The sequence below is a fragment of the Streptomyces sp. NPDC002209 genome (assembly GCF_042890265.1).
Classification (GTDB): domain Bacteria; phylum Actinomycetota; class Actinomycetes; order Streptomycetales; family Streptomycetaceae; genus Streptomyces.
Map to the genome: position 1 here is coordinate 1 of NZ_JBIARX010000024.1, position 55,472 is coordinate 55,472.

Here is a 55,472-nt window from a genome sequence, read left to right on the forward strand (position 1 = left end):
CGTGCATCGCAAGGCGGAGGGGCGCCCGAGTACTGGACGTACTCGGGCGCCCCGACAACGCGGCGAGGTGCGGTGCCGGGCGGCGCGGGTCAGGCGAGATCCGGAAGAGACGGCCTAGCCGTCCGGGGGCTGCCGCCGCGGGGAGATTCCGCACGCGGCGGCCCCCGGCCCGGCGGCCGGACAGGGCGATGCCCCCGCCCGGGAGGGCGGGGGCATCGGCAGTGCGGCTGCGGGGAGCGTTACAGGGCCACGCCCAGGAGGGCGTCGACCGTGCGGGAGACCAGGCCCGGCGCCGACTCGTCGTCGCCGTCCGAGGCGTTCTGGGCGTCGACCCAGCGGTCCACGGCGGCCAGGGCGGCCGGCGCGTCCAGGTCGTTCGCCAGCGCCTCGCGGACCTCCTCGACGAGCGCGTCCGCCGGCAGGCCGTCCGGCCGGGACACGGCCGCGCGCCAGCGCTCCAGGCGGGCCACCGCCTGCTCGAGGACCTCGTCCGTCCACTCCCAGTCGGCCCGGTAGTGGTGCGAGAGCAGGGCGAGGCGGATCGCCGCCGGGTCCACCCCGGCGCGCCGCAGCGCGGAGACGAAGACCAGGTTGCCCTTCGACTTCGACATCTTCTCGCCGTGCAGCGCGACCATGCCCGCGTGCACGTACGCCTTGGCCATCGGGAACTCGCCCGTCAGCACCTGCGCGTGCGAGGCGCCCATCTCGTGGTGCGGGAACGCCAGGTCGGAGCCCCCGCCCTGGATGTCGAAGCCCATGCCCAGGTGGTCCAGGGCGATGGCGACGCACTCGATGTGCCAGCCGGGCCGGCCGCGGCCCAGGGAGGCGCCCTCCCAGCTCGGCTCGCCCGGACGCGCCGCCATCCACAGCATCGGGTCCAGCGGGTTCTTCTTCCCCGGGCGGTCCGGGTCGCCGCCGCGCTCCGCGGACAGCAGCCGCATCGCCTCGGCGTCCAGGTGGGAGACCTTGCCGAAGTTCACGTCGGACTCGACCGAGAAGTAGACGTCGCCGTCCAGCTCGTACGCCGCGCCGGCGTCCCGCAGCCGCTCCACCAGCGGCACGATGCCCGGTATGGCCTCGACGGCGCCGATGTACTGCTGCGGGGGCAGCATCCGCAGGGCGGTCATGTCCTCGCGGAACAGGGCCGTCTCACGCTCCGCGAGCTCGGTCCAGTCCAGGTTGTCGCGCAGCGCCCGCTCCAGCAGCGGATCGTCCACGTCCGTCACGTTCTGGACGTAGTGGACCTGCCGCTTGGTGTCGAGCCACACGCGTTGCACGAGGTCGAACGCGTTGTAGGTCGCCGCGTGACCGATGTGGGTCGCGTCGTACGGGGTGATGCCGCAGACGTAGATACGGGCGACGGGACCGGGGGCGAGGGTGATCGTCCCCTGGGTCGCGGTGTCGTGGATCTGGAGGTCGCGGCCCTTGCCAGGCAGGGCGGGGACCTCAGAAGCGGGCCAGGCATGCATGTCTCGAGCCTAACCGGACGCCTGTTCCGAAAACGAACCGGACCTGCACTGTTGGCTTGATCAGCACTCTTGCGATCTGGCCGATTCTGTGCGTGCCGGGTGTGGCCGGTTCAGACCGGCGGCCAGGGGATCGCGGGCCACTGCCCGGAGGGCTGCGGGTGCACCCCGGTGCGCAGCAGATGGGCCACCCGGGCGCGTACGGCGGCCAGCTCGACCGGTGTGATCAGCTCGGCCAGCCGGGTGGCGAGCGGCTCCCCGTCGGCCAGCCGGGCGGCCAGGGAGGCGAGCACCTCGCGGGCTTCACCGGTCAGCGGCTCGCCCGCCCAGCCCCACAGCAGGGTCCGCAGCTTGTCCTCGCTGTGGAAGGTCACCCCGTGGTCGATGCCGTAGAGCCGCCCGTCGGGCGCGGGCAGCAGGTGGCCGCCCTTGCGGTCGCCGTTGTTGATCACGGCGTCGAGGACGGCGAGCCGGCGCAGCCGCGGGTCGTCGGCGTGCACGAGCAGCGCGGTGCGGCCCTCTCCGACGTCGGCGAGGGCGACCGGCTTCCAGCCCTCCCCCGCCTCCTCGCCCTCGACGAGGGCCAGCAGGCCGCTCTCGTCCGACTCCTCGGCGTCCGGCGGACCGTCCTCGGCGGGCGCGGACTCGATCCACTGCTGGACCATGCCCTCGCCGTACGGCCCGTCGCGCAGCACGGTCGGCGGCACCAGGCCCCATCCCGTGGCCTCGGACACCAGGTAGGCGGCGACCTCCCGCTGCGCGAGGTTCCCGTCGGGGAAGTCCCACAGCGGGCGCTCCCCCTTGACCGGCTTGTACACGCAGTCGGCGCGGGCGTCCCCGTACGTCACCGTGCACAGCAGCACGGCGTTGGACGCCTCGCGGATCCGGCCGACGACGGTGAGCTCGCCCTTGGCGAGCAGCTCCTCAAGTTCCCCCGTGGCGGTCACGCCTGGCGCCGGTAGCCGTTCTGGCGCGGGCACACGTGGCCCTCGGGGTCCAGCGGCAGGCTGCACAGCGGGCACGGCGGCCGGCCGGCGTTGACCACGTCCAGGGCCCGCTTGGCGAAGGCCCGGGCCTGGGCGCCGGTGAGGCGGACCCGCAGCATCGGCGGGCCGTTCTCCTCGTCCTGGAGCAGCCGCTCCTCCGCCTCGGCGAGATCCTCCTCCGAGTCGGCCTCGAGTTCCACCAGGGCCTGCGCCTCGACGATCATCCGCTGTTCCTCGCCGTCCCAGGCCAGGGCCATGGTGCCGACGCGGAACTCCTCGTCGACCGGGACGTCCAGCGGCGCGGTGTCGGTGGCCTCGGCGGGAGCCACCGCCGGGACCGGGGCATTGCCCCCGGTGCGCCGTACGACCTCGTCCAGCAGCTCGTCCATCCGCTCGGCCAGTGCCGCGACCTGCGTCTTCTCCAGGGAGACGCTGGTGACGCGGGGGCCGGCCGATGCCTGCAGGAAGAACGTACGGCGTCCCGGAAGGCCGACCGTGCCGGCCACGAAGCGGTCCGGCGGATCGTAGAGGAACACCTGACGGGGCACGTCCAGTCTCCAAGTCTCGGCGGCAGGGGCATGGCTGCGCGCGTGTGGCTGCTCTTGTGGCTGTGCTTGTGGCTGTGCTCGCGGAGCGTGCTCGCCCCGCCGTGCTCGTTTATTTGGGCCAGTCCACCCTACTGCGCCGTTCGATCACGCCGCGCCCGCGCCGCCCCCCACGACGGCGTTCCCGCCGTCTTCGGTCGCGCTTTCGAAGGTTTCGGTTTCCGCCGCGGCCGCATCCGGAGCACGGGCCGGGCGCGGGGCGAGGGAGGCGAAGTCCCCGGTGTCGCCGAGCCGGAGCAGGAACGGGCGTGTCGGCGTGTAGCGGACGGCCGTGACCGAGCAGGGGTCCACGTGGATGCGCTGGAAGAGGTCCAGGTGCATGCCCAGGGCGTCCGCGACAAGGGACTTGATGACGTCCCCGTGCGAGCACATGAGGAAGACGGCGTCGCTGCCGTGCTCCTCCTCGATCCGCGCGTTCCACTCCTGTACGGCGTCCACGGCGCGCGCCTGCATCGCGCGCATGGACTCCCCGCCCGGGAAGACGGCCGCCGAGGGGTGCTGTTGGACGATCTTCATCAGCGGTTCGTCGCCCAGCTCCGAGAGCTTGCGGTTCGACCAGTCCCCGTAGTGGCATTCGCCGATCCGGTCGTCGGTGTGCAGCGCCAGCTCCGGGCGCGCGGCGAGCAGCGGGGCGAGGGTCTCCCGGCAGCGCTGCAGCGGGCTGCTGACGGCTGCGGCGAGCGGCACCGCGGCGAGCCGCCCGGGCAGCGCCGCCGCCTGCTCGGCGCCGCGCTCGTCGAGGGCCACTCCCGGGGTCCATCCGGCGAGCAGCCCTGCGGTGTTGGCGGTGGACCGCCCGTGTCGTACGAGGATCAGCGTGGCCATGACGCAAAGCCTAAGTGGCCTCGGGGCCGACCGGGTGCGGCCCGGGCGCGGGCAGGGGAGAATGCCCCTCGTGATTGTCGACTGCGCCATGTACCGGGACGGCCGCCGCTCCCCTGCGCCCGAGGACCTCTCGGACGCCCTCGACGAGGCGCGGGCGAGCGGCGACGCCTTCCTCTGGATCGGCATGTACGAGCCGACGGAGGAGGAGTTCGAGCACGTCAGCCACGAGTTCCGGCTGCACAAGCTGGCGGTGGAGGACGCGCTGACCGCGCACCAGCGCCCCAAGCTCGAGGTGTACGACGACTCGCTGTTCGTCGTCCTCAAGCCGGTGACGTACGACGACGACACCGACACGGTGACCGCCGGCGAGCTGATGCTCTTCATCGGCGACTCCTTCGTCGTCACGGTCCGCCACGGCGAGGGGGCCGCGCTGGCCGCCGTGCGCCACCGGCTGGAGCAGGAGCCGGAGGTCCTGCGGCACGGGCCGACGGCGGTGCTGTACGCGGTGTCCGACGCAGTGGTCGACCACTACATCGAGGTCGCTGCCGAGCTCCAGGCCGACCTGGAGGAGGTGGAGGCCGACGTCTTCGCGCCGACCGCCACGGACACCAAGAACACCGCCGCCCGGATCTACGGGTTCAAGCGGCAGGTGCTGGAGTTCCGCCGGGCGACGAGCCCGCTGCTCCAGCCGATGGACCGCCTCGCCTTCGGGAACGTGCCCTTCGTGCACGAGCACGCCCAGCCGTTCTTCCGCGACGTCGCCGACCACCTGACGAAGGCGAGCGAGTACATCGAGGGCCTGGACCGGCTGCTGTCGGACGCGCTGGCCGCGCACCTGGCGCAGATGGGTGTCCGGCAGAACGACGACATGCGCAAGATCTCGGCCTGGGCGGCGATGGCGGCCGTCCCGACGATGGTGGCGGGGATCTACGGGATGAACTTCGATCACATGTGGGAGCTGCGCCAGCCCTGGGGCTACCCGCTGGTGCTCCTGGTGATGGTGGGCGTCTGTCTCGGCCTGCACCGCATGTTCAAGACCCGCGGCTGGCTGTAGCCGCCGCCGACGGCTGCAGGCGACCGCTAGACGAGCTCGGGTGCGCCGACCGGTACGCCGCCCAGCGCGCCCAGCCGCTCCGGCGGGCTCAGGCTGATCATCCGGTGCCAGCCGGCGAACCGCTCGTACGCGTACAGGCCGCGGATCCCGGCGGCCAGCGCGGCCGCCTTGGGCGCGGGCCAGCGCAGCAGCCGGCCCATGTGGGCCATGACGGCGAGGCTCACGTCCCGGTAGATGGAGATCTCGGCGAGGGCGCTCTCGCGCAGCACCTGCTGGATGGTCCGGCCGTGCCCCTCGCGCACGAGGCGGAGCAGCTCCTCGTGGCAGTAGGCGAGGTGATTCTCCTCGTCGTGGCTGATCATGCGGACGGCCTTGCCGACCTCGGGGTGGTCCCCGAACTGCCGGACGAGCATGACCATCTGGTCGGCGGCGCGCTGTTCGGTGACCCGGCTGTGCGAGAGGTAGACGACGATGTCGCGCTCGGTCAGCTGCTCCGCCCGGCGCAGCTTCTCGTGCGCGAGGCCGATGCCGCGCCGCTCCAGGAGCATCGTGTAGTCGGTCTCGGGCGGCACGGGGACGGGCGGCAGGCCGCGCTTGCGCAGCAGGGCCTGGAAGATCCGGCCGTGCTTGTCCTCGTCGGCGCCGTGCCGGACGATCTTGGGCGCCAGCTCGCGCATGCTGTCGGGCACCAGGGCCGCGATCCGGGCGTTCTCCCAGCCCCCCTGGGACTCCCCGCTGGCGGCGATGGAGCAGAACAGCTGGAACGAGTCGTCGTTGTCGACGATCTCCTGGAACAGGCTGCGGGCAGAGAGCATGCATCGAGTCAACGGCCGATCCGGGGACCGGGCAACCGTGGGGTCCCACTGATCGGCCGAATGAACGATGAGAAGGGGTGGGGGCGCGGGCGTAACCCGCAGGGTGCCGCCCGCGTTGTTGACTGTGTCGGCCGTGGCGGGGAAGACCCCCGAGCCCCCACCACGGCCGCAGGGCCCGTGCTCGACGCCTTATGCCAGGCCGGCGCGCTCCATGGCCTCCGTACCCGCCCGCAGGGCGGTGATCCGCTCGTCCAGGGTGAAACCGGCCGGGGCGAGCGTGAGGGTGGTGACCCCGGCCTCGGCGTAGGCCCGCATCCCGTCCGCGATCCGCTCGACGGAGCCGAGCAGGGTCGTGGAGTCGATCAGCGAGTGCGGGACCGCCTCGGCGGCGCCCGTCTTGTCGCCCGCCAGGTACTTGTCCTGGATCTCGGCGGCTTCCTTCTCGTAGCCCATGCGCTGGGCCAGCTGGTTGTAGAAGTTCTGCTTCCGGCTGCCCATGCCGCCGACGTACAGGGCCGTGTACGGGCGGAACATGTCGGCGAGGGCGGTCACGTCGTCGCCGACGGCCAGCGGCACGGTCGGGCAGACGTCGAAGCCCTCCATGCTCAGCCCGGCCTTCTCGCGGCCCGCCCGGATGTGGGTGAGCGCGGTGGCCTCCAGGTGCTCGGCGGCCGGGAAGATGAGCAGGGCGCCGTCGGCGATCTCGCCGGTCTGCTCCAGGTTCTTCGGCCCGATGGCCGCGATGTAGAGCGGGATGTGCTCGCGCTCCGGGTGCACGGTGAGCTTGATCGGCTTGCCGGGGCCGCCGGGCAGCGGCAGCGTCCAGTGCTCGCCCTCGTAGCTGAGGCGCTCACGGGTCATCGCCTTGCGGACGATCTCCACGTACTCCCGGGTGCGGGCGAGCGGCTTGTCGAACTTGACGCCGTACCAGCCCTCGGAGACCTGCGGGCCGGAGACACCGAGGCCGAGCCGGAAGCGGCCCTTGGTCAGGGAGTCGAGGGTGGCGGCCGTCATGGCGGTCATCGCGGGCTGGCGAGCCGGGATCTGCAGGATCGCGGAGCCGACGTCGATGCGCTCGGTCTGGGCGGCGACCCAGGCGAGCACGGTCGGGGCGTCGGAGCCGTAGGCCTCCGCGGCCCAGCAGACGTCGTAGCCGAGGCGGTCCGCCTCCTGGGCCACGGCCAGGTTGTCGGCGTCCATGCCAGCGCCCCAGTAGCCGAGATTGATGCCGAGCCGCATGTGTCGTCCCCTTACGGTGTTGCCGGTTTACCGATCAGTAACGTACGTCTGCCGCGGACTGTAGCGCGCCAGGGCCCCTCGCGTCAGCGCCCCAGTAGTCTCAGCGCTCATGGAGCAGAGGCATCTCGGCCGCACCGGACTGCGCGTGTCCCGGATCGGCCTCGGCACCCTGACCTGGGGCCGTTCCGCGGAGGGACCGGACGAGTCGGGCGCTGCCGAGCAGTTGAAGACGTTCTGGGAGGCGGGCGGCACGCTCGTCGACACCGCCGACGTGTACGGAGGCGGTGAGGCGGAGTACCTCCTGGGGCAGCTGGTGGGCGGGCTGGTCCCCCGCCAGGACCTGGTGATCGCCACCAAGTCCGGCTCCGTACGGGACCCGGACCGCAGGTTCGACGGATCGCGCGGCCATCTGCTGTCGGCGCTGGACGACTCGCTGGCCCGCCTGGGCACCGACTACGTGGACCTCTGGCAGGTCCACGCCTTCGACCCGGGGACCCCCCTGGAGGAGACCCTCCAGGCGCTGGACCTGGCGGTGAGCAGCGGCCGGGCCAGGTATGCGGGGGTGTCCAACTTCAGCGGCTGGCAGCTGGCGAAGGCGGCGACCTGGCAGCTCGCCGCCCCGGGGGTGCGGACGCGACTGGCGTCGACACAGATGGAGTACTCCCTCCTCCAGCGGGGCGTGGAGCGCGAGGTCCTCCCGGCGGCGCTGGACCTCGGCGTCGGGCTGCTGCCGTCCTCCCCGCTGGGCCGCGGCGTCCTGACGGGCAAGTACCGGGACGGCACCCCTGCGGACTCGCGGGGGGCCTCGCCGACCATGGCGGGCTTCGTGGACCCTTACCTGGACGACATGGCCTGCGGCATCGTGGACGCGGTGGCGACGGCGGCCCAGGGCCTGGCCGTGACCCCGCTCCAGGTGGCCCTGGCGTGGATCCGCGACCGGCCGGGGGTGGTCGCCCCCGTCGTCGGCGCGCGGACGTCCGCGCAGCTCAGCGAGGCGTTGTCGGTGGAGCCCCTTACTCTTCCCGAGGAGATCTGCCGGGCGCTGGACGATGTGTCGGCGCCCGTGCACCGCTACCCCGACCACGACTGGAGCACGCTGTGAGCACGGACCGCCGACCCGCATCCGCGGAGGACCCGGCCGCCCCCGGCCCCCGTCCCCAGGCGGCCACCCCCACCGAGCCGCCGCAGCCCGCCGACGGCGCGGCCGGCTCCGGAGAAGCGGAGGCCGGGCCGACGGCCGGGGACCCTCAGCAGGACACCGCGGCCCGGCCGGAGGCCGACGGCGGCCCCGCCGAAGCGGGCGCCGCCGCCGAGAAGGGCGAGGCCGCGCCCGTGCTCAGCGAGGCCGAGGCCGAGTTGGCCGCGCAGAAGATCGAGCGGGAGCGCATCGCCCGCCGCAAGGCGGAGCGGCAGGGCCCCGTGGACGCGGGAGCCAAGCTCAGCGGGAAGGCCGCCGATCTGCTGGCCGCCGTACGGGCCGTGGAGAGCGGGGAGAAGCCCTCCCCGGTGTACTTCGACGAGGCCCCGACCGCGCCCCGCAGGCCCGCGGCCCCCGCCGCGCAACCGGCCCCCCGGCCCACGCCCACGCCCCCGGCCCCCACCGCCGCCGGCATCGAGGGCGTGCGCACCGTACTGGCCCGCGGCGGCGCCCCCGAGGCGCTGGCCGGACCGGCCGCCACCGCCCTCGGCGAGGACGCCGCGGAGCAGCTCGCCCACGACCCCTGGCTGCTCCTGGCGGTCGCCGGCGTCCGTCCCGCCCAGGCCGACGGCTTCGCCCGGGCCCTGCTCGGCCCCGAGGCCGGTCCCGGTGACGAGCGGCGTGCCGCCGCCCTCGTGGGCTGGCTGCTGGAGCAGGCCGCGCTCAAGGGGCACACCGCCCTGGAGGCCCCCACCCTGGAATCCGCCCTCTCCCGGTACGGCGTCCCCGACCCCGCCGCGTCCGTGGAGCAGGCCATCGGCGAGGGCACCGTCCTGGTCTTCCACGAACCGCTCGGCCCGCCCGTCGCCGAGGGCGAGGAGCAGCCCGTACGCGTCCTCGTCGGCCTCGAGGGGTACGCGCTCGCCGAGGAGAGCCTGGCCGACGGCCTGGCGCGGCTGGCCAGCACGTTCAACGACCCGGCGGACTGGGAGAAGGCCGCCGCCGGCCCCGGCGCCGACCTGATCCGTGCCGTCTCCGGCCACGGCCTGGTCGCCCACACCGGCGGCGAGGCCGCCCGCGCCGAGCCGCTGGCCCTGTCGGCGGCCGCCCGCGACCTGGGGCTGCGCGTCTGCCTGGCCGCGCACACCCCCGCGCAGGGCGCCGTCACCGTGGCCGGGCTGCTCGCCGGCACGGAGGGGCCCGGGCGGGACGCGGACGGGCAGTTCGCGCTGGACCTGCTCGTGGTCCTCGACGCCCCGCAGCTGGACGTGGAGACCGCCGCCGCGCTCGTCGAGTCCGTCCCCGACGGGGCCCGGCTGGTGCTGTCCGGGGACCCCGGGGTGCTCGGCTCCGCCGGGCCCGGGCGGGTGTTCGGCGATGTGCTGGTGGCCCGCGCCTGCCCGCAGGTGGTCTCGCGCACCCCCGACCCGGGCCCGGTCGGCGAGCTGGTCTCCGGCGTCGGGATCGGGGAGCTCAACCAGGTCGACGCCCCCGGCAAGGAAGTCGTCATCGTCCCGGTGCAGGATGCCGGGGAGGCCGTCCACCGCACCGTGCAGTTGGTGGCCGAGTCGGTGCCGCGCGCCTTCGGGATCCCTGCGGACGCCGTCCAGGTGATCACCCCGGGGCACGGCGGCTCTGCGGGCACGAGGGCGCTGAACGCGGCCCTGAAGGAGCGGCTGAACCCGGGCCCGGGCCGGTTCGGCGGCTTCGACCCCGGCGACCGCGTGGTGCACGTGCCCTCGCCCGGGCGGGCCGTGCCGGCCCGGGTGGTGTCGGCCGATGCGCAGGGACTGCACCTGGACGCCGCGGGCGCGCAGGTCGTCGTACCGAAGGAACAGGTGGAGTCGCAGGTGCGGCACGGCTGGGCGGTGACGGCGCACCAGGCCGTCGGCGCCCGCTGGCCGGCCGTGGTCGTCGTCCTGCCCGGTGACGCGGCCCAGGCCCTGTCCCGGGACTGGGTGTACACGGCGTTCGGGCGGGCGGAGCGGCATCTGTCCGTGGTGCACGGCGTCGACCAGGCACTGCCGCGCGCGGTCGCGGAGGTGCTGCCGAAGCCGCGTACGACCCGGCTGACCGGCCTGCTGCGCGCCCTCTCGGCCGCGGCGCAGGACCAGCCGGAGTAACGGGCACGCACCGCGGCCCCCGCCCTGTTCGGGACGGGGGCCGCGGTGTCGTGTGCGGGCCGGGCTCAGGCGGGCGCCAGGCCTGGCTGCGGCGCCTGGCCGCCCGCTTCCTCCGCGCCCTCCTCGTCGTCGAAATCGTCGGCTTCCTCGTCGAAGACGGAGCTGACGTCGAACCGGTGCAGTACGTCCTGGGGATCGGTGTGCCCGAAGGGCGAGCCCAGCCACTCCCCCGGTTCCGGGGCGTCCTCCGAGGCCGCGATCCAGAGCGTGGAGTCCCCCTCCTCCAGGCCGAACTCCTTGTAGCGGGAGGCGATCTCGTCGGGCTCGTACTCCCCGAAGAGCACGCCCAGCGCACCTGCCGTGCCGCCGTCGAAGGCGAGCTCGGCTTCCCGGTCGTGCGCGGCGACCCGCTCGGCCTGGGCGATCAGCCTCGGCGGTTCGACGACGGCGTAGTCACGGCGGATGAGCACGCTGAAGGCGGCGGGCTCGGCGGGCCCGGTGTACGGGACACCGTCCTCCGGCGAGGGGATCTCGAAGGGGGTGACCTCGTCGTACCGGTCGTAGAGGAGTTCGTCGTACTCCTCGGCAGCGGCGGCGAGTTCGTTGAAAGCGGCGTAGACGGCCGGGTCCTCGTCCCCGATCCTGCTCTCGACCGCGGCGAGGTGACGGTCGAGCGCGGCCTTGACCGCCTCGGCGGCGGCGCGTACCTCGGCAACACTGGGCAGAGCGGCATCAGACATAGTGCAGACGCTATCCGTAGCAGGGCTCTGCCCGCACAATAGATGCGATGCCGGAATACGAATTTGTCGACGTGTACGTGCCCCGCGGTGTGCCCCGCAAGGAGGCGACCCGCCTGCTCACCGACCATGCCGAGTACGGGAACTGGGAACTCGACCGGCTCACCCTGTATCGGGACGGCAGCCGTCGTGTGCGGCTGCGCCGCCGGATCATCCGTCAGGTCCGCGCCACCTGGTGACGCGGACCCCGTGACGGGGCCCGCGTCGTGAAGGCGCCCGTCAGGCCGCGTTGCGGGCGCGGCGGTAGAGCACGGCACCGGCCAGCAGCGTGCCGGCGGCGAGCGGGAGGCCCACGCCGAGGACGTCTCCTGCGCCGGTGGCGGCGAGCCCCGCATGCTGAGCGGGCGCGATCCCGATCCCCGTTCCCTGGCCGGGGTGGATGCCGGGCGTGACACTGCCGGAACCGGGGCCGGTGGGACCGCCGGGCATGCCGGGCGTACCCGGAGTGCCGGGGTTGCCGGGCGTGCCCGGCTGACCGGGATGGCCGGGCGTGCCCGGGTTACCGGGATGGCCGGGCGTGCCCGGGTTACCGGGCTGGCCGGGAGTTCCGGGGTTGCCCGGCTGGCCGGGATTGCCGGGAGTTCCGGGGTTGCCGGGCTGGCCGGGAGTGCCCGGGTGTCCGGGTTGGCCGGGCGTGCCCGGGTTGCCGGGCTGGCCGGGGGTCCCGGGCGTGCCCGGGTGTCCGGGGTGGCCCGGGTGGCTCGGTTCGTCCTCGTCGCACGGCTCGTCCGGCTCCTCGGGCTCGCCCGGGTGGCCGGGATTGCCCGGGTGTCCCGGATGCCCCGGGTGGTGGTCCGGGATGGCCGAGTCGTTCGAACAGCGGTTCCCGAAGGCCGGGTTCAGCAGCCCCACGACCGAGACGGTGTTGCCGCAGGCGTTCACCGGAGCATCCACGGGTGCCTGGACGGTGTTCCCGGACAGCAGGCCCGGAGAGTTCGCGGTATGGCCGGACGCGCCGGAGTCCGCGTGTGCGTAGCCCCCACCCAGCGCGAGCACACCCCCCGCGGCCGCCATGGTGATCAGGACTTTGCGTCGCATGTGTTGTCATCCCCCTGCTGTGTACGAACAGCCGGGCCCTGAAGCCCGGCGGCCCCGGAGCGCTGGAATGCGCTCCGGGGCCCAAGACTTCAGACGCGTCAGGCGTTGACGCAGGTGTTGCCGAAGGCCGGGTTCAGCAGGCCGACCACGTTGACGGTGTTACCGCAAACGTTCACGGGCACGTGAACCGGGACCTGGACGACGTTGCCGGACAGGACACCGGGGGACCCGATGGCCGCACCCTGGGCACCCGCGTCGGCCTGGGCCAGGCCCGCACCCGCGAGAACCAGACCACCGGTGGCAGCCGCAGCGGCGACAACCTTCTTGAACATTGTTCCTCCTAGTTGGCAATGCGGTCCCAGCCGCGGACCGCACCACCTGTAACGAGGAGGCATCACCAGGGCTACGAGCGTATGAGTGCATTCACTCTTCTCAGTGGAAAACGCACACCTTCCCGATTCTCAGCAGTTGTCGATGAATCGGTCCAGCACGCGCACGCCGAACTTCAGCCCGTCCACCGGCACCCGCTCGTCCACGCCGTGGAACATCCCGGCGAAGTCCAGCTCCGGCGGCAGCTGCAGCGGGGCGAAGCCGAAGCAGCGGATGCCGAGGTCGTCGAAGGACTTGGCGTCCGTGCCGCCCGACAGCATGTACGGGACCGCCCGCGCGATCGGGTCCTCGGCCTTGAGGGCGCCCTGCATGGCGTCGACGAGCTTCCCGTCGAAGTCCGTCTCGAGGGCCTTGTCCCCGTGCACGTCCTCCCGCTTGACGCGCGGACCGAGGATCCGGTCGAGGTCGGCGAAGAACTCGTCCTCGTAGCCGGGCAGGAAGCGGCCGTCGACGTGCGCGGTGGCCTGGCCGGGGATGACGTTGACCTTGTAGCCGGCGCCGAGCATGGTCGGGGCGGCCGAGTTGCGCAGCGTCGCGCCGACCATCTTGGCGATGCCGCCGAGCTTGGCCAGGGTCGCGTCCATGTCGTCCGGGTCGAGCGGCGTGCCGAGCGCGTCGGAGAGCTCGTCCAGGAAGCTCCGTACGGTCTTGGTGACCCTCACCGGCCACTGGTGGCGGCCGAGCCGGCCCACGGCCTCGCAGAGCTCCGTGATGGCGTTGTCGTTGTTCGTCATGGAGCCGTGCCCCGCGGTGCCGTCCACCGTGAGCCGCATCCAGTGCATGCCCTTCTGGGCGGTCTCCACCAGGTACAGCCGCAGGTTCTCGTTGACCGTGAACGAGAAGCCGCCGACCTCGCCGATCGCCTCGGTGACCCCCTCGAACAGCCCGGGGTGCTTGTCCACGAGGTGCCGGGCGCCGTACACGCCGCCCGCCTCCTCGTCGGCGAGGAAGGCCAGCACGATGTCCCGCGGGGGTTTGCGGCCGCTGCGCAGCCGGTCGCGTACGACCGCCAGCGTCATCGCGTCCATGTCCTTCATGTCGACGGCGCCGCGGCCCCACACGCAGCCGTCGGCGATCTCGCCCGCGAAGGGGTCGTAGGTCCAGTCGGCCGCGTTCGCCGGCACGACGTCGGTGTGCCCGTGGATCAGCAGCGCCGGCCTCGACGGGTCCTCCCCCTCGATGCGCGCGACGGTCGAGGCGCGCCCCTTGTGGGACTCGAAGATCTGCGGCTCCAGCCCGACCTCGGCGAGCTTCTCCGCGACCCACTCGGCCGCCTTGCGCTCGCCGGGGCCGGAGTGGTCTCCGTAGTTGCTGGTGTCGATCCGGATGAGGTCCCGGCAGAGGTCGACGACCTCGTCCTCGCCGGAAACGGTCCTGCCCGCGCTCGACTCGCTCACGCTGCTTCCTCCCACTGATCGGTGCCGACTGCCTCCCCATCCTCGCGCGTGGGACGGCGCTCCCCAAGGGCGATCCCCGGCCGTCGGGGGGTGTGATCGGGGACCCCGGAATGTTTGGTAATGTTTTCCACGTCGGAACGGCCCGCGAGGGACGCGAGACAGACACCTTGTCCGGGTGGCGGAATGGCAGACGCGCTAGCTTGAGGTGCTAGTGCCCTTTATCGGGCGTGGGGGTTCAAGTCCCCCCTCGGACACACAGAGCGAGAACCCCACTTCGGTGGGGTTCTTCGCGTTTGCGGCGTTCGCCGCATTCGTTCGCCCCGTTCCCGGGCCGGGCTACCCTGAAGGCGTGATCGAGAACCTTCCCCCCTGCCCGAAATGCTCCTGTGAGTACACGTATGAGATGAACGCCCTCGTGGTGTGCCCCGAGTGCGGCCACGAGTGGGTTCCCGCCGAGGGCGGTGCGCAGGACGGCGCCGGTTCCGGAGAGCGGGTCGTCAAGGACGCCGTCGGGAACGTGCTGAGCGACGGCGACAGCGTGACCGTGGTCAAGGCGCTCAAGGTCAAGGGCAGCCCGTCCGGGATCAAGGCGGGCACGAAGGTGCGCAACATCCGGCTCACCGACGGCGTGGACGGCCACGACATCGACTGCCGGATCGAGGGCTTCGGTGCCATGCAGCTGAAGTCCAGCGTAGTCAAGAAGGCCTGATCCGCAGCCCCGTCACGACGCGTCCCGCAACGACAGGAGGGACCCCGCCTCGGGCGGGGTCCCTCCTCGTTCACGGCCGGGCCGTCAGCGGTTCGCGGCGATCTCCGCCACGCGGCGGCGGACCAGGAACCAGCCGCCGACGAGGGCGGCCCCGATGACGGGGACGCACAGGACCGTGGTGCGGCCGACGCCGCCGTCGCACCACATCAGGACCAGCACGGTGACCAGGAACACCAGCGTGACGATCTGCGTGTACGGGGCCCAGGGCAGCCGGTAGGACGGGCGCTCGAGGCTGCCCTCCTGCGCGCGGCGCCAGAAGAACAGCGAGCAGATCATGACCATGCCCCAGGTGCCGAGGATGCCCAGCGAGGCGAAGTTCAGGACCAGCTCGAAGGCGTCCTTCGGCATCAGGTAGTTCAGGCCGACGCCGGCGAGGCCGAAGGCGGCGGTGAAGAGCACGCCGCCGTAGGGGACCTTGCCCTTGTTCATGCGGGCGGTGAACTTCGGCGCGGAGCCGGACATGGCCATCGAGCGCAGGATGCGGCCGGTGGAGTAGAGGCCGGAGTTCAGGCTGGAGAGCGCCGCCGTCAGGACGACCAGGTTCATGATGCCGGCGGTGCCGGGGATGCCGAGCTTGTCGAAGACGGTGACGAAGGGGCTCTGGTCGCCGGAGTACGCGGTGTACGGCAGGAGCATCGCGAGCAGGACGACGGAGCCGACGTAGAAGAGGCCGACGCGCCACATGATCGAGTTGATCGCCTTCGGCATGATCTTCTCGGGGTTCTCGGTCTCGCCCGCGGCGACGCCGCACAGCTCGACGGAGGCGTACGCGAAGACGACGCCCTGGACCACCAGGAGCATCGGCAGGACCCCGGAGGGGAAGATGCCGCCGTTGTCGGTGATGGTCGACAGGCCCGGGGTGTGGCCGCCGATGTCGTGGCTGGTGGCGACGAGGTAGATCGCGACGACCAGGAAGATCGCCAGGGCGGCGACCTTGACGAGGGAGAACCAGAACTCCATCTCGCCGAAGTACTTCACCGAGATCAGGTTCGCGGTGAGGACCACGGCGAGGGCGATCAGGGCGAGGGCCCACTGCGGGACGCTGGTGAACATGGACCAGAAGTGCGCGTAGGTCGCGGCGGCCGTGATGTCGGCCACGGTGGTCGTGGACCAGTTCAGGAAGTACAGCCAGCCGGCCGTGTAGGCGCCCTTCTCCCCCATGAACTCGCGCGCGTAGGAGACGAACGCGCCGGAGGAGGGCCGGTAGAGCACGAGCTCGCCCAGGGCCCGGACGACGAAGAAGGCGAAGATGCCGCACACCGCGTAGGCGATCGCGAGGGAGGGGCCCGCGTTGGCGAGCCGGCCGCCCGCGCCGAGGAACAGGCCGGTGCCTATCGCCCCGCCGATCGCGATCATGTTGATGTGGCGGGACTTGAGGTCCTTGCTGTAGCCCTCGTCACCGGCGTCGACGTGGCGGGAGGACGCCGGGGCCGGGGCCTCGGTCAAGGTGCGGTCACTCATGTAGGACTTCGCCTTCGTGGGTGGGACAGGCAGGTCCGGGCCGCCGCGCAGGGGAGCTGGGTGGTGGTCACCTGTGCGAGGTCGGATGGTTTTGTCGACACAGGAGACCATGAGCCCGGGCCATGGCCAAAACCCGCCCTCCCCGCACAGAAGCCCCCGACGACCATGGAAACAGGTGCCGGGGGCTTCGTACGAGCTCGAAAGCGAGGCGACGGGGGTCAGTCGCGGGGGTCGGCCTCCGCGGCCTGCTCGAGGCGGAAGGCCTCGTTCCCGAGGCCGATGCGGGCGTGCACCTCGGGGCGGCTGCGCCGCAGGACGACCCCGTACAGCAGTCCGCCCACGACGGCGGCGCCGATGATCCCGGGCAGGAGCCAGCTGAGCGCGGAGCCCTCCTCGGCGCCGACCAGGACGCCGAAGTCCTTGACCGTGTACCCGGCGATGCCGAGCAGCGCGATCCCGGCGAGGGCGGCCGCGACGAGCCGCCAGACCTGGGCGCCGGCGGTACCGCGGCGGACGAAGAAGGCGATGACGGCGAAGGAGGCGGCGGCCATGAGAAGGGTCACGCCGAGGGCGCCGACGCTGCCCATCCAGGTGAACAGGTGCAGGACGGGCGCGGTGGGGTCGCCGGCGGGCTTGTCGTCGGTGAAGGCGAAGGCGAGGACGACGAGGGTGGAGATGACGGTCTGCAGGAGGGAGCCGGTGGCGGGGGCGCCGGTGCCCGCGCTGGTCCGGCCGAAGGCGGCGGGGAGCAGGCCCTCGCGGCCCATCGCGAAGGCGTAGCGGGCGACCACGTTGTGGAAGCTGAGCATGGCCGCGAACATGCCGGTCACGAAGAGGACGTGCAGGACGTCGGTGAAGGTGGTGCCGAGACGGCCCTCGGTGAGCTGGAAGAGCAGGCCGGGGCCGGCTTCGGCGGAGGTCTTGACGACCTCGGAGGGTCCGGTGGCGACGGTGAGGGCCCAGGCGCTGAAGGCGAAGAAGAGGGCGACGAAGCCGACGGCGAGGAACATCACGCGGGAGACGACGATGTGGGGCTTGCTGGTCTCCTCGGCGTAGACCGGGGACTGCTCGAAGCCGACGAAGGCGGCGATGCAGAAGCAGAGGGCCGTGCCGAGTCCCGCACCGCCGAGGGTCGCGGGGTCGAAGGCGTGCAGCGAGAGGCCTTCGGGGCCGGGGTCGCCGAGGGCGGCGATGTCGAAGACGACGACGAGGGCGCACTCGATGAGGAGGAGGACGCCGAGGACGCGGGCGTTGAGGTCGATCTTGAGCCAGCCGAGCGCGCCGGTGACGGCGACGGCGGCCAGGGCCGGTATCCACCAGGCGACGTTGACCTCGAGGTAGGTGGCGAAGAGGCCGGAGATCTCGAAGCCGAGGATGCCGTAGACGCCGACCTGCATGGCGCTGTACGCGACGAGGGCGACGAGCGAGGCGCCGGCGCCCGCGGTGGGGCCGAGGCCGCGGGCGATGTACGCGTAGAAGGCGCCGGCGTTGTGGACGTGCCGGCTCATCTCGGCGTAGCCGATGCCGAAGAGCGCGAGGACGATGCCGAGGATCACGAACAGCAGCGGCTGGCCGACGACGCCCATGACGCCGAAGGTGGTGGGCATCACGCCGGCGACCACCATCAGGGGTGCGCTGGCGGCCAGTACGGAGAGCAGCAGGCCCGCGGTGCCGAGGCGGTCGGCGCGCAGGGCGCGGTCCTGGCCCTTGTAGGTGCGGATCTCGGGCGCGGTGCTGAGCGTGGTGGATCTGCCCGTCGCCATGGCGGGGTGTCCTTTCGGGGAAGGTCGAGCGGAGCGGAGGGGGGGTGCGGTGGAGCAGCGTTCGGTCGAGCGGGGGTGCGGTCGAGCGGGGTGCGGTCGAGCGGGGGTGCGCGTCAGGCCGTGCCGAGTGCGGCGCTGCGGGCGGCGAGGAAGGCCTTGTGCGGGTCGAGGTCCGGGTAGGACCAGGGGGCGGGCGTGGCGTGGCTGCCGATGCGGTGGAAGAGGGCGGCGGCCTCGGCCGGGCGGCCCTCGCAGAGCTTGGCGTGGGCCAGGAAGTTGAGGTCGACCCGGTTGCGGGGATGGTCCTCGCGTTCCCATTCGAGCCACCAGTCGAAGGCGGAGCGCAGTACCTGGCGGGCGCGGCGGCTCGACCAGTGGGTGACGGCGCCGGCGCTGCTGTCGGAGCCGTACGAGCCCGCCAGCACCCGGTAGCGCTCGGCGTGGGCGATGACCGGGAGGACGGCGAGCGGGGAGTCGGCCGGGGACTCCTCGGCGGCCCAGGCGGCGAAGTCGTAGACCTCGTGGAGCGGGTCGTGGCCGGCGCCGGGGGTGTGCTCGGCCAGCCTGGCGACCATCAGGTGGTGGGCGTGGTGGTGCTCGCGGTGGCGGGCCCGGACCTGGTCGAAGTGGCGGCTGAACTCCTCCGCGGTGCCGAAGGCACGGGAGAGCATCAGCAGCCCCAGCCAGGGGGTGGGGTCGGCGGGGAGCAGGGCGGCGGCCCGGCGGCAGGCCTGCTCGGCGGCCTCGGGCGTGCCCTTGCGGCGCAGGGCGGAGAAGACGGCGGCGCAGGCGAGCAGGGTGGCCGCGTCGGGGCTGTCGGGTTCGGCGAGCAGCCATTCGCGGGCCCAGGCGGTGGCCGCCGGGGTCTCGGCGAGTACGACGACACGGTGGCCCCGGCGGTCCCAGTCGTCGCCGGTGCCGACGAGGAGGGAGCGGGCCCTGGCCCAGCGGCCCTGGGTGAACTGGGCGCGGACGTCGACCAGTTCGGTGTCGCAGAGGGCCGGGTCGAAGAGCTGGGCGTCCCGCTTGCGGGCGCGGCCGAGGGGCGGCGGAGGCGGGGACATCCGCGGGATTCCCTCCAGGGCACGGGCGCGGGCGGACGGTTGGCTGGATGATCACGCACAGCAAAGCGGTAGGCACAGCTCCGCGTCAAGGTCCAGTCCACTGCGTGGCGCGTTTCAACTGGTATGTACATGACGCCAGTTGGGCGGTCCAATCCGATCGCGGCCGCCGCCGGCCCGGCCGTAGGGTGAGTCCATGACGACGTACGACGATCTCCCGCCCGCCCTGTTCGCCTTCCCCGGGCCGCTGCGCGACAGCCTGGTGGCAGCGGTGCTGAGCGGCGCGAAGACCACGACGACGGGGTTGCTGACCGAGTACGAGGTCACGGGCGACCCCCTGCCGGTGGTGGGCGGGCGGATGGCGGTCATGGACTCCGCCGAGCGTCCGGTGGCCGTCCTGGAAGTGACGGACGTACGCGTTCTACCGCTCGCGGAGGTGGACCTCCGGCACGCCCTGGACGAGGGCGAGGGGTACGCGTCCGTGGCCGAATGGCGCGTTTCCCACGAGCGGTTCTGGCACGGGCCGGAGATCCGCGAGGTGCTCGGAGACCCGGAGTTCACGGTGGCCGACGACACGCTGGTCGTCGCGGAGCGCTTCCGCGTCGTCGAACGCCTGCGGACGGCCTGGTGAGCCGTACTGGCGAGCCGCACTAGTGAGCCGCGCGGCAGGCTCCGCTCGCGACGTTCGCGGAGATGCCGGCCTCCTGCAGGCTCGCGGCGCAGCTGGTCTGGTTGCCGATCGTGCCCTCGTAGCAGGCCTGCCCGACGCCGTCCGTGACCTGCTTGCCGTGCTGCACGATGTACTGCTCGCAGTCCTGGATGCTGGTGGGGGCGGCGGTGGCGGCCGGGGCGGCGATGAAGGTGCCGCCGGCGGCGAGGACCAGGCCGGCCAGGATGCTGGGGATACGGGCCGACGGACGCATGCGGATGCACCTGCTCTCTCGGTCGGTCACGCGATCCGCGAGTGCGCCGGACCACGGGCGGGGGCGGCGCGGAGCGGGCACTCCGGGGGGCGACCGGCTCGCGCAACGGTCACCCTCGCCCTTCCGACGCTAGAGCACGCCACCGGCACCCGCACGTCCGCCCGCGGCCCGGTGCGCCGTCTGCGCCGGGGACCGGGTCGGTGTCCCCTTCAGCCCACCGCCCCGGCCGCGGCGCGACCCGCCGCCCGGCCCGAGAAGATGCAGCCGCCGAGGAAGGTGCCCTCCAGGGCGCGGTAGCCGTGGACCCCGCCGCCGCCGAAGCCGGCCGCCTCGCCGGCCGCGTACAGGCCGGGCAGGGGGTCGCCGGATGCGGTGAGGACCCGGGAGGACAGGTCGGTCTCCAGGCCGCCCAGGGACTTGCGGGTCAGGACGGAGAGCCGTACGGCGATCAGCGGGCCCGCCTTGGGGTCCAGGATCCGGTGCGGGGCGGCGGTGCGGATCAGCTTGTCGCCGAGGTACTTGCGTGCGCCGTGGATGGCCGTCACCTGGAGGTCCTTGGTGAACGGGTTGGCGATCTCCCGGTCCCGGGCGACGATCTCCCGGCGGACGGTCTCCTCGTCGAGCAGGTCCTCCTTGGTGACCGCGTTCATGCCGCGCACCAGCGAGGCGAGGTCGCGTTCGACGACGAAGTCCACGCCCTGTTCCATGAAGGCCTTCACCGGCCCCGGAACGGCCTGGCGCGCCCGGTCGATGACGTCGCGGACCGACTTGCCGGTCAGGTCGGGGTTCTGCTCGGAGCCGGAGAGGCCGAACTCCTTGCCGATGATGCGCTGGTTGAGCACGAACCAGGTGTGGTCGTGGCCGGTCTTCATGATGTGGTCGAGGGTGCCGAGGGTGTCGAACCCGGGGAAGAGCGGTACGGGCAGCCGCCTGCCGGTGGCGTCCAGCCAGAGCGAGGACGGTCCGGGCAGGATGCGGATGCCGTGCCTGGCCCAGATCGGGTTCCAGTTCTCGATGCCCTCGGTGTAGTGCCACATCCGGTCCTTGTTGATGTGGCTGGCGCCGGCTTCCTCGGCGATGCCCAGCATCAGGCCGTCCACGTGCGCCGGGACCCCGGAGAGCATCCGCTGCGGCGGGGTGCCGAGCCGGGCCGGCCATTGTCTGCGCACGAGGTCGTGGTTGCCGCCGATCCCGCCGCTGGTCACGATCACCGCCTGGGCCCGCAGGGAGAAGGACCCGGTGCTCTCGCGGCCGCTCGCGCTGCCCCGTACGGCGTCGGAGGGCTCCAGGATCTCGCCCGTGACCGTGTCGAGGACACCGGCCGTCCGGGCGAGCCCGGTGACCCGGTGGCGGAACCGGAGCCGGACCAGGCCGCGGGCCACCCCGGCGCGGACCCGCCGCTCGAAGGGTTCGACCAGGCCGGGCCCCGTGCCCCAGGTGATGTGGAAGCGGGGGACGGAGTTGCCGTGCCCGTTCGCGTCGTAGCCGCCGCGTTCGGCCCAGCCGACCACCGGGAAGAAGCGGACGCCCTGGGCGTGCAGCCAGGGCCGCTTCTCACCGGCCGCGAAGTCCACGTACGCCTCCGCCCAGCGGCGCGGCCAGGCGTCCTCCTCGCGGTCGAAGCCGGCGGTGCCCTGCCAGTCCTGCAGGGCGAGCTCGCGGCTGTCCTTGATCCGCAGCCGCCGCTGTTCGGGCGAGTCGACGAAGAACAGCCCGCCGAAGGACCAGTGCGCCTGACCGCCGATCGACTGCTCGGGCTCCTGGTCGAGCAGGATGACCTTGCGGCCCGCGTCGACGAGCTCGGCGGTGGCCGCCAGACCCGCCAGCCCGGCCCCGATCACGATCACGTCTGCGTCGTACGTCATGGCGAACCCGTCCTCCGGTCGGTGGTGGGGCAGATCCTTGGCTACGGAGCGGTAACCAGTCAACAGCGGTGGTTGGATGGGCCGCGTGAGTGCTGCTGACGAAGTACTGGACGTGGTGGACCGGGACGACCGGGTGACGGGACAGGCGCCGCGGGGCGAGGTGTACGCGGGCGGGCTGCTCCACCGGTGCGTGTTCGTGCAGGCCAGGGATGCACGGGGGCGGATCTTCGTGCACCGGCGGACGGCCTCGAAGCTGGTCTTCCCCTCGGCCTACGACATGTTCGTCGGCGGGGTGCTGGGCGCCGGCGAGAGCTACGCCGAGGCCGCCCTGCGGGAGGCGGAGGAGGAGCTGGGCGTGCAGGGGCTGGCGCAGCCCGTGCCGCTGTTCAAGTTCCTGTACGAGGGGCCGGGCGGGGCCTGGTGGTCGTACGTGCACGAGGTGCGCTGCGATCTGCCGGTGCGGCCGCAGGAGGCGGAGGTCGCGTGGCACGCGTGGCTCTCCGAGGAGGAGCTGGCGCAGCGGGTCGCGGACGGCGCGTGGGAGTGGGTGCCGGACGGGCTGGAGGCCTACCGGCGGCTGCGCGCGCACCGGGAGCCCGGCCAGTAGATTGACGGGGTGATCGACTTCGTCAAGGACGTGCGCCTCTGGTTCGCGCCGCAGCGGGTGAGGGACGAGGGCGAGACCCCCGACTACCGCTTCTCGCTGGCCAACGAGCGGACCTTCCTGGCCTGGATCCGGACCGCGCTCGCCCTGGTGGGCGGCGGTTTCGCGGTGGACCAGTTCCTGCCGGACCTGCGCTGGGGGGTGCGGGTGGGGATGTCCCTCGCGCTGCTCGCGGTGGGTGCGGCCTGTGCTCTGCGGGCGGTGAACCACTGGGTGCGGTGCGAGCGGGCGATGCGGCGGGGCGAGGACCTGCCGCTGTCCCGGTTCCCGGTGGTGCTGAGCCTGGGGGTGGGACTGGTCGCGGTGTCGATGGTGCTGGTGGTGCTGCTGGGCTGGACGAGCGGGCAGTGACGCCCTCCGGTGCGGCGGGGCGCGACGCGGGCCTGCAGCCCGAGCGGACGCGGCTCGCGTGGCGGCGTACGACGCTGGCGTGCTCGGTGACGGCGCTGCTGGCCCTGCGGACGGCGCTGCGCGGCTCGGGCTCCGCGGTGGAGGTGCTCGGGGCGGCGGTGATCGTGCTGATCTGGCTGGCGTTCCTGGGGGTCGCGCACGTGCGGATGCGGCAGCTGGCGGCGCTGCGGCCGCCGGGGCTCGCCCCGCGGTCGGCGCTGGCGGCGGTGGCGTGCACGGTGGCGCTCTCGGTCTTCGCGGTGGCGGTCATCTTCTGACCCCACCCACAGCCGAACCGCGCAGCCACGGGCACCCGTCACCACGGTGACCGCCTCTGCGGCATCCCCCACACTCCGTGGGCACCCCCCGACACGCCGCACACCAAGCCCCGCTCTCCCCCCGCGGCGGAGCGGCTGGCAGGATGCCGAGCGCACATCAACGCCTTCCGGGGAGACCGCAGATGACCGCCGAAGAGCCGTACCTCGTCCAGCCCGCCAGCGGGGTGTACGCCTACGTCCAGCCGGACGGCGGCTGGTGCCTCAACAACGCCGGATTCGTGAGCGACGGCGGCCGGACGCTGCTCATCGACACGGCGGCCACCGAGCGGCGGGCGCTGGCCCTGCGCGAGGCGGTCGTGGCGGCCGGGGTGCCGCTGCCGCGCACGGTGGTCAACACCCACCACCACGGCGACCACACGTACGGCAACGGCGTCTTCGCCCCCGAGGCCCTGATCCTCGGGCACGACAACGCGCGCACCGAACAGCTCGCCGCCGGGCACCAGCTGGAGATGATCTGGCCGACGACCGACTTCGGCGCGATCGAGATCACCCCGCCCGACCTCACGTACAACGACCGGACGACCCTCCACCTCGGCGGGACCGAGGTCCAGGTCATCCACCCCGGCGTCGCGCACACCACCGGGGACTCGATCGTGTGGCTACCCCGGCAGCGGACCGTCTTCACCGGGGACCTGGTCTTCGCCGAGGGCACGCCGTTCCTCGCGATGGGCTCGCTGGCCGGTTCGCTGCGGGCGCTGGAGCTGCTGCGCTCGCTCGGCGCGCAGACCGTCGTACCGGGCCACGGGCCGCTGACGGACCCGTCCGCCTACGAGGCCACGGAGCGCTATCTGCGGTACGTGGCCGAACTCGCCCGGGAGGGCACGGCGAAGGGGCTGACCCCGCTGGAGGTGGCGCGCGAGGCCGATCTCGGCGAGTTCGGGGCGTGGCGGGAGAGCGAGCGACTGGTGGCGAACCTGCACCGGGCGTACGCGGAGCTGGCCGGCGAGCCGGAAGGGGCGCCGCTGAACATTCTGGCGGTGCTCCAGGACATGACGGTGATGAACGGCGGGACGCCGATCCTCTGTCACGCGTGAGCCACGGGTGCGGGCCGGAGGATCCCCTCCGGCCCGTACTCGCGGGCCCTGCGCACTGGACGACATACCGACTGGTCGGCATGATGTCTCTCGTTCGCCCGTCCTCGTCCACTCCGCACGGAGGTGCGCACCATGACCTCAGCGTCAGCGTCCGCTTCAGCCGGCCCCCGGGGCCTCGATCCGGAGCGGCTGCGCGGTCATCTCGACCGGGTGCGGCCGGGGCTCGTGGCCGGGCCGCTGCGCGGCAGGCTGATCGAAGGCGGCCGCTCGAACCTCACGTACGAGATCACCGACGGGACCTCCCGCTGGGTGGTGCGCCGCCCGCCGCTCGGCCACGTCCTGGCCACGGCGCACGACATGCGGCGCGAGCACCGGGTGATCCGGGCGCTGCACGGTACGGCCGTGCCGGTGCCCGAGCCGCTGCTGCTGTGCGAGGACGAGTCGGTCCTCGGGGCGCCGTTCTACGTCATGGAGTACGTGGAAGGGGTGCCGTACCGCACGGCCGGACAGCTGGCCGCGATCGGCCCCGAGCGCACCCGGCGAGCGGTCCTGGGCCTGGTGGACACGCTGGTCGACCTGCACGCGGTGGACCCGGAGGCGGTGGGCCTGGGCGATTTCGGCCGGCCCGAGGGCTTCCTCGACCGCCAGCTGCGCCGCTGGGGCAAGCAGCTCGCGGCCTCGCGGGGGCGCGAGCTCGCGGGCATCGACGAGCTGCACGGTGCGCTCGGCCGCGCCCTGCCCGACTCCCCCGCCCCGACCGTCGTGCACGGCGACTTCCGGCTGGACAACGTACTGATCGGCGGTCCGGACGACACGATCCGCGCGGTGCTGGACTGGGAGATGTCCACGCTCGGCGATCCGCTGACCGACCTCGGGCTGCTGGTCATGTACAGCTCGGACCTGGGGCTGACCGACTCCCCGGTCAGCACGACGAGCGGCGCGCCCGGCCATCCGGCGCCGGCCGAGCTGATCGAGAGGTACGCCGCCCGCTCCGGCCGGGACACCGGCGACATCGCCTGGTACACGGCCTTCGCCTGGTTCAAGCTCGCGGTGATCCTCGAGGGCATCCACTACCGCTACACGCTCGGGCAGACGGTGGGCGCGGGCTTCGACCGGATCGGCGAGCTGGTCCCGGTCTTCATCGAGCACGGTCTGGCCACCCTCCACGGCCTCCACCCATTCGAAAACGGCCAGGAAGGCTGAGGCACACCCATGGACTTCGCATTCGACGCCCGGACCGAGGAACTCCGCGAGCGGCTGCTCGCGTTCATGGACGAGTACGTCTACCCGGCGGAGCCCGTCGCCGCCGGGCAGCGCGCGCGGCTGGCCTCGCCCTGGGACGCCCCGGCCGTCTTCGGTGAACTGAAGGCCGAGGCGCGCCGTCAGGGCCTGTGGAACCTGTTCCTTCCGGATGCGGAGCACGGCGCCGGGCTGACCAACCTGCAGTACGCGCCGCTCGCCGAGATCACCGGCCGCAGCCCGCACCTGGCGCCGATGGCGACCAACTGCGCGGCTCCGGACACCGGGAACATGGAGCTGCTCGCGCAGTTCGGCAACGAGGAGCAGAAGAAGCAGTGGCTCGAGCCGCTGCTGGCCGGCGAGATCCGGTCCGCCTTCGCGATGACCGAGCCCGAGGTGGCCTCCTCGGACGCGACGAACATCGAGACCCGGATCGAGCGCTCCGCGAGCGGTGACGAGTATGTGGTCACCGGCCGCAAGTGGTTCATCTCCGGGGCCATGAACCCGGACTGCAAGATCTTCATCGTCATGGGCAAGACGGACCCGGACGGCGCCGATCCGCGCCGCCAGCAGTCGATGATCCTGGTCCCGCGGGACACGCCGGGCGTGGAGGTGCGCCGGGCGATGACGGTGTACGGGTACGAGGACCACGACCACGGCGGCCACGCCGAGGTCGTCTTCGACGGGGCCCGGGTCCCGGCGGCGAACCTGATCGGCGAGGAGGGCACCGGTTTCGCGATCGCCCAGGCGCGGCTCGGCCCGGGCCGGATCCACCACTGCATGCGGCTGATCGGCATGGCGGAGCGGGCCATCGAGCTGATGTGCCGGCGCGCGGTGGGCCGTACGGCCTTCGGCAAGGAGCTGGCCGCGCAGGGCGTCGTGCAGAACTGGATCGCGGACGCCCGGGTGACGGTGGAACAGCTGCGCCTGCTGGTCCTGAAGACGGCCTGGCTGATGGACACGGTCGGCAACCGGGGCGCGCACACCGAGATCCAGGCCATCAAGATCGCGACCCCGCGGGCGGTGGTGCGGATCCTGGACGACGCGGTGCAGCTGCACGGCGCGGGCGGGGTGAGCCAGGACTTCCCGCTGGCCGAACTGTGGGCGGCGGCGCGGACGCTGCGGCTGGCGGACGGTCCGGACGAGGTGCACCAGCGTTCGCTGGCGCACCGGGAGCTGAAGAAGTACGCGGGTCGCGCGTGAACGTGTGGGAATCGTGCGGGAGTTCGCGTGAACCCATGTGCGAAGTGAAGGCGATGCGGGAGGCCTTTTAAGAAACCTTGTTGAACAACCCCGCCACGCCGGGGCGTTCTTGATTTGCGCCTGTCAATCGGATCAGGGTTCTCCAGAAGGTTTGACGCCCCACACGTCAACATGAGGAGAACCCTCCAGATGGCAACTCACAAGCGTTCGCGCGGTTTCCGGTACGCGGCAGTCGGCGCGGGAGCCGCGACCGCGGCCGCCGTGACCCTGCTCGCCACCCCCTTCGCGGGGGCGGCGGCACCGGCCGAGGGCACGGTCTACGGACTGGGCGCGCCCGGCGCGATCAGCGGAAGCTACGTCGTCATACTCGACGCATCCGCGAACAAGGAACAGCTCGCCAAGAAGTACGGAGGCGAGCTGAAGCGCACCTACAGCTCCGGGGTCAACGGCTTCTCGGCCGCGGGCCTGAGCGAGACCGAGGCCAAGCGGCTCGCCGCGGACCCGGCCGTCGGCAAGGTCGTGCAGAACAAGAAGTTCACCATCAACGCCACTCAGGACAACCCGCCTTCATGGGGTCTGGACCGGATCGACCAGACGGCCAAGGCGGGCGACAAGAAGTACAGCTACCCCGACAGCGCCGGCGAGGGCGTGACGGCGTACGTCATCGACACCGGCATACGCACGACGCACAAGGACTTCGGCGGCCGCGCGACGTCCGGCTTCGACGCGGTGGACAACGACGACAGCGCCGACGACGGCAACGGCCACGGCACGCACGTGGCGGGCACCATCGCGGGGACCGCGCACGGCGTCGCCAAGAAGGCGAAGCTGGTCGCGGTGCGGGTGCTGGACGACAACGGCTCCGGCACCACCGAGCAGGTGGTCGCCGGGATCGACTGGGTCACCCAGCACCACTCGGGGCCCTCGGTGGCCAACATGAGCCTGGGCGGCGGCGCGGACGAGGCCCTGGACGAGGCGGTGCGCCGGGCCATCGCCTCGGGCGTCACCTTCGCCGTGGCGGCGGGCAACGAATCGGCCGACGCCGGGAAGGGCTCCCCCGCGCGGGTTCCGGAGGCGATCACCGTGGCGTCGAGCACCATCGACGACGAGCAGTCCTCGTTCTCGAACTTCGGCTCCGTGGTGGACCTGTACGCGCCGGGTTCGGACATCACCTCCGACTGGAAGGACAGCGACACCGGCACCAAGACCATCTCGGGCACCTCCATGGCCACCCCGCACGTTGCGGGCGCCGCGGCGGTCTACCTGGCCGGGCACCCGTCCGCGACCCCGGCGCAGACGGCCGCGGCGCTGACGGCCGCGGCCACGTCGGGCGCGGTGGGCAACCCGTCGCCGGGCACGGCGAACAAGCTGCTGAAGGTGGCTCCGTAACGGGTGACCTGACGCCCTGACCGCTCTCCTACGGTCGCAGCGCGCGCAGCAGCAGGTCGGCGAGGTGATCGGCGACCTGCTGCGGCGTGAGCGGGCCGTCCGCGCGGTACCAGGTGGACAGGTGGTGGACGGAGCCGAAGTGGTAGTCCACCACCAGGTCCGCGGGCGTGGCGGTGGAGAAGACGCCGGTGCGCTGGCCTTCCTCGACCAGCGCCCGGAAGCGCTCGTGGTAGCGCCGGCGCTCCGCCCGTACCTGCTTGAACTTCTCCGGGCTGAGCTGGTGCATCGACCGGAAGAAGATCGCCGCGTCGTCGAGGTTCTCGATGGTGGTGACCACCACGTCGGCGGCCGCGGCGCGCAGCCGCTCCTCGACCGGGGCATCGGAACCGGCCACCGCGTCCAGGCGCTGCTGCTGGAGCCGCAGCATCCGCGCGTACACCTCGTGCAGCAGGTCGTCCTTGGACCCGAAGTAGTGGTAGAGCGCACCCTTGGTGACCCCGGCCGCCTCGACGATCTCCTGTACGGAGGTGCGGTCGTAGCCGCGCTCGGCGAACAGCCGGGTGGCGACGGCCAGCAGCCGCTGCGGCACCGGGGCTTCGTGCGTGCCTTCGGGCTCCGTGCTCCTGGCAGCCATGGCGCTGACCTTCCCTTCCCTGTTCTGTGGCCGTACGTCCGGCCGGCCGGCCGGACCAGCCGTACGGCCGGCTGTACGACCGTACGACTGTTTTCAGCCGCGGTCGCGCAGTTCCCGTCGCAGGATCTTGCCACTCGTCGTCTTCGGCAGGACAGGCAGGATCTCCACGTGCCGCGGGTATTTGTACGCGGCGATGCGGGCGGCGCAGTACGCGGACAGCTCCTGCGGCTGCACCGAGGTGCCGGGGCGCAGGCTCACGTACGCCTTCACGCTCTCGCCGCGGTACGGGTCCGGGACGCCGACGACGGCCGCCTCGCGCACGGCGGGGTGGGTGTAGAGCACGTCCTCGACCTCGCGCGGCCAGACCTTGAACCCGGAGGCGTTGATCATGTCCTTCTTGCGGTCGACGACGTAGAGCCAGCCGTCCGCGTCCATGAACCCGACGTCGCCGGTGCGCAGTTCGCCGTCCGGGAAAGCCTTGGCGGTGTCCGTCGGCAGCCCCCAGTAGCCGGGGACGACCTGGGGCCCTCGGACGGCTATCTCGCCGGTCTCGCCGAAGGGCACCTCGCCGCCCTGCTCGTCCAGGATCCGTACGAGCGTGTCGGCACCGGGCAGGCCCACGGAGAGGGTGCCGGAGGCGGGGTCCACGGGGGCTTCGAGGTGCACGGGCACGGAGGCGCAGGGGGCCGTGCACTCGGTGAGGCCGTAGCCGTTGCGCAGGTAGAACCCGAAGCCGGCGCGGAGGCGTTCGACGAGGGCGGGCGGGAGCGGGGCGCCGCCGGAGGAGATCACCTGGAACGAGGCGAAGTGGTCCGCGGTGGCCCCCGGGTGGGCGGCGAGGGCCATGAAGGCGGTGGCCGGGCCGACGGCGTAGGCGGGGCGGTGCTCGAGGAAGGCGTCGAGGACGACGCCGGCGTCGAAGCGGTGGGCGAGGACGAGGGTGCCGGCGTTGGCGAGGCAGGCGCCGAGCTCGCAGACCATGCCGGTGATGTGGAACAGGGGCGCGAGGGCGAAGTACGCGGCGCCCTCGGGGAGCGGGTGCCCGGTGACCTGCCGGACGGCGTTGTGGGTGAGCGCGCCGTGCGGGTTCATGGCGCCCTTGGGGGTGCCGCTGGTGCCGGAGGTGTAGCTGATGAGCGCGGTGTCGGCGGCGGTGAGGCCGGGATCCGGCGGGGCGGGGTGGCCCTGGAGGGCCACGGCTGCGAGGTCGGCCGGGGTGGGGGCCGGTGCGGTCGGGACCGGCGCCGTGGTGGAGCCCGGTTCCGCCGGGGCGAAGACGCGCGGGTCGTTCCGGGTCTGGAAGTCCCGGTCCGAGGCGGTCAGGGCGACCCGTACGGCCGTGCCGCGGACGGCCTCGGCCACGTATGCCGTCCACGCGCGGCCGTCGCACACCAGCGCGGAAGCCCCCGAGTCCCGCAGGATGTGCCCGATCTCACCCGATTTGTACATGGGGTTGAGCGGGACGACCACCGCCCCGGCCTTCCAGGCGGCCAGGACGGCGAGGACGAAGTGCGGGGTGTTCTGCAGCATGACGGCGACCCGGTCCCCGCGGCGGATGCCGTGCGCGGCGAGGTGGCCGGCGACGGAGTCGGAGAGCGCGTCGGCCTCCGCGTAGCCGATGCGGCCGTCGAAGTAGGCCAGCGCGGTGCGCTCCGGGGCCCGGGCGACGGCTTCGCGGAAGGCGTGCAGCACGCTGGGCGGCGGGGAGACGGGGGCGCGCTGGGCCGGGGCGAGCCGCCCGAGCCAGGGCTTGGCGGCATAGCCGGAAGGCCGGGTCACCTGGTCTCCCACTTCTGCTGGAGGTGGTTCATGCTGCCGAGCCAGCGGTCCGGTTCGGTGGCCCGGGCGGCGTAGTAGTCCGCGACCTCGGGGTGCGGGAGGATCAAGAACCGGCCCTTCTCCATGCCGTCGAACAGCGTGTCCACCACCGCTTCCGGCTCGATCGCGGTCGGCGCGAGGACGAGTTCGCCCGCCGAGCCCGCGGCCGTCAGCATGTCGGTGCGCACCCCCTGCGGGCAGATGGCATGGACCTGGACGCCGCGGTGGCGGTAGGTCAGCGAGAGCCACTCCGCGAAGGCGAGCGCACCGTGCTTGGTGACACTGTACGGCGCCGCCCCGATCATGGTCAGCAGCCCTGCGGCCGAGACGGTGGACACGAAGCGCCCGCTCCCGCGCTCCAGCCAGTCGGGCAGCAGCAGCCGGGCCGCGCGGACGTGCGCCATGACGTTGGTGTCCCAGGCCGCCTCCCACACGGCCTCGTCGGCGAACGCGTCGCCGCCCGAGGCGAGTCCGGCGTTCGCGCAGTACACGTCCACCCGTCCGCCGAGGGCTTCGCGGGCCTGCTCCACGACGGCCGAGGCATCGCCCGGGACCGCGATCGCCCGGGCGCCGATCCCGTCCGCCACGGCGGCGGCCTTGGCGGCGTCGAGGTCGTTGACCACGACCGTGGCCCCCTCGGCGGCGAAGCGGTGGGCGAGGGCGGCGCCGATGCCGCCGCCCGCGCCGGTGACGACGACTCGCTGGTCCTGGTACGCGCTCACGGGGATCACCTTTCCTGGCCGGATGCCCGGCAGACTAACCGGTCGGTATGTCGGGGTGGAAGAGGGCGGACCCCTAGCGTGGCCGGATGACGCTGTCACGACGGGGGCTGCTGGGACTGGCGGGCACGACGGGGGCCTTGGGGACTCTCGGGGCGGTGGGCGCGGCGCCCGTACGGCCGCCGGAACCGGCGGCGGCAGCCGCCGACCGGGTGCGCACGGGCTTCGAGCAACTCGCCGCGGACGGCTACGCGGTGCTCGCCGGGCAGCGGGTCGGGGTGGTCACCAACCCCACCGGCATCACCGCCGACGCCCGCCACCTGGTCGACGTACTGCACGCGGACGCCCGGGTGAAACTCGTGGCGGTGTTCGGACCGGAACACGGGTTCCGCGGGACGGCGCAGGCGGGCGAATCGGAGGCGGCCGGGCGCGATCCGGCGACCGGGCTGCCGGTGTACGACACGTACGGCAAGAGCGGGCAGCAGCTCGCGGACGTGTTCACGGCGGCCGGGATCGACACCGTCGTCTTCGACGTCCAGGACGTCGGGGCGCGCTTCTACACCTACATCTGGACCCTGTACGACTGCATGCGCGCGGCCGCACTGGCCGGCAAGGCGGTGGTCGTACTGGACCGGCCGAACCCGGTGGGTGGCCTGCGGGCCGCGGGGCCCGTGCTGGAGCGCGCGTACGCGAGCGGCGTGGGCCGGGAGCCGATCGCGCTCGCGCACGGGATGACGGTGGCCGAGCTGGCCCTACTGTTCAACGGGGAGTTCCCGGCCGCTCAGCCGGTCAGGCTGAGCACGGTACGGATGACCGGGTGGCGGCGGGACTCCTTCTTCGGGGAGACCGGACTGCCCTGGGTGCCGCCGAGCCCGAACGTGCCGACGCCGGACACGGCCCTCGCGTACGCCGGCACCTGCCTGTTCGAGGGCACCAACCTGTCGGAGGGACGCGGGACGACCACGCCCTTCGAGGTGGTCGGCGCGGAGGGCGTGGACCGGCGGTGGGCGGAGGCGGCCCAGGCGCTGGGGCTGCCCGGGGTCTGGTTCCGGGAGGCGTACTTCACGCCGACCTTCTCCAAGTTCGCCGGGAAGGTGTGCGGCGGGGTCCGGCTGATCGTCCACGACCGGGCGGCCTTCGACCCGGTACGGGCCGGGATCGGACTGCTGGTGACCGCGAAGCGGACGTGGAGCGGTTTCGCGTGGCGCACGGACCACTGGATCGACCAGCTGACCGGCTCGGACCGGGTCCGCAGGATGGTGGACGCGGGGGCCGGCGTCGAGGAGATCGCGGCCGACTGGGCGGCGGGGCTGGAGCGGTTCGCGGCGGTGCGGGGGCGGTACCTGCTCTACCCGTGAATCCTTGCGCGGCAGGGGTCTGGCCGGGCGGGGGCCGCAGCAGGATGCTGGACGGCACCGGAGAGGCGGCGCGGAGGGGGACCCCATGTCGGACGGAACGGTCAGAGGTCTCGGTGCGGATCTCGGTACGGATCCCGGTACGGGTGCGAGAGCACGTGCGGGTGTGCGTGCGGGCCTCGGGATCGGGGTGGGTCCGTACGAGGAGCTGGTCTTCGACTCCGACGGGGACGTGGACCGCAGCACACGGGACGCGGTGGCCGCGCTGGAGGCCACCGATCTGCTGGTCTTCGCGCACGGCTGGAACAGCGACCGGTCGACGTCGACCCGGCTCTTCGACCGCTTCTACACCCCCTTCCCGGGGCTGGTGGGGCCAGGGGTGCGGCTGGGGTACGTGGGTGTCGTATGGCCCTCGATCCGGTTCTCGGACGAGCCGATTCCGGACTTCGACCCCCACGGCACGCTCGCCGAGCCGAGCCACGGGACGGCGCTGGACCCCGCCACGCTGCGGGCCCTCGGGGAGTTCTGGCCGGGGCGGGTGGCGGAGCTGGACCGGGTGGCCGAACTGCTGGAGGACCGGCCGGAGTCGGCGGCGGCCTTCACCGAATTCGGCGCGCTGGTACGGGAGCTGGCAGGGGTGGATGCGGTGGACGGCGCCGATCCGGCCGAGGCGTCCGACGCGGCCGTCACGGGTCCCGCAGCCGTCGCCGCCGTCGCGGTCCCTGCCGTGCGGGACGTGCCCGCCGTCTTCACGCACGACGTGCTGGAGGTGTGCCGGGCTTTCACCGAAGGGCTGATCGAGGCGGGCGCCCTGCCCGGCGGCGCCGCCGGGCCCGGCTTCGGCGCCGGCGCCGGCCTGCGCGCGCTGTGGAACGGCGCCAAGGAACTGCTGCGGCAGGCCACGTACTACCAGATGAAGAAGCGGGCCGGGATCGTCGGCCAGCGCGGCCTCGGCCCGGTGCTGGCCGAACTGGCCGGTCATCGCCCGGCCCTGCGGATCCATCTGATCGGCCACAGCTTCGGGGCCCGGGTGGTGTCCTTCTCGCTGCGTGCGGTGCCGGACGGGGCCCGGTACGTGAAATCCGCGACGCTGCTCCAAGGGGCCTTCTCCCACTACGCCTTCGCCGACCGGCTCCCCCACGACAAGGGCAGCGGGGGCGCGCTGCGCGGGATGCAGCGGCGGGTCGACGGACCGGTGCTCGCCTGCCACTCCGCGTACGATTCGGCCCTCAAGGTCTTCTATCCGCTGGCCTCCCGGATGGCAGGGGATTCGGCCGGTCTGCTCGGTTTCGACGAGCGGTGGGGCGCGATCGGTCACGACGGGGTGCAGGCGGTGCCGGGCGCGCCGCGGATCAGCCTCGACACGGCCTTGCGCGAGGGGGTCCCGGAGGCCGGTTGCGTCAGTGTGGACACCGGGTCCGTGGTGCGCCGCGGCGGTCCCCCCTCGGGGGCGCACAGCGACATCTGCCACGAGGAGCTGGCCCGGCTCGTGGTTGCTGCGGGGCGCATGGGGCGCTGAGTTCCGGCCATGTGCCACCCGCACGCCTCGACCGCCCCCGCATGCGCCCGCACCTGACCGGGCATGTTGGGCACATCTCACGGTGCGTCGTCGTTCGACGTAGTACGACGCCCCCCGGTGCGGGCGTGGGCGCGACGGAGGTGAAGGTGTGATGGCGGGATTCCGAAGTCTGGCGTACCAGGTGCGGGACGCACGCAATGACCGTGCGCTGCGGCGCCATTCGCTGCGCCGCTGCCTGGAGCGGTTCGCTCCGTACGGGCACCGGGCGACGTGGTGGCATCTGTGCGACCGGCACGGGATCGCCCCCGAGGACCGGGCGGCCGATCCGCTGCGGCTGGTCGCGGCGCTGGAGGAGCTGGAGGAGGCGCGGGCGGTCTGGCTGGAGTACGAGCGCCAGTTCGCGGAGCGGCGCCGGCGGGAGAAGTACCACGGGCTGCGCCGCCCGGAGTGGGCGTGGGGCGGCAGCGGGGACGCGGTGGTGCGGTGCGCCGATCCGGGGGTGCGGCCCGACGGGACGCTGGGCGAGGTGCTGCGGCGGCTGGTCGCGGCGCTGGAGTCGGAGCCGGGGACGGGGTGCCCGGTCTGTGGGGAGCAGGAGCTGCGCTGGCCCGCGCACGTGCCGGGACAGAGACGGGGGCCCCGCGCGGGGCACGGCAGCTGGGAGGGGGCGTGGGCCTGGGACGGGCCGGTGTGTGCGGGCTGCGGGATCGTCGTGCCGAGGCCCGCGCTGGCGGCCGCGGATCCGGCTTCGGCGGGGGCGGCATGAGCCTGCGGGGGCTTCGGGGGTCGGCGCCGGTGTCGGTGTCGGTCTCGGTGTCACTGAACGGCGGGCGCGGTGCCGCCGACGGCGGCGCCGTGCCCCTGTCCCCGCCGGACGTGGTGGAGTCGGCCCTGGGGGCGGTCGCCGCCGGGGCCGGGGAGGTGCTGGTCCATCCGCGGACCCCGTGCGGCCGGGAGAGCCTGTCGCCCCGGGTCGTGGGGCCGCTGCTGGAGGCGGTGCGGGGCGCGGGGGTCTCCGTACCGCTTTCGGTGTCCGCGGGCATCGGGGCCGAGCCGGATCCGGCGGGGCGGCTGGAGCGGGTCCGGTCCTGGACGGTGCTGCCGGACCGGGCGGTGGTGCATTTCGCGGAGCCGGGGGCCGAGGAGCTGGCCGAGGCCCTGCTGGCGCGGGGCGTGGCGGTGGACGCGTTGGTTCCGCTGGGCGGGGAGGACGCCGGGCCCGGGGCGCAGGCGTCGGCGCCGGGTGCGCTCGCGCGGTTCCTGGCCCGGCCGGTGCGGGACCCTGCGCGGATCCGGCTCGCGGTGGAGCTGGCGGTGGCCGATCCGGCGCTGGTGGCGGGGCTGCGGTGGCTGCCGCCGGTGCCGCTGCTGCTGTTCGGGCGGGAGGCCGCCGCCTGGCCGGCGCTGCGGCTGGCCGCGCGGTGCGGTGCGGACGTGCGCATCGGCGTGGGCGACGTACTGCACCTGCCGGACGGGCGGCCGGCGCGCTCGAATGCCGAGCTGGTGTCGGCGGCCCTCGCGGCGGTCGGCCAGGAGGGCGCCGCTACAGCCTGGAGCCGGTGAGCTGGTCGCCGAACCTGTCGTCCGGGTTGGACAGGGCGCAGTTCTTCAGCGAGAGGCAGCCGCAGCCGATGCAGTCGGTCAAGTGGTCGCGCAGGCGCATCAGCCGGGTGATCCGCTGGTCGAGCTCGGCGCTCCAGGCCTCCGAAAGCCGGGCCCAGTCCTCGCGGTTGGGGGTGCGCTCCTCGGGCAGCTGGGCGAGTGCGTCGCGGATGGCGGCGAGCGGGATGCCGACGCGCTGGGCGGCGCGTACGAAGGCCACCCGGCGCAGTGCGTCGCGGTTGTAGCGGCGCTGGTTGCCTGCGGTGCGGCGGCTGCTGATCAGGCCCTTGGTCTCGTAGAAGTGCAGCGCGGAGACGGCCGCGCCGCTGCGGGCGGACAGCTGGCCGACGGTGAGCTCGTGGATTTTCTCGGGAATCTGCGGCACGACGCCGAGGGTAGTCGGCCGGGCCGACATTCGTTGACAGACGTGTCGTTGACAGATACATGCGGCCCCAGCATGCTGAGCAAGCGCTTATTCGCCAGGGAGAGGGAGAGGCATGGCCGAGCCGAGGATCTTCACGTCCGCCGAGGAGCTGCACGCAGGGATCGGGGAAACGCTCGGCCCGAGCGGGTGGCTGGAGGTGGACCAGAAGCGGATCGACCTGTTCGCGGACGCCACCGGTGACCACCAGTGGATCCACGTGGACCCGGAACGGGCCGCGGGCGGGCCCTTCGGCTCCACCATCGCCCACGGCTACCTCACCCTGTCGCTGCTGCCGAGCCTGGTGCCGCAGGTCATGCGGGTCGAGGGCATGAAGATGGGCATCAACTACGGCACGAACAAGGTGCGTTTCCCGGCGCCGGTGCCGGTCGGCTCGCGCCTGCGTGCCACCGTCGCGATCACGGAGGTCACGGAGGCGGGCGGCGGGGTCCAGGTCGCGGCCACGGTCACCGTCGAGCGCGAGGACGGCGACAAGCCGGTGTGCGTGGCGGAGTCGGTGTCCCGCTACTACTTCTGAGGCGCCGCGAAGGCGGGAGCGTCCGGGGCCGCGCCCACCATGCGCAGGACGAGGTCGGCGTAGAGCGCGCCGACCTCGTCGGGCGTACGGCGGCCGGCCGCGCTGAACCAGCGGGCCACGTCGATGCACAGGGACAGGACGGCGAGGGTGGTGCCGGGGACGTCCGGCACGTCGAACTCCCCCGCCGCGACCCCGTCGGCGAGGATGCGGCGTACGGCGGCATCGCTCTGCCGGCGCAGTGCCACGATCTCGGAGCGGTGCTCCGGGGCGAGGGCGTCGAGCTCGTACTGGACCACGCGCGCGGTGGTGTGGTGCGCGGCGTGCCACAGCACGAAGGACCGTACGGCGGCCTCGAGCCGTTCCGCGGCCGAGCCCGGGCCGGAAGCGGCGGTCTCCAGGATCTCGAGCGCCTTGTCGTGGCCGATCCGGCTGATCCGGTGGAGCAGCTCTTCCTTGGTCTTGTAGTGGATGTAGAGCGCGGCCGGACTCATCCCGGCCCGCCCCGCGATGTCCCGCGTGGTGGTGGCGTGGTACCCGCGCTCCGCGAACGCTTCGACGGCGGCGACGAGCAGCCGCCGCGCGGCGTCGGGGGTGACCTCCGACCAGGGCCGGTAGCCGCCGGTCGTCTCCTCCGCGCTGTCCATCGCTCGCTCACCTTCTTCGTCCTGTGGAAGGAACACCCTACCGGAGGGTGAGCAAGCGCTTAGCGGACTTCGGCGACAGAGCCGCCCCCCGGTCAGACCTTCGGCTGGAAGGGATCGTAGTCGGCCATGATCTTCTCCATCCGGGCCTGGTCGACCCGGCTGACGATCTGGGTGAGCTCCTGGCGGTCGCGGATCACCTTGGCGAGGGTGAAGGCCGAGGTGGTGAGGTAGAGGACCGCGATGCCGAGGAAGGCGCGGACCCAGCCGTCCACCCGGAGGTTGTAGATCCCCAGGGCCACGGCGCCGATCGCGATGCCGAAGGACGCGACGGCCTGGCCGTAGTACGCCGTCGAGTTGCGCTGCTTGACCGGTGTCTCGTTCATGGGCCCAGCATCGGGCGGTGTGAGCGGGGCCACATCCGCACGCGTACTCAGATGCGTACTCAGAAGGCGGAGACGCCGGTGCGGGCGCGCCCGATGAGCAGTTTCTGGATCTGGCTGGTGCCCTCGTACAGGGTCATCACGCGGGCGTCGCGCAGCAGCTTGCCGGCCGGGTACTCGTCGATGTAGCCGTAACCGCCGTGCACCTGGAGGGCGTTGCCCGCGGCGCGCACGGCGGCCTCGGAGGCGAAGAGCTTGGCGGTGGAGGACTCGGTGGCGAAGGGCTGCCCGCGGTCGACGAGGTCGGCCACCCGCCAGGTCAGCAGCCGGGCCGCGTCCACGTCGACCGAGATGTCGGCGATCAGCTCCTGGACGAGCTGGTGGTGGGCGATCGGCTTGCCGAACTGCTCGCGCTGGGCGGCGTACGAGACGGCGGCGTCCAGCGCCGCCTGCGCGATGCCGACGCACCCGGCGGCGACCGACATCCGGCCCTTGGCGAGGGCCGACATGGCCACGGAGAAGCCCTTGCCCTCGGGGCCGACCATCGCGGAGGCGGGGACGCGGACGCCGTCGAGCACGAGTTCCGCGGTGGCCTGGCCGCGCAGGCCGAGCTTGCCGTGTATCTCGCGCCGGGTCAGGCCGGGGGTGTCGGTGGGGACGAGGAACGCGCAGACCCCGCGGTGGCCGGGCTCGTCACCGGTGCGGGCGAAGAGGAGGACCACGTCGGCCCAGGTGCCGTTGGTGATGAACATCTTGCTGCCGCTGATGACGTACGCGTCCCCCTCGCGCACGGCGCGGGTGGTGAGGCTGCCGGCGTCGGATCCGGTACCGGGCTCGGTCAGCCCGAAGCAGCCGAGCGCGTCGCCGGAGCAGAGGCGGGGCAGCCAGGCGCGCTTCTGCTCCTCGGTCCCCCAGGCGGCGAGGGTCTTGGCGACCAGGCCGAGGGAGACGGAGACGATGCCGCGCACGGCCGAGTCGCCGCGGCCGAGCTCCTCGGTGACGAGGACGTAGGCGAGGTGGTCTCCGCCGGAGCCGCCGTACTCCTCGGGGACGGTCAGCCCGAGGAAGCCGAGGTCGCCGAGCTTCTTCACGATGGCCCGGTCCACGCTCTCGGCGCGGTCCCACTCGGCGGCGTACGGGACGATCTCGCGCTCGGTGAACTCGCGGGCGAGCCGGCGTACGGCCTCCTGCTCCTCGCTCAGCTCCAGGTTCACCGGGCACCTCCGGGTGTGGCGGCGTGGACCGGCGCACGTTAACTAGCACCGGTAGTTTATGGCGGGCAGGCCCTACTATGTGGCGCATGGCCAGACCGCGCAAGCCCCTCCTCAGCAGAGACCGCATCGTCGAGGCGGCGGGCGCGCTGGTGGACGCGGAGGGGCTGGAGGCGGTGTCGACGCGGCGGCTGGCGGCCGCGCTGGGGGTCAGCGGACCGTCCCTCTACAACCACTTCCGCACGAAGGACGAGATCCTGGACGCGGTCGCGGACGCGGTGAGCGCACGGGTCGACTTGTCGATGTTCGAGCCGGAGGCGGGCCTGGACTGGCAGGCAGCCCTGCACGACTGGGCGCACTCGTACCGGGACGCACTGTCCGACCATCCGAACATCGTGCCGGTGCTGGCGCGCGGCCCGGGCCGGCGCCCGGCCGGACTGCGCCTGGCGGACGCGGTGTTCGGCGCGATGACGGCCGCAGGGTGGCCCCCGGCTCAGGCGACCCGGATCGGCGCGCTGATGCGGTACTTCATCCTGGGCTCGGCGGTGGGCTCCTTCGCCCGGGGTTTCGTGGACGACGAGGCGGCGTACGACCCGTCGGACTATCCCCACCTGGGCCAGGCCCACCTGCTGGCCGAGCGTCAGCGCGAGGTGGACGAGGGCGCGTTCGAGACGGGCCTGGCCGCCTTGCTGGCCGGGCTGGCCCTCCAGTACGAGGCGCTGCCCAAGGCCTGAACGGCTCGCTGCCGGAGCGCCGGCGGTGAGCCGGTGAGCCGGCGGTGAGCCGGTGAGCCGGCGGTGAGCCGGTGAGCCGGCGGTGAGCGTGCGGTGAGCGGCTGCCGCGACGGTTGCCCCATCGCCGGATCCACCGAGGACCGGCCGCCGGGCAAGGGGCAGGACCATGGGCATGAACACGGGTACGGGTACGGGTACGGATACGGGCACGGGCACGCTGAACGGCAAGACGGCGCTGGTGACCGGCGGTTCGCGCGGGATCGGCCGGGCGGTCGCGCTGCGGCTCGCGGCCGAGGGCGCGCTGGTCGCCGTCCACTACGGCGGCAACGAGGCCGCGGCCTCGGAGGCCGTGGCGCAGATCGAGGCGGCGGGCGGCCGGGCGTTCGCCGTCGGGGCCCGGTTCGGCGAGGACGGCGCCGTGGACCGGCTGTTCGAGGGCCTGACCGCGGGGCTGGCGGGGCGCGGCCTGGACGTCCTCGTCAACAACGCGGGCATCAGCTCCGGCAATCCGATCGCCCACGTCACCCCCGAGGAGCTCGACCGGCTGCTCGCCGTCAACGTCAGCACGCCGTTCTTCGTGGTCCAGCGCGCGCTGGCGCTGCTGAACGACGGCGGCCGCATCGTCAACATGGGTTCGACGGCAAGCCGGTTCGCCGTCTCCACGCAGATCGGCTACACCATCAGCAAGGCGGCGCTGGAGTCGATGACGCCGTCGCTGGCCAACGAGCTCGGCAGCCGGGGCATCACGGTCAACACCGTCGCACCCGGCGCGGTGCGGACCGACATGACCGCCGGCTACACCGCCGTTCCCGAGGTGGTCGCCGGACTGGAATCGATCACCGCGCTCGGCCGGCTCGGCGAACCCGAGGACGTCGCCGATGTCGTCGGCTTCCTGGCGGGCCCGCAGGGCCGGTGGGTGACCGGCCAGACGATCGACGTCTCGGGCGGGACCTACCTCGGCCCGATCGCCCGCGCCTGATCAACCGATCGGCCGATCAACCGATCGACTGATCAACTGATCGACTCCGGTGGATAATCACCGGCATGCTGTTCGGAATCCTCGGCGAGACCCGGGCGTGGGGCGACGACGGGGCCGAGGTTCCGCTCGGCGGACCGGCCCGCCGCGCTCTGCTGGCCCTGCTGCTGGCCCACCCCGGAGAGGCCGTGTCGGCGGACCGGCTGGCCGACGCCGTCGGCCCGGACGGGAGGCTCTCGGCGCACGCCCTCCAGTCCCAGGTGTCCCGGCTGCGCAAGGCCCTCGGTCCGGGGGCCGCGATCGAGCAGGCCGGAGCCGGCTACCGGATCGTGGTCGTGCAGGAGGACGTGGACGCCTGCCGGTTCGAGCGGCTGGCCCGGGAGGGACGGGCCGCGCTGCGCGCGGGCGACCCCGGGCGCGCCGTCACCCTGCTGCGCGAGGCGCTGGGGCTGTGGCGGGGCCCGGCGCTGGCCGGCCTCGCCGAGAGCGAGGGCGCCCGACCTGCCGCCGTACGCCTGGAAGAGCGCCGGCTCGGGGCGCTCGAGGACCGGATCGAGGCCGAGTGCCTGCTCGGCGGGCATGGCGGCGCCGTACCCGAGCTGCGCGAGCTGGTCGGCCGCCACCCGCTGCGGGAACGGCTGGCGGGGCTGCTGATCCGGGCCCTGTTCGCCGAGGGGGGCCCGGCCGCCGCGCTGATGGCGTACGAGGAGACCCGGCGGCATCTGGCCGACGAACTGGGCACCGACCCCTCCCCCGAACTGATGGCACTGCACCGGGAGTTGCTGAGCGCGGATCCGGCGCCGGCACCCACGGCGCCGCCCGCGCAGCTGACGGCGTTCGTCGGGCGCGCCGGCGAGGTGGCCGAGGTCGCGGCTCTGCTGCGGGTGGCCCGGCTGGTCACGCTGACCGGGCCCGGCGGCGTCGGCAAGACCCGGCTGTCCGTTGAGGTCGCGGGGGCAGCCGGCACCGGGGCCGGCGTCGGCGTCGGCGTCGGCGTCGGCGAGCTGTGCTTCGCGGAGCTGGCCCCGCTGCGCGAGGGCGCCGGTCTGCCGCAGGCGCTGCTGAGCGCGCTCGGCCTGCGCACCACCGGGCTGGGCATGGGCGACAGCGGGCAGGCGCCGGTCGACCGGCTGATCGCGGCACTCGCGGACCGGACGGTCCTGCTCGTCCTGGACAACTGCGAGCACGTCGTCGACGAGATCGCGGCGCTGGCGGCACGGTTGCTGGCGGCCTGCCCGCGGCTGCGTGTCCTTGCGACGAGCCGGGAGCCGCTCGGCATCATCGGCGAGAGCCTCTGGCCGGTGCGGCCGCTCGACGGTGACGCGGCCGTACGGCTCTTCACCGAGCGGGCCGGCGCCGTACGGCCCGGTTTCACCGCCGCCCCCGAGGTCGTCCGGCGGATCTGCGCGGCCCTCGACGACCTGCCCCTGGCCATCGAGCTCGCGGCGGCGCGCATCCGGACGCTGGACGTCGGCGAACTCGCGGGACGGCTGGACGACCGGCTCGGGGTCGCGGCCCGCGGCAGCCGTGGCTCCGACGAGCGCCACCGGACGCTGCGCTCGGTCGTCGCGTGGAGCTGGGAGCTGCTCTCCGAGCCGGAACAGCGGGCCGCGCGGCGGTTCGCCGTCTTCGCCGGCGGCGCGACGGCCGAGTCCGCGATGCGGGTGTGCGACACCGACGGCGGGACGCTCGAAGCACTGGTCGACAAATCGCTTCTGGAGTTCGCGGGCGGCCGCTACCGGATGCTGGAGACGATCGGCGCCTACGCCGGAGAACGGCTCGATGCGGCGGGCGAACGCCCTGCGGTACGGCGCGCCCACGCCCGGCGGTTCCTGGAGCTGGCGCGGACCGCCGACCCGCATCTGCGGCGGGCCGAGCAGCTGGAGTGGCTGCCCCGCCTCACCGCCGAGCACGGCAATCTCCTGGCGGCCCTGCGCTGGACGGTCGAGTCGCCGGATGTGCGGACGGGCCTCGAACTGCTCGCCGCGGCCTCGCACTACCTGTGGATCCGGGGCATCTCCGCCTCGGTGGCGCCGCAGGCGATCACGCTCCTGGACGCGATGGGCCCGGTCCGGGGTGAGGCGGTCGCCGGAGCGGGCGGCGGCGGGACGGGCGAGACGGCGCCGCCGTGGGCCGGGCTCGGCGAGGAGTACGTCCTGTGCGTGCTGCTGGCGGCGTCGGACGCGGCCGGGCGGCCGGTGTGGCAGCGCCACCGGGCGGCTGCCGAGCGGGCGCTGGCCGCCGCGTGGTCGGGTGCCCGTCCGGGCCGCCACCCCGTCGGCCTGTTCCTGTGGATGATGCGCAACGCGGGCGAGGCCGACGCGCAGAGCGCGTTCGCACTCGTCTCGGCCCAGCGCGACTGCCCCGAGCCGTGGGCGCGGGCCGCAGCCCGGTACGTGTCGGGCTTCGGGCCCCTCGGCGAGGGGGACGCCGCCCTGGCCGACGAGACCTTCGGCGCCGCGGCCCGGGGGTTCCGCGAGCTGGGTGACCGCTGGGGCACCGCCCTGGCCCTGGACACCCTCGCCGGTCTGGCGGCCGGGCGCGGTGACCTCGTACGGGCCGTCGCGCTCACCGACGAGGCCCTCGCGCTCACCGAGCAGCTCGGCGCCCTGGAGGACAGTGCCGATCTGCTGGTCAACCGGGCCGACCACCGCGTCGGCGGGAACCCGGCGGCGGCCCGCGCCGACTATGCGCAGGCCGCAGCGCTCGCCCGCCGCGCCGGCAGCCCCACCGCTCTGGCGGCTGCGCTGCGCGGACTGGCCGACATGGCCCTGCTGGACGGGGACCCGGACGGCGCGGAGCGGCTGTACGAGGAGGCTCTGGAGCGGGCCGACCCGCACTGGGTCAAGAGCGTCGGCACCCGGGTCCGTACGCTCGCCGGCCTCGGCCGCATCGCCGAGGCGCGCGGCGAGCGTGCAGCAGCCCGGTCCCGCTTCCGGGAGGCCGCCGAGGCAGCGGAGGGAACGGGGGCCGACACGCCGGAAGCGCTCCGCCTGCTGGGCCTGCCCGCGGACGTCGCCGCACGCGTCGTCGAGGCGGTGAGCGGACGGTGAGCGCGCGGTGAGCCCTGCCGTGGAAGCTCACCGGCATGGACACCACAGAGACGAAGAACCTCAGCGTGCTGATCTCCGGCGCCTCCGTCGCCGGCCCCGCGCTCGCCCACTGGCTCCACCGGTACGGCTTCACCACCACCATCGTGGAACGCGCGCCCGCCCTTCGCGACGGGGGCTACGCCGTCGACTTCCGCGGTGAGGCCCATCTGTCGGTCCTGCGCGGCATGGGCATCCTGGACGCCGTCGAACGGGTCCGGACCGGCATGGGCTCCATGTCGTACGTCAACAGCGCGGGCAGGGCCCAGGCGCGGCTGCCCGCCGATCTGTTCGCAGGAGACGTCGAGATCCTGCGCGGCGACCTGGCGCGGATCCTCCACGAAGCGACCGCGGCGCACACCGAGTACGTCTTCGGGGACTCCGTCACCTCGCTCACCGAGGACGCCGACGGCGTGAGCGTCACCTTCGAGCGCGGCGCGCCGCGCCGGTTCGACCTGGTGATCGGCGCGGACGGGCTGCACTCCACCACCCGCCGCCTGGCGTTCGGGCCGGAGGAGCGGTTCGTACGACACCTCGGTGTCCACTGCGCGATCTTCACCACGGCCAACCGGCTCGGCCTCGACCACACCGGACACGCCTACCGCACGGCGGGCCGGCTCGTCGCGATGTACAGCGCCCGCCACAACACCGAGGCCAAGGCCGTCTTCTACTTCGCCTCCCCGCTCCTGGACCTCGACCGGCGCGACGTCGCGCGGCAGCAGGCCGTCCTCGCCGAGCAGTTCGCGGGCAACGGGTGGGAGAGCGACCGGCTGCTGGAGGACATGCGGTACGCGCCCGACTTCTACTTCGACTCGGTCGGGCAGGTCCGCATGGACTCCTGGAGCCGCGGCCGGATCGCCCTGCTCGGCGACGCCGCCCACTGCCCCTCGTCCCTGTCCGGGATGGGTACGGGACTCGCCCTGGTCGGCGCGTACGTGCTGGCCGGCGAGCTGGCCGCGGCGCGCGGGGACCACCGTGCCGCGTTCGCCCGCTACGAGGGCGAACTGCGGCAGTACGCGGCGGGCTGCCAGAAGATGGGCGACGGCGTCGCCGGGCTCATGGTTCCCGGGAGCCGCCTGATGGCCACGCTCCTCAACCGCTACTACAAGGTCATGCCGTATCTGCCGGGGAAGGACATGGCGGCCAGGATCGCCCGCAAGACCGCCGAGAACATCACGCTGCGGGACTACGGCGCGTGGGACCGGCTGCGGCCGCGGAACCCCGCCCTCCCGAAGGCGGGCGGGTGAGCGCTCCGCGGCGACGCTGCACGGTGTCCTACGGCTGGAAGCGGTGCCCTACGGCTGGAAGACGACCAGCGAGCGCCCGCCCTTGCCGGCGAGCATCGCGTCGAACGCGGCCGGAATGCCGTCGAGGGTGATGCGGTCGGTGACCAGGGCGCCGAGGTCGAGGCGGCCCGCGCGGACGTGGTCCGCGATCACCGGGAGATCGCGGGCGGGGTCGCTGTTCCCGTAGACGCAGCCGGTGAGGGTGCGGGCGAAGTGGAAGATCTCCAGGGCGTGGAAGGAGACCTGCTGCTCCTTGCCGCCGATGCCGACGACCGTGGTGCGGCCGCCGCGGCGGGTGGAATCCCAGGCTCCGCGGATGGACTCCGCCCGGCCGACGCATTCGACGGCCACGTCGGCCCCCTGGCCGCCGGTGAGGGCCCGGATCTGCTTGGCGGTGGTGTCGGAGGCGAGCACGAAGTCGCCGGCCCCGGCCGCACGGGCCAGTTCCTCCTTGGCCGGGGAGACGTCGACGGCCACGATCGGGCCCGCTCCGGCGATCCGCGCGGCCTGGAGGGCGGCCAGGCCGACGCCGCCGACGCCGAAGACGGCGACGGACTCGCCGGGGCGGACCCGGGCGCTGTTGTGGACGGCGCCGTAGCCGGTGAGCACGGCGCAGCCGAGCAGGGCGGCCTCGGCGAGCGGGATCCCGGCGGGCGCGGGCAGCACGCAGTTCGCCGCGACGACCGTCTCCTCGGCGAACGCGGCCACGTTCAGCCCCGGGTGCAGCGGCGTGCCCGCGGCGTCGTGGGCGTAGACCGCCCCGACCCCGGTGAGCGCGTTGGCGCAGAGCCAGACCTCGCCGATCGAGCAGTGGTGGCACTCCCCGCAGGACGGGGACCAGTTGAGCACCACGCCGTCGCCGGGGGCGACGTGCGTGACGCCCTCGCCGACGGCGAGGACCGTCCCCGAGCCCTCGTGGCCGAGGACGGCGGGGACGGGGACCCTCATGGTGCCGTCGGTGAGGGAGAGATCGGAGTGGCAGACACCGGCTGCGGCGAGCCGCACCCGGACCTGACCGGGGCCGGGATCGGGCAGGACGATCTCCCGTATCTCCAGCGGGGCTCCGACGGCGGGCAGGATGGCGGCGCGGACCATGGTCGATTCCGTCTCTCGGGGCTCAGAACTGCAAGGACTTGGTCTGGAGGTACTCCGCCAGACCGTGCGGGCCGAGCTCGCGGCCGACGCCCGACTGCTTGTAGCCGCCGAAGGGCGCGAGCGGGTTGAAGCGGCCGCCGTTGATGTCCACCTGGCCCGTGTCCATGCGCCGGGCGAAGGCGACGGCGGTCTCCTCGTCCGCCGCCCAGACCGCGCCTCCCAGCCCGTACACGGTGCCGTTGGCGATGCGCAGGGCCTCGTCCTGGTCCTCGTAGGGGAGGATCGACAGCACCGGGCCGAAGATCTCCTCCTGCGCGATCGTCATCTCGGGCGTGACGTCGGCGAACACGGTCGGGGCGATGAAGTACCCGTGCTCGTGCGGCGCGTCGGGGCCGCCGGCGACGAGGCGTGCGCCTTCCTCGACGCCCTTGGCGATGTATCCGCGCACGCGGTCGCGCTGCTTGGCGTTGACGACCGGGCCGAGGCGGGTGGCCGGGTCGCAGGGGTCACCGGAGGGGTACGAGGCGACGGCGGCGGCCGCGAGCGAGACGGCCTCCTCGTACTGATCGCGGTGGACGAGCATCCGCGTGAGCGCGTTGCAGCTCTGGCCGGAGTTGTTCATGACGTGGCCCACGCCCGCCGCGACGGCCTTGGCGAGGTCGGCCCCGGGCAGGATGACATTGGCCGATTTTCCGCCGAGCTCGAGGGCGACGCGCTTGACGGCGGCGCCGGCCGTGGCGCCGATCTGCTTGCCGACCGCGGTGGAGCCGGTGAAGGAGACGAGGTCGACCCCTTCGTGGGCGGCCAGCGCCTGGCCGGCGACCGGGCCGGTCCCGGTCACCAGGTTGAAGACTCCGGCCGGGATGCCCGCCTCGTGCACGGCCTCGGCGAAGAGCTGTGCGGTCAGCGGGGTGTCCTCGGCCGGCTTGAGGACGAGGGTGCAGCCGGCGGCGAGAGCGGGCGCCACCTTGGCAACGATCTGGTGCAGCGGGTAGTTCCAGGGCGTGATGGCGCCGACGACGCCGACCGGCTCCAGCAGCACGGTGGAGTTGCCGATCCGCTCCTCGAAGGCGTACGAGGCCCCCAGCTCGGCGAACGAGGACGACACCGCGATCGGCGCCCCCACGTGGACCATCTCCGAGAAGCCCCGCGGGGAGCCGAGTTCGGCGGTGATGATCTCGGCGAACTCGCTCTTGCGGGCGATCAGCACGTCCCGCAGCGCCGCGATGAGGGCGGCCCGCTCGGCCGGAGCCGTGGCCGCCCAGCCGGGGAACGCGGCACGGGCCGCGCGTACGGCCGCGTCCACGTCGTCGGCGTTGCCGGCCGGCACCCCGCCGATGATCTGCTCATCGGCGGGGTTGACCACCTCGATCCGGTCGCGTCCGGCGGCGGGCCGCCATGCGCCGTCGATGTACATCCCGTCGTGGGCCTTCATGGCTTTCCTCCCGAGCACGCGCACGAGCGCGCAGAGACCTGACCTCGTTCGACCACCCTACAAACTAGCGTCGGTAGTTTTCGGCGCGCCAGGGGTGTCCGGGGTCAGATGATGCCGAAAAGCATCCCTGCCCCGAGGACGACGAGGGAGGTGAGGACCGCCCACTTCACGGTGAACCGGGTGTGGTCGCCGAACTCGACCTTGGCCATGCCGACGAGGACGTAGACGGCGGGAACCAGCGGGCTGGACATGTGCAGGGCCTGGCCGACCAGCGAGGCGCGGGCGATCTCGAGCGGGGAGACCCCGTGCGCGGCGCCGGCCTCGGCCAGGACCGGCAGGACGCCGAAGTAGAAGCCGTCGTTGGACATGAAGTAGGTGAGCGGCAGGCTGAGCAGGCCGGTGACCAGGGCCATGTGCGGACCCATGCCCTCCGGGATGGCGCCGACGAGCCAGTCGGCCATGTGCTTGACCATGCCGGTGCCGCTGAGGACGCCGGTGAAGACGGCGGCGGCGAAGACCATGCCGGCGACGTTGAGGACGTTGTCGGCGTGGGCGGCGATGCGGGCCTTCTGGTCGGGCATGTGCGGGAAGTTGACGGTGAGGGCGAGGGCCGCGCCGAGGAGGAAGAGGACGGGGATGGGGAGCAGCTCCATGATCATCGCGGCGAGGAGGGCCACGGTGAGGCCGGCGTTGAACCAGTAGAGGCGCGGGCGGAGGGTCGCGCGGCGCGGGTCGAGGCCCTGGAAGCCGTCCTCCGGCGCGGCGGAGCCGGGCACGGGGCCGGAGCCGGAATCGGACCCGGAATCGGACCCGGTGCCCGCACCGCCGGAGGTGGCGGCGGAGGCGGCGGACTGCCCGGCCGGGGATGCGGTACCGCCCTCGGCGGATCCGGTGGCGCCGACGAGCAGCCGCTCCTCGGCGGGCTCGGGAGTCTGCCCGGGCAGCTGCCCGGACCTCTGCTCCGCGTCGCCGGGGAGGACCAGCGTGCCGATCCGGCGGCGCTCCTTGAGGCCGAGGACGTACGCGAGGACGAACACGAACAGGAGGCCGACCGCGAGAGCGGGGATCATCGGGACGAAGATGTCCGAGGCGTCGAGCTTGAGGGCGGTGGCGGCCCGGGCCGTGGGGCCGCCCCAGGGCAGCGTGTTCATGACGCCGTTGGCGGTGGCGGCGACGCCCGTCATGACCACCAGGCTGAGGCCGAGCCGCTTGTAGAGCGGGTACATCGCCGAGACGGTGATCATGAACGTGGTCGAGCCGTCGCCGTCGAGCGAGACGATCGCGGCGAGGACCGCGGTGCCGACCACGACCCGTACCGGGTCCGCCTTGCAGAAGCGCAGGATGCCGCGCACGATCGGGTCGAACAGGCCGACGTCGATCATCACGCCGAAGTAGACGATGGCGAACATCAGCATCGCGGCGGTCGGCGCGAGTTTGCCGACTCCGTCGATGACGTAGTCGCCGAGGTGGGCGCCCTTTCCTGCGAACACGCAGAACAGCGCGGGGATGAGGACGAGCGCCGCGATGGGCGACATTTTCTTCATCATGATCAGGACCAGGAAGGTGGCGATCATGGCGAAGCCGAGGAAGGTCAGCATGCAGGGAACGTAGGTGCCGCCTCCTTGTGCCAACAAGACGTCGACGCGTGAGCAATACGAGCAAAACCCCAGCTCAGGGCAGGGGTGTCAGCTCGACGGGGAAACCGTTGAGCACCGCCGTGCCGGACAGCGGGTCGAGCCGGGAGCCGTCGAGGAGCTGGTTGACGTTGACGCCGGGCGCGGCGGAGGCGACGGAGAGCCGGGCCCCTTCACGGTCGTGGCCCCAGCCGTGCGGGAGGCTGACCACGCCGGTGCGGACGGCGTCGGTGACCTCGACGGGGACCTCCAGGCTGCCGCCGTCGGCGGTGATCCGGGCCAGGCCGCCCTCGGTGAGGCCGAGCCGGCCGGCGTCCTGCGGATGCACCTGGAGGGTGCAGCGGTTGGAACCTCCGGTGAGGGCCGGGACGTTGTGCAACCAGCTGTTGTTGGACCGCAGATGGCGGCGGCCCACGAGCACCAGGGCGGCGGGGCGGTCGGCGAGCGCCGCGCGCAGCCTGGGGAGCTCGGCCGCGATCGGGTCCGGGAGCAGCTCGATCCTGCCGCTGCGCGTCCTCAGCACGCCCGGGAGCCGGGGCCGCAGCGGGCCCAGGTCGATGCCGTGCGGGTGCGCGAGCAGCCGCTCCAGGCTGAGCCCCTCGCCCGCGCCCGCTCCCGCGTCGAAGGAGGAGGCGGGGGCGGGGGCGGAGGCGGAGGCGGCGCCGAACTGGTCTCCGTACGGCCCGAGTCGGAGCATCAGGTCGAGCCGCCGCTCGGGACCGCTCTCCCCGGTGAGCAGGCCGGCCAGGCGCGCCGGGTCCTGCCCGTGGAGCGGGGAGTGCGGATCTGCGGTCTCCTTGGCGAGGGCGCCTTGGATGACCATGTCGTCGACAGCGCTCGGGGCGGCGGACCCGTGCATGCCGGAGACGGCCAGGACGAGGCGGGCGTGGATCTCGCACTCGTCGAGCCGGCCTGCTTCGAGCGGAACGGCAGGGCGGGTGTAGCGCGCCTGGTTGCGGATGGCGAAGCCGTTGAAGGCGAAGTCGTGGTGCGCACTCTGCGAGGGCGGCGGCGGGGGCAGCACGACGTGCGCGTGGCGGGAGGTCTCGTTGAGGTACGGATCGATGCTCACCATGAAGTCGAGCCCGGCCAGCGCCGCGTCGAGCCGGCGCCCGTCGGGGGCGGACAGCACCGGGTTGGCGGCGATGGCGACCAGGGCGCGGATCCGCCCCTCCCCCGGCGTCTCGATCTCCTCGGCCAGCGCGGCGATGGGCAGTTCGGCCTTGGCCTCGGGGTGGCCGCTGACGCGGCTGCGCCAGCGGCCGAGGGCGAAGCCCTTGCCGGGCCCGGCGGGGCGCGGCCGCGGGCCGGCGGCCGGGAGCGGGAAGAGGACTCCCCCGGGCCGGTCGAGGTTGCCGGTGAGGATGTTCAGTACGTCGACCAGCCAGCTGGCGAGCGTGCCGTACTCGACGGTGCAGCTGCCGATCCGCCCGTAGACGGCGGCGGTGGGCGCGGCCGCGAGCTCGCGGGCGAGGTCGCGGATCTCGGCGGCCGTGAGGTCGCAGGCGGGGGCCACGGCCTCAGGAGTGAAACTACCGAGCGCCTCGGCGAGTTCCCCGAGGCCGTCGGTCCGTTCCTCCAGCGCGGCGGGGGCGGCGAGCTTCTCCGCGAGGAGGGTGTGCGCGAGGGCGGCCAGCAGCAGGGCGTCGCTGCCGGGGCGCGGCGCGAGGTGCCGGTCGGCGAGCTTGGCCGTGCGGGTGCGGCGCGGGTCGACGACGACCAGGGTGCCGCCGCGGGCGCGCAGCGCCTTGAGCCGGCCCGGGAAGTCGGGGGCGGTGCACAGCGAGCCGTTGGACTCGACCGGGTTGGCACCGAGGAGCAGCAGGAAGTCGGTGCGGTCGAGGTCGGGGACCGGGATGGCGAAGGGGTCGCCGAAGAGGAGCCCGCTGGAGACGTGCTTGGGCATCTGGTCGAGGGTGCTGGCGGTGAAGAGGTTGCGGGTGCCGAGGGCCTTGAGCAGGAGGGGCGGGTAGAGGGCGCCCGCCATGGTGTGCACGTTCGGGTTGCCGAGGACCACGCCGACGGACTGGGCTCCGTACTCCTGCACGAGGGCCGGGATCGCGGCGGCGATGGCCTCGTACGCCTCCTCCCAGGTGGCCTCCCGGAGCCGTCCGCCGCGGCGGACGAGTGGGGTGCGCAGACGGTCGGGGTCGGCGTCGAGCGCGCCGAAGGCCGCACCCTTCGGGCAGATGAAGCCGCGGCTGAAGACGTCGTCGCGGTCGCCGCGGGCGCCGGTGACGGTGGTGCCCTCGATGGTGAGGGTGAGGCCGCAGGTGGCTTCGCAGAGGGGGCAGATGCGCAGGGCGGTGCGGGGCATGGTCCCTCCAGGGACGGCAGGCTGCGGCACGAACACGCGGGCACTGCGAGCATACCGACCGGTAGGCATGCCGGGGAGGGGTGTGTCGCGGGGAAGCACGCCGAATCCCGCGCCCGGGCGGCGCACCGGCAGGTGCAGGGGCGTGGGCGGGCCGGGGCGGGGGCGGGTCAGTCCAGGGCGTGCGCGAGGTAGGCGTGCATCATCGTCCGGGTCTCGGCCACGATGTCGGGGTCGCCGGCCGGGTCGGCACGGAATGCCAGCTTCGTCAGCGCGTCCGTGGCCTCGACGGCGACCAGGACCGCACGTTCCAGGGCGGCGTCCGGGGTCAGGCCGAGATGCGCGCCGAGGAGTTCGGTGAGGCGTACGGCGACCAGCCGGTTGGGGTCGGCGGCCGGGCCCTCGGCGGGCGGGACGGGTACGCCGAAGTCGACGAGCGCGAAACCGGGGACGGTGCGCTTCATGGCCAGGTACTCGTCGAGGACGGCGTCCACGACGGGCCGCCAGTCGCCGGCCGGGAGGGCGGCGAGGCGGTCCGCGATGCCCTCGGTGTACCGGTCCAGGTTCCGGTGGGCGAGGGCGATGGCCATGGCGCGCTTGTTGCCGAAGAAGCGGTAGACCGAACCGATGGGCACGCCGGCGCGCAGGGCGACGGCCCGGGTGCTGAGGTTCTCGTACCCGGTCTCGTCCAGGAGTTCGGCGCAGGCGTCAAGGATCCGGGCGAGCCGGTCAGCGCTGCGCTGCTGGATCGGCGTACGGCGCAAGGGGTGGGCGGGGGGCACGGGTCCATCATGCCGCTCCTGGCTTCGCAGTACACCGGCGGTCTCAGTTCAGCAGGAGGCCGATCCCCCCGATCGTGTAAGTGATCATGAGCGCGAGCAGCGGCAGCTGGCCGGCGACGGCCCTGGCGGGCGGGAAGAGGCGTACGGAGCGGTCGTGGGCCGCGATCACGCCGAGCACGTGGCCGGTGACGACGGCGAGCACCTGAAGGGCGGCGAGAGCGCCGGTGCCCAGTGGCGGCAAGGGTTCTGGGGCGTTGTCAGTGCCGAGTGCCATGCTTACCGTGCGTGGTCCTTCGGTTACGAGGAGGGAGAAGTAGTGGGCGACGAGATAGCCGAGTGCGATCGGTACGAGTGAGTGCGCGAAGGCGGTCAGCGGGCCCGGGTGCGGGCCGCAGACGAGGCGGGTGGCCGCTGCGCAGAGGCAGTACAGGGTGGCGACGAGGGCGATGGCGGTGAGCAGTCCGAGCGTGGCCGTGGGGGTGCGGCCGAGGGGGGAGGTCTGGAGGGCGTTGATCCAGGACGGGTTGTCGGAGTAGCCGTCGTAGGCGGTGGAGCCGAGCAGGACGCAGACGGTGGCGACGAGTCCGGGCCGCTCGGGTGTCGCGTCGAGTCCGTGGAAGGGGTTGCGGAGCACCAGGCGGCCGTCGCTGCGGCGGCCGAGGGGGGAGAGCCGGGCCAGGAGGGCGGAGTACGCCTCGAAGGCGTCCGCGTCGGCGAACCAGCGCTCCCCGAAGCGGGCGGCGAGCGCGAGGTGGGCGGCGGTGTAGGCGGCGAGGGCGGTCAGGAGGGTGGTGGTGGATGCGGGATCCGGAGCGGCGAGTTCGAGCCAGGTGAAGGCGAACAGCCCGGCGGCGGCGGGCCATTGGCCGAGCCGGGCGGGGAGGGGGGCGTGTCCCTGGCGCCGGGCGCGGGGCAACAGGCGGTACAGGGTGCGGAGCGGGTTGAGCAGGCGCCAGACGGGGCCGAGGAGGAGGGAGGCGGGGACGAGTCCGACCCAGAGGAGGACGTAGACGGCACCGGGGGCGGGGTTGTGCGCGGGGTCGTCGGGACCGAGGAGGAGGAAGAGGAGGACGGCGAACGCGGCGGCGAGGCCGAGTCCGCGCAGGGCGGTACGGGTGGCCGGGGCGTCGGCCACCCGCTCGAGGGCGGCGGGCAGGGCGAGGCCTGAGCGGTCGCCGCGGAACCGGGAGGAGGACCAGAGCAGACCGAGCGCGAGGAAGGAGACGAACAGTGCGGCGAAGGCACCGGCGAACGCGTAGAAGGGAGAGATCGGCAGATCGTGCTGGGACCCGATCCCGTGCGCGAGGACGGTGAGCGGATCGGCCGGGTGAAGGACCACGCCCTGGCCCCCGCCACCGCCGCCCGCGGCGGGTGCGGGACCCGGCCCGACCGGGGTCATCGCGGACCGCCCGCGCGGCCCCGTTCCCCACGGCGGAAGGGGAACTCGGCCGGGCGGGTCCCGCCAGGGGTGCGCGCGGGCCCGGTGCGCGCGGGCTCAGTGCGCGCGGGTCGGGTGCGCGCGGGCCCGGTGGGCGCGGGTCGGGTCATCGGACGAGGAGCTGGGTCAGGACGAGGCGGGACTCGTGGGTCTCGACCTCGAAGAGGCCCGTACGGTCGGCCGTCAGGACCAGGGTGGCCTCCTGGCCTGCCGGCAGGGCGAGTTCCTTGTCGTAGCCGTGGACGTGCAGGGTGTCCGCGCGGTCGCTGGTGACGCGCAGGGCGATGCGTTCGCCGCGCCGCAGCTCGGTGCGGCCGGGGGCGGGGGTGACCTTGCCGTCCCGGACGGTGAGGGTGACCGTGCGGTCGGCCTGCGCTTCCTGCGACGGCGGCGGCGAGGGCTGCGCCGACGGCGGGGTGTGGCTGTGGCCGGTCTGGCCGGGGGCGGTGGCGGTGAGCGGGGCCGTGCCTTCGATCGGCTTGCCGGTGACGGCCCAGGCGGTGTGGTCGTCCGCGTAGAGGCGGACGGTCAGGGTGTGCGCGCCCTCGGGGACCTGCGCGGCGGGCAGGTGGAACCAGGGGCCGTACAGCCGGGCCAGTTTCCGCCCGTCGAGCTCCAGGTGCGCGTGGCCGGCGCCCGGGAGGGCGGCGCCGCCGGTGCTGTCGGGGGTGAAGCGGAAGTTCTTCACCGTCAGCTGGAGGTTCCAGCCGTCCTCGGAGTCGGGGCGGGCGGCGAGCTGTACCTCCGGCGCGCCCTCGGCCGGGACCTCGCGGAGCCGGTGGCCGGCGGGGTCCTGGACGTCGAGCAGGGTGCCGACGCTGCCGGTGGCCTGCTCGTGGCTGGTGCCGGGCTTGTGGTGGGTGGTGGCCCGCCCGCCGCAGCCCGTCGCCGCGCCGCCGACGAGCAGGAGCACCAGCGCGAGCAGGGCTGCGGTCCTGGCCCCCCGTCGGGCCCGCGCCCCGACGGGCGGCACCCCGCAGCCGTCGCACCGGATGGGGTCTGCGCTCCGGTCGTCGTTCACTGCACTGCTCCTTCGGCCGCGGCGCCCCCGACGCGCCCCGCCGGCTCGCCGCCCGGGTCCGCGGGGCTGCGGGCCGGGGTGGGGGCTGAGGTGGGGGCTGGGCGGGAGGCGGCGATCGCGACCCACAGGACCCAGGGGATCGTGAGGAGGGCGCGGAGCCAGGCGGGACCGAGGGGGATCCAGGGGATCATCAGGACGGCCTTGTCGAAGGCGTCGAGCAGGGTGAGGGCGGCCAGCAGCAGGGTCAGCCGCGCCAGCCAGGGGCGGCCGGGACGCAGCGCGATGCCCGCGCCCGTCCACCACAGGCCCAGCAGGAGCAGGGCCAGGGCCGGTACGAAGGTGCCCACGAGCGGCATCGTGGAGCCGGCCACGTCCAGGGCCAGCCCGGCCAGGCCGAGCAGCGAGGCCGCCGTGCCCAGACGGGATCCGCGCAGGCGGCGCCACCACAGCACCCCGCCCACGAGCAGCAGCACCGCGGCCACGGCCAGCGCGATCTGGGTCTCCACCCGCTCCAGGCCGCGCGCCCCGTACCAGTCGCAGCCGGCCGGGAGCTTGCGGGCCTGCACGCTGTAGTCGGCGCAGACCAGCAGCTGGGCGAGTTTCACCGGTTCGCCCACCAGGCGGGAGGACCCTGCGGACACCTCGCCGCGGCGGTCGCCGCACTGCGGGAGCGTGCCCGGGGTGGAGCCGTCGGGTCCGGACTGCCAGCAGTTCCCGCGGCCCTGGCCGTCCCACCACACGTCCATCCCGTTGGGGCGGGAGGCCCCCGACTTGTCCTTGCCGAGGATGTTGGACGCGTACCGGTTGTGGTGGGAGGTGTCCGCCTGCTTCGACCACTCCTCCTCGCCGCGGATG

The 55,472-nt window shown here is 73.4% G+C and carries 52 protein-coding genes and 1 tRNA gene (1 of these 53 running past the window's edge); 23 read left to right on the forward strand and 30 right to left on the reverse strand.

Annotation, left to right across the window (positions count from 1 at the left end):
- Positions 1-239: 239 nt before the first annotated feature.
- From mshC to ACFYXK_RS30440, 4 genes are all read right to left on the reverse strand, one after another.
- Positions 240-1,469 carry a cysteine--1-D-myo-inosityl 2-amino-2-deoxy-alpha-D-glucopyranoside ligase gene (gene mshC, locus ACFYXK_RS30425; protein WP_383518922.1) on the reverse strand — a complete coding sequence of 410 codons (1,230 nt, stop codon included), beginning with the start codon at positions 1,467-1,469 and terminating at the stop codon, positions 240-242.
- 110 nt (positions 1,470-1,579) lie between these two features.
- Positions 1,580-2,446 carry an SCO1664 family protein gene (locus ACFYXK_RS30430; protein WP_389414051.1) on the reverse strand — a complete coding sequence of 289 codons (867 nt, stop codon included), beginning with the start codon at positions 2,444-2,446 and terminating at the stop codon, positions 1,580-1,582.
- Positions 2,410-3,000 (reverse strand): DUF3090 domain-containing protein, encoded by a 591-nt coding sequence (locus ACFYXK_RS30435; protein WP_389414052.1) that lies wholly within the window; start codon positions 2,998-3,000, stop codon positions 2,410-2,412. The genes ACFYXK_RS30430 and ACFYXK_RS30435 overlap by 37 nt, the downstream gene beginning before the upstream one ends.
- 144 nt (positions 3,001-3,144) lie before the next feature.
- Positions 3,145-3,882, reverse strand: coding sequence for a histidine phosphatase family protein (locus tag ACFYXK_RS30440; protein ID WP_389414053.1), 738 nt, complete (start codon positions 3,880-3,882; stop codon positions 3,145-3,147).
- A 61-nt stretch (positions 3,883-3,943) separates the two neighbouring features.
- On the opposite strand from ACFYXK_RS30440, the gene ACFYXK_RS30445 reads away from it, so the two are divergent.
- A complete protein-coding gene (locus ACFYXK_RS30445) occupies positions 3,944-4,936 on the forward strand; it encodes a magnesium and cobalt transport protein CorA (protein WP_389414054.1) in 993 nt (330 codons plus the stop codon).
- Positions 4,937-4,962: 26 nt separating this feature from the next.
- Here ACFYXK_RS30445 and ACFYXK_RS30450 read toward each other — a convergent pair whose 3' ends face one another.
- Both ACFYXK_RS30450 and ACFYXK_RS30455 read right to left on the reverse strand, forming a co-directional pair.
- The gene (locus ACFYXK_RS30450) at positions 4,963-5,751 is read right to left on the reverse strand and encodes a ferritin-like domain-containing protein (protein WP_389414055.1); all 789 of its coding nucleotides are present in this window, start codon (positions 5,749-5,751) and stop codon (positions 4,963-4,965) included.
- A gap of 189 nt (positions 5,752-5,940) precedes the next feature.
- Positions 5,941-6,990, reverse strand: coding sequence for an LLM class F420-dependent oxidoreductase (locus ACFYXK_RS30455; RefSeq protein ID WP_389414056.1), 1,050 nt, complete (start codon positions 6,988-6,990; stop codon positions 5,941-5,943).
- A gap of 109 nt (positions 6,991-7,099) precedes the next feature.
- Here ACFYXK_RS30455 and ACFYXK_RS30460 point away from each other — a divergent pair, with 109 nt between their 5' ends.
- Both ACFYXK_RS30460 and ACFYXK_RS30465 read left to right on the forward strand, forming a co-directional pair.
- Positions 7,100-8,092, forward strand: coding sequence for an aldo/keto reductase (locus tag ACFYXK_RS30460; RefSeq protein WP_389414057.1), 993 nt, complete (start codon positions 7,100-7,102; stop codon positions 8,090-8,092).
- Positions 8,089-10,251 (forward strand): helix-hairpin-helix domain-containing protein, encoded by a 2,163-nt coding sequence (locus ACFYXK_RS30465; protein WP_389414058.1) that lies wholly within the window; start codon positions 8,089-8,091, stop codon positions 10,249-10,251. The genes ACFYXK_RS30460 and ACFYXK_RS30465 overlap by 4 nt, the downstream gene beginning before the upstream one ends.
- Positions 10,252-10,316: 65 nt before the next feature.
- Here the strand turns inward: ACFYXK_RS30465 and ACFYXK_RS30470 are convergent, their stop codons facing one another.
- Positions 10,317-10,991 carry a hypothetical protein gene (locus tag ACFYXK_RS30470; RefSeq protein WP_389414059.1) on the reverse strand — a complete coding sequence of 225 codons (675 nt, stop codon included), beginning with the start codon at positions 10,989-10,991 and terminating at the stop codon, positions 10,317-10,319.
- 47 nt (positions 10,992-11,038) lie between these two features.
- Between ACFYXK_RS30470 and ACFYXK_RS30475 the strand changes: the two genes are divergently transcribed.
- The gene (locus ACFYXK_RS30475; protein ID WP_389414060.1) at positions 11,039-11,227 is read left to right on the forward strand and encodes a DUF5703 family protein; all 189 of its coding nucleotides are present in this window, start codon (positions 11,039-11,041) and stop codon (positions 11,225-11,227) included.
- Between the two features lie 40 nt (positions 11,228-11,267).
- Here the strand turns inward: ACFYXK_RS30475 and ACFYXK_RS30480 are convergent, their stop codons facing one another.
- From ACFYXK_RS30480 to ACFYXK_RS30490, 3 genes are all read right to left on the reverse strand, one after another.
- Positions 11,268-12,086, reverse strand: a complete 819-nt coding sequence (locus ACFYXK_RS30480; protein WP_389414061.1) for a chaplin family protein — start codon at positions 12,084-12,086, stop codon at positions 11,268-11,270.
- Between the two features lie 98 nt (positions 12,087-12,184).
- On the reverse strand, positions 12,185-12,418 hold the full coding sequence (chpH, locus tag ACFYXK_RS30485) for a chaplin ChpH (protein ID WP_389414062.1): 234 nt from the start codon (positions 12,416-12,418) through the stop codon (positions 12,185-12,187).
- A 129-nt stretch (positions 12,419-12,547) separates the two neighbouring features.
- Positions 12,548-13,873, reverse strand: coding sequence for a M20/M25/M40 family metallo-hydrolase (locus tag ACFYXK_RS30490; protein ID WP_030294289.1), 1,326 nt, complete (start codon positions 13,871-13,873; stop codon positions 12,548-12,550).
- Between the two features lie 169 nt (positions 13,874-14,042).
- On the opposite strand from ACFYXK_RS30490, the gene ACFYXK_RS30495 reads away from it, so the two are divergent.
- Together ACFYXK_RS30495 and ACFYXK_RS30500 are read left to right on the forward strand one after the other, a co-directional pair.
- Positions 14,043-14,127 (forward strand) — tRNA-Leu (locus tag ACFYXK_RS30495).
- A 95-nt stretch (positions 14,128-14,222) separates the two neighbouring features.
- The gene (locus ACFYXK_RS30500; protein ID WP_389414063.1) at positions 14,223-14,582 is read left to right on the forward strand and encodes a zinc ribbon domain-containing protein YjdM; all 360 of its coding nucleotides are present in this window, start codon (positions 14,223-14,225) and stop codon (positions 14,580-14,582) included.
- An 84-nt stretch (positions 14,583-14,666) separates the two neighbouring features.
- Here ACFYXK_RS30500 and ACFYXK_RS30505 read toward each other — a convergent pair whose 3' ends face one another.
- The 3 genes from ACFYXK_RS30505 to ACFYXK_RS30515 form a co-directional block, all read right to left on the reverse strand.
- Positions 14,667-16,103, reverse strand: a complete 1,437-nt coding sequence (locus ACFYXK_RS30505; RefSeq protein WP_389414064.1) for an amino acid permease — start codon at positions 16,101-16,103, stop codon at positions 14,667-14,669.
- Positions 16,104-16,321: 218 nt separating this feature from the next.
- Positions 16,322-17,866 carry an APC family permease gene (locus tag ACFYXK_RS30510; RefSeq protein WP_389414065.1) on the reverse strand — a complete coding sequence of 515 codons (1,545 nt, stop codon included), beginning with the start codon at positions 17,864-17,866 and terminating at the stop codon, positions 16,322-16,324.
- A 113-nt stretch (positions 17,867-17,979) separates the two neighbouring features.
- The gene (locus tag ACFYXK_RS30515; protein WP_389414066.1) at positions 17,980-18,930 is read right to left on the reverse strand and encodes a hypothetical protein; all 951 of its coding nucleotides are present in this window, start codon (positions 18,928-18,930) and stop codon (positions 17,980-17,982) included.
- A 193-nt stretch (positions 18,931-19,123) separates the two neighbouring features.
- Between ACFYXK_RS30515 and ACFYXK_RS30520 the strand changes: the two genes are divergently transcribed.
- On the forward strand, positions 19,124-19,558 hold the full coding sequence (locus tag ACFYXK_RS30520; protein WP_389414067.1) for an ASCH domain-containing protein: 435 nt from the start codon (positions 19,124-19,126) through the stop codon (positions 19,556-19,558).
- A gap of 19 nt (positions 19,559-19,577) precedes the next feature.
- Here the strand turns inward: ACFYXK_RS30520 and ACFYXK_RS30525 are convergent, their stop codons facing one another.
- Positions 19,578-19,850: a hypothetical protein gene (locus ACFYXK_RS30525; protein ID WP_389414068.1), complete on the reverse strand. Its 273-nt coding sequence runs from the start codon at positions 19,848-19,850 to the stop codon at positions 19,578-19,580.
- Positions 19,851-20,059: 209 nt separating this feature from the next.
- A complete protein-coding gene (locus ACFYXK_RS30530; protein WP_389414069.1) occupies positions 20,060-21,715 on the reverse strand; it encodes an FAD-binding dehydrogenase in 1,656 nt (551 codons plus the stop codon).
- Positions 21,716-21,800: 85 nt separating this feature from the next.
- On the opposite strand from ACFYXK_RS30530, the gene ACFYXK_RS30535 reads away from it, so the two are divergent.
- The 7 genes from ACFYXK_RS30535 (at position 21,801) to ACFYXK_RS30565 (ending at position 27,972) form a co-directional block, all read left to right on the forward strand.
- Entirely contained in the window at positions 21,801-22,322 is a 522-nt protein-coding gene (locus tag ACFYXK_RS30535) for an NUDIX domain-containing protein (protein ID WP_389414070.1), read from the forward strand.
- 9 nt (positions 22,323-22,331) lie between these two features.
- Positions 22,332-22,730 carry a YidH family protein gene (locus tag ACFYXK_RS30540; RefSeq protein ID WP_383518972.1) on the forward strand — a complete coding sequence of 133 codons (399 nt, stop codon included), beginning with the start codon at positions 22,332-22,334 and terminating at the stop codon, positions 22,728-22,730.
- Positions 22,727-23,047 carry a DUF202 domain-containing protein gene (locus tag ACFYXK_RS30545; protein ID WP_389414071.1) on the forward strand — a complete coding sequence of 107 codons (321 nt, stop codon included), beginning with the start codon at positions 22,727-22,729 and terminating at the stop codon, positions 23,045-23,047. The genes ACFYXK_RS30540 and ACFYXK_RS30545 overlap by 4 nt, the downstream gene beginning before the upstream one ends.
- Before the next feature lie 182 nt (positions 23,048-23,229).
- Positions 23,230-24,141: an MBL fold metallo-hydrolase gene (locus tag ACFYXK_RS30550; RefSeq protein ID WP_389414072.1), complete on the forward strand. Its 912-nt coding sequence runs from the start codon at positions 23,230-23,232 to the stop codon at positions 24,139-24,141.
- 132 nt (positions 24,142-24,273) lie between these two features.
- Positions 24,274-25,344 carry a phosphotransferase family protein gene (locus ACFYXK_RS30555; protein WP_389414073.1) on the forward strand — a complete coding sequence of 357 codons (1,071 nt, stop codon included), beginning with the start codon at positions 24,274-24,276 and terminating at the stop codon, positions 25,342-25,344.
- Positions 25,345-25,353: 9 nt separating this feature from the next.
- Positions 25,354-26,583 carry an acyl-CoA dehydrogenase family protein gene (locus tag ACFYXK_RS30560; RefSeq protein ID WP_389414074.1) on the forward strand — a complete coding sequence of 410 codons (1,230 nt, stop codon included), beginning with the start codon at positions 25,354-25,356 and terminating at the stop codon, positions 26,581-26,583.
- A gap of 189 nt (positions 26,584-26,772) precedes the next feature.
- Positions 26,773-27,972: a S8 family serine peptidase gene (locus ACFYXK_RS30565; RefSeq protein ID WP_389414075.1), complete on the forward strand. Its 1,200-nt coding sequence runs from the start codon at positions 26,773-26,775 to the stop codon at positions 27,970-27,972.
- A gap of 28 nt (positions 27,973-28,000) precedes the next feature.
- Here ACFYXK_RS30565 and ACFYXK_RS30570 read toward each other — a convergent pair whose 3' ends face one another.
- The 3 genes from ACFYXK_RS30570 to ACFYXK_RS30580 all read right to left on the reverse strand — a co-directional run bounded on the left by ACFYXK_RS30570 (position 28,001) and on the right by ACFYXK_RS30580 (position 31,155).
- Positions 28,001-28,606: a TetR/AcrR family transcriptional regulator gene (locus ACFYXK_RS30570; protein ID WP_389414076.1), complete on the reverse strand. Its 606-nt coding sequence runs from the start codon at positions 28,604-28,606 to the stop codon at positions 28,001-28,003.
- A gap of 93 nt (positions 28,607-28,699) precedes the next feature.
- On the reverse strand, positions 28,700-30,385 hold the full coding sequence (locus ACFYXK_RS30575) for a class I adenylate-forming enzyme family protein (RefSeq protein ID WP_389414077.1): 1,686 nt from the start codon (positions 30,383-30,385) through the stop codon (positions 28,700-28,702).
- Positions 30,382-31,155: an SDR family oxidoreductase gene (locus tag ACFYXK_RS30580; protein ID WP_389414078.1), complete on the reverse strand. Its 774-nt coding sequence runs from the start codon at positions 31,153-31,155 to the stop codon at positions 30,382-30,384. Before ACFYXK_RS30580 ends, ACFYXK_RS30575 begins: the two co-directional genes overlap by 4 nt.
- 77 nt (positions 31,156-31,232) lie before the next feature.
- On the opposite strand from ACFYXK_RS30580, the gene ACFYXK_RS30585 reads away from it, so the two are divergent.
- From ACFYXK_RS30585 to ACFYXK_RS30600, 4 genes are all read left to right on the forward strand, one after another.
- The gene (locus ACFYXK_RS30585) at positions 31,233-32,501 is read left to right on the forward strand and encodes an exo-beta-N-acetylmuramidase NamZ domain-containing protein (RefSeq protein ID WP_389414079.1); all 1,269 of its coding nucleotides are present in this window, start codon (positions 31,233-31,235) and stop codon (positions 32,499-32,501) included.
- A 163-nt stretch (positions 32,502-32,664) separates the two neighbouring features.
- A complete protein-coding gene (locus ACFYXK_RS30590) occupies positions 32,665-34,017 on the forward strand; it encodes a serine-threonine protein kinase (protein WP_389414080.1) in 1,353 nt (450 codons plus the stop codon).
- 151 nt (positions 34,018-34,168) lie between these two features.
- Positions 34,169-34,783, forward strand: a complete 615-nt coding sequence (locus ACFYXK_RS30595; protein ID WP_389414081.1) for a hypothetical protein — start codon at positions 34,169-34,171, stop codon at positions 34,781-34,783.
- A complete protein-coding gene (locus ACFYXK_RS30600; RefSeq protein ID WP_389414082.1) occupies positions 34,780-35,580 on the forward strand; it encodes a 3-keto-5-aminohexanoate cleavage protein in 801 nt (266 codons plus the stop codon). The genes ACFYXK_RS30595 and ACFYXK_RS30600 overlap by 4 nt, the downstream gene beginning before the upstream one ends.
- Here ACFYXK_RS30600 and soxR read toward each other — a convergent pair.
- On the reverse strand, positions 35,561-36,004 hold the full coding sequence (gene soxR / locus ACFYXK_RS30605) for a redox-sensitive transcriptional activator SoxR (RefSeq protein ID WP_389414083.1): 444 nt from the start codon (positions 36,002-36,004) through the stop codon (positions 35,561-35,563). The genes ACFYXK_RS30600 and soxR overlap by 20 nt on opposite strands.
- Positions 36,005-36,116: 112 nt before the next feature.
- Here soxR and ACFYXK_RS30610 point away from each other — a divergent pair, with 112 nt between their 5' ends.
- Positions 36,117-36,578, forward strand: coding sequence for a MaoC family dehydratase (locus ACFYXK_RS30610; RefSeq protein WP_383519006.1), 462 nt, complete (start codon positions 36,117-36,119; stop codon positions 36,576-36,578).
- Here ACFYXK_RS30610 and ACFYXK_RS30615 read toward each other — a convergent pair.
- The 3 genes from ACFYXK_RS30615 to ACFYXK_RS30625 all read right to left on the reverse strand — a co-directional run bounded on the left by ACFYXK_RS30615 (position 36,569) and on the right by ACFYXK_RS30625 (position 38,816).
- Entirely contained in the window at positions 36,569-37,222 is a 654-nt protein-coding gene (locus ACFYXK_RS30615; protein WP_389414084.1) for a TetR/AcrR family transcriptional regulator, read from the reverse strand. The two genes, ACFYXK_RS30610 and ACFYXK_RS30615, sit on opposite strands and share 10 nt — an antisense overlap.
- 92 nt (positions 37,223-37,314) lie before the next feature.
- On the reverse strand, positions 37,315-37,605 hold the full coding sequence (locus ACFYXK_RS30620) for a YiaA/YiaB family inner membrane protein (RefSeq protein WP_389414085.1): 291 nt from the start codon (positions 37,603-37,605) through the stop codon (positions 37,315-37,317).
- Positions 37,606-37,664: 59 nt separating this feature from the next.
- Positions 37,665-38,816, reverse strand: a complete 1,152-nt coding sequence (locus ACFYXK_RS30625) for an acyl-CoA dehydrogenase family protein (RefSeq protein ID WP_389414086.1) — start codon at positions 38,814-38,816, stop codon at positions 37,665-37,667.
- Positions 38,817-38,902: 86 nt separating this feature from the next.
- Here ACFYXK_RS30625 and ACFYXK_RS30630 point away from each other — a divergent pair, with 86 nt between their 5' ends.
- The 4 genes from ACFYXK_RS30630 to ACFYXK_RS30645 all read left to right on the forward strand — a co-directional run bounded on the left by ACFYXK_RS30630 (position 38,903) and on the right by ACFYXK_RS30645 (position 44,859).
- The gene (locus tag ACFYXK_RS30630) at positions 38,903-39,547 is read left to right on the forward strand and encodes a TetR/AcrR family transcriptional regulator (RefSeq protein ID WP_389414087.1); all 645 of its coding nucleotides are present in this window, start codon (positions 38,903-38,905) and stop codon (positions 39,545-39,547) included.
- A 166-nt stretch (positions 39,548-39,713) separates the two neighbouring features.
- Positions 39,714-40,526 carry an SDR family oxidoreductase gene (locus tag ACFYXK_RS30635; RefSeq protein WP_389414088.1) on the forward strand — a complete coding sequence of 271 codons (813 nt, stop codon included), beginning with the start codon at positions 39,714-39,716 and terminating at the stop codon, positions 40,524-40,526.
- A gap of 65 nt (positions 40,527-40,591) precedes the next feature.
- Positions 40,592-43,576, forward strand: a complete 2,985-nt coding sequence (locus tag ACFYXK_RS30640) for a BTAD domain-containing putative transcriptional regulator (RefSeq protein WP_389414089.1) — start codon at positions 40,592-40,594, stop codon at positions 43,574-43,576.
- A gap of 35 nt (positions 43,577-43,611) precedes the next feature.
- Positions 43,612-44,859, forward strand: coding sequence for an FAD-dependent monooxygenase (locus ACFYXK_RS30645; protein WP_389414090.1), 1,248 nt, complete (start codon positions 43,612-43,614; stop codon positions 44,857-44,859).
- 48 nt (positions 44,860-44,907) lie between these two features.
- Here the strand turns inward: ACFYXK_RS30645 and ACFYXK_RS30650 are convergent, their stop codons facing one another.
- From ACFYXK_RS30650 to ACFYXK_RS30685, 8 genes are all read right to left on the reverse strand, one after another.
- Positions 44,908-45,993 (reverse strand): Zn-dependent alcohol dehydrogenase, encoded by a 1,086-nt coding sequence (locus ACFYXK_RS30650; RefSeq protein ID WP_389414091.1) that lies wholly within the window; start codon positions 45,991-45,993, stop codon positions 44,908-44,910.
- A 22-nt stretch (positions 45,994-46,015) separates the two neighbouring features.
- On the reverse strand, positions 46,016-47,428 hold the full coding sequence (locus ACFYXK_RS30655) for an aldehyde dehydrogenase family protein (protein ID WP_389414092.1): 1,413 nt from the start codon (positions 47,426-47,428) through the stop codon (positions 46,016-46,018).
- A 104-nt stretch (positions 47,429-47,532) separates the two neighbouring features.
- Positions 47,533-49,026, reverse strand: coding sequence for a CitMHS family transporter (locus tag ACFYXK_RS30660; protein WP_389414093.1), 1,494 nt, complete (start codon positions 49,024-49,026; stop codon positions 47,533-47,535).
- 73 nt (positions 49,027-49,099) lie between these two features.
- On the reverse strand, positions 49,100-51,379 hold the full coding sequence (locus ACFYXK_RS30665) for a molybdopterin oxidoreductase family protein (protein WP_389414094.1): 2,280 nt from the start codon (positions 51,377-51,379) through the stop codon (positions 49,100-49,102).
- 167 nt (positions 51,380-51,546) lie between these two features.
- Positions 51,547-52,158, reverse strand: a complete 612-nt coding sequence (locus tag ACFYXK_RS30670) for a TetR family transcriptional regulator (protein ID WP_389414095.1) — start codon at positions 52,156-52,158, stop codon at positions 51,547-51,549.
- A gap of 43 nt (positions 52,159-52,201) precedes the next feature.
- Positions 52,202-53,557 carry a hypothetical protein gene (locus ACFYXK_RS30675; protein WP_389414096.1) on the reverse strand — a complete coding sequence of 452 codons (1,356 nt, stop codon included), beginning with the start codon at positions 53,555-53,557 and terminating at the stop codon, positions 52,202-52,204.
- 145 nt (positions 53,558-53,702) lie between these two features.
- On the reverse strand, positions 53,703-54,521 hold the full coding sequence (locus ACFYXK_RS30680; RefSeq protein WP_389414113.1) for a hypothetical protein: 819 nt from the start codon (positions 54,519-54,521) through the stop codon (positions 53,703-53,705).
- Positions 54,522-54,613: 92 nt separating this feature from the next.
- On the reverse strand, positions 54,614-55,472 hold the final stretch of the coding sequence (locus ACFYXK_RS30685) for a right-handed parallel beta-helix repeat-containing protein (protein WP_389414097.1). 1,250 nt of this gene lie beyond the right edge of the window; the window shows 859 of its 2,109 coding nt (coding positions 1,251-2,109); the start codon falls outside the window, past its right edge; its stop codon occupies positions 54,614-54,616.

Bases quoted from the DNA above. Each gene is read 5' to 3' on its own strand.
- mshC (WP_383518922.1), bottom strand. From the start codon at position 1,469: ATGCATGCCTGGCCCGCTTCTGAGGTCCCCGCCCTGCCTGGCAAGGGC.
- ACFYXK_RS30440 (WP_389414053.1), bottom strand. From the start codon at position 3,882: ATGGCCACGCTGATCCTCGTACGACACGGGCGGTCCACCGCCAACACC.
- ACFYXK_RS30445 (WP_389414054.1), top strand. From the start codon at position 3,944: ATGCCCCTCGTGATTGTCGACTGCGCCATGTACCGGGACGGCCGCCGC.
- ACFYXK_RS30450 (WP_389414055.1), bottom strand. From the start codon at position 5,751: ATGCTCTCTGCCCGCAGCCTGTTCCAGGAGATCGTCGACAACGACGAC.
- ACFYXK_RS30455 (WP_389414056.1), bottom strand. From the start codon at position 6,990: ATGCGGCTCGGCATCAATCTCGGCTACTGGGGCGCTGGCATGGACGCC.
- ACFYXK_RS30460 (WP_389414057.1), top strand. From the start codon at position 7,100: ATGGAGCAGAGGCATCTCGGCCGCACCGGACTGCGCGTGTCCCGGATC.
- ACFYXK_RS30470 (WP_389414059.1), bottom strand. From the start codon at position 10,991: ATGTCTGATGCCGCTCTGCCCAGTGTTGCCGAGGTACGCGCCGCCGCC.
- ACFYXK_RS30475 (WP_389414060.1), top strand. From the start codon at position 11,039: ATGCCGGAATACGAATTTGTCGACGTGTACGTGCCCCGCGGTGTGCCC.
- ACFYXK_RS30480 (WP_389414061.1), bottom strand. From the start codon at position 12,086: ATGCGACGCAAAGTCCTGATCACCATGGCGGCCGCGGGGGGTGTGCTC.
- chpH (WP_389414062.1), bottom strand. From the start codon at position 12,418: ATGTTCAAGAAGGTTGTCGCCGCTGCGGCTGCCACCGGTGGTCTGGTT.
- ACFYXK_RS30505 (WP_389414064.1), bottom strand. From the start codon at position 16,103: ATGAGTGACCGCACCTTGACCGAGGCCCCGGCCCCGGCGTCCTCCCGC.
- ACFYXK_RS30510 (WP_389414065.1), bottom strand. From the start codon at position 17,866: ATGGCGACGGGCAGATCCACCACGCTCAGCACCGCGCCCGAGATCCGC.
- ACFYXK_RS30515 (WP_389414066.1), bottom strand. From the start codon at position 18,930: ATGTCCCCGCCTCCGCCGCCCCTCGGCCGCGCCCGCAAGCGGGACGCC.
- ACFYXK_RS30520 (WP_389414067.1), top strand. From the start codon at position 19,124: ATGACGACGTACGACGATCTCCCGCCCGCCCTGTTCGCCTTCCCCGGG.
- ACFYXK_RS30525 (WP_389414068.1), bottom strand. From the start codon at position 19,850: ATGCGTCCGTCGGCCCGTATCCCCAGCATCCTGGCCGGCCTGGTCCTC.
- ACFYXK_RS30530 (WP_389414069.1), bottom strand. From the start codon at position 21,715: ATGACGTACGACGCAGACGTGATCGTGATCGGGGCCGGGCTGGCGGGT.
- ACFYXK_RS30550 (WP_389414072.1), top strand. From the start codon at position 23,230: ATGACCGCCGAAGAGCCGTACCTCGTCCAGCCCGCCAGCGGGGTGTAC.
- ACFYXK_RS30555 (WP_389414073.1), top strand. From the start codon at position 24,274: ATGACCTCAGCGTCAGCGTCCGCTTCAGCCGGCCCCCGGGGCCTCGAT.
- ACFYXK_RS30560 (WP_389414074.1), top strand. From the start codon at position 25,354: ATGGACTTCGCATTCGACGCCCGGACCGAGGAACTCCGCGAGCGGCTG.
- ACFYXK_RS30565 (WP_389414075.1), top strand. From the start codon at position 26,773: ATGGCAACTCACAAGCGTTCGCGCGGTTTCCGGTACGCGGCAGTCGGC.
- ACFYXK_RS30570 (WP_389414076.1), bottom strand. From the start codon at position 28,606: ATGGCTGCCAGGAGCACGGAGCCCGAAGGCACGCACGAAGCCCCGGTG.
- ACFYXK_RS30585 (WP_389414079.1), top strand. From the start codon at position 31,233: ATGACGCTGTCACGACGGGGGCTGCTGGGACTGGCGGGCACGACGGGG.
- ACFYXK_RS30595 (WP_389414081.1), top strand. From the start codon at position 34,169: ATGGCGGGATTCCGAAGTCTGGCGTACCAGGTGCGGGACGCACGCAAT.
- ACFYXK_RS30600 (WP_389414082.1), top strand. From the start codon at position 34,780: ATGAGCCTGCGGGGGCTTCGGGGGTCGGCGCCGGTGTCGGTGTCGGTC.
- ACFYXK_RS30610 (WP_383519006.1), top strand. From the start codon at position 36,117: ATGGCCGAGCCGAGGATCTTCACGTCCGCCGAGGAGCTGCACGCAGGG.
- ACFYXK_RS30615 (WP_389414084.1), bottom strand. From the start codon at position 37,222: ATGGACAGCGCGGAGGAGACGACCGGCGGCTACCGGCCCTGGTCGGAG.
- ACFYXK_RS30620 (WP_389414085.1), bottom strand. From the start codon at position 37,605: ATGAACGAGACACCGGTCAAGCAGCGCAACTCGACGGCGTACTACGGC.
- ACFYXK_RS30630 (WP_389414087.1), top strand. From the start codon at position 38,903: ATGGCCAGACCGCGCAAGCCCCTCCTCAGCAGAGACCGCATCGTCGAG.
- ACFYXK_RS30635 (WP_389414088.1), top strand. From the start codon at position 39,714: ATGGGCATGAACACGGGTACGGGTACGGGTACGGATACGGGCACGGGC.
- ACFYXK_RS30640 (WP_389414089.1), top strand. From the start codon at position 40,592: ATGCTGTTCGGAATCCTCGGCGAGACCCGGGCGTGGGGCGACGACGGG.
- ACFYXK_RS30645 (WP_389414090.1), top strand. From the start codon at position 43,612: ATGGACACCACAGAGACGAAGAACCTCAGCGTGCTGATCTCCGGCGCC.
- ACFYXK_RS30650 (WP_389414091.1), bottom strand. From the start codon at position 45,993: ATGGTCCGCGCCGCCATCCTGCCCGCCGTCGGAGCCCCGCTGGAGATA.
- ACFYXK_RS30655 (WP_389414092.1), bottom strand. From the start codon at position 47,428: ATGAAGGCCCACGACGGGATGTACATCGACGGCGCATGGCGGCCCGCC.
- ACFYXK_RS30660 (WP_389414093.1), bottom strand. From the start codon at position 49,026: ATGCTGACCTTCCTCGGCTTCGCCATGATCGCCACCTTCCTGGTCCTG.
- ACFYXK_RS30665 (WP_389414094.1), bottom strand. From the start codon at position 51,379: ATGCCCCGCACCGCCCTGCGCATCTGCCCCCTCTGCGAAGCCACCTGC.
- ACFYXK_RS30675 (WP_389414096.1), bottom strand. From the start codon at position 53,557: ATGACCCCGGTCGGGCCGGGTCCCGCACCCGCCGCGGGCGGCGGTGGC.